Origin of the sequence: Azohydromonas sp. (assembly GCF_035325925.1) — a bacterium.
In the GTDB taxonomy this organism is placed as follows: domain Bacteria; phylum Pseudomonadota; class Gammaproteobacteria; order Burkholderiales; family Burkholderiaceae_C; genus Calidifontimicrobium.
This window is the reverse complement of the sequence record NZ_DAOKZA010000006.1, coordinates 1-54,924: the sequence shown is the minus strand read 5'-3', so window position 1 is coordinate 54,924 and position 54,924 is coordinate 1. Positions and strand designations below refer to the sequence as shown.

52 protein-coding genes and 1 pseudogene (1 of these 53 only partly in view) are annotated in these 54,924 nt (G+C 73.8%); 25 read left to right on the top strand and 28 right to left on the bottom strand.

The annotated features are described in order from the left end of the window. Together PKC53_RS03635 and PKC53_RS03630 are read right to left on the bottom strand one after the other, a co-directional pair. Positions 1 to 129, bottom strand: partial view of an enoyl-CoA hydratase gene (locus tag PKC53_RS03635; RefSeq protein WP_324426413.1) — the beginning only. The gene continues 660 nt to the left of window position 1, outside the view; only the first 129 of its 789 coding nucleotides appear in the window; it begins with the start codon at positions 127 to 129; its stop codon lies beyond the left edge, outside the window. Continuing rightward, positions 126 to 875: an SDR family NAD(P)-dependent oxidoreductase gene (locus PKC53_RS03630; RefSeq protein ID WP_324426411.1), complete on the bottom strand. Its 750-nt coding sequence runs from the start codon at positions 873 to 875 to the stop codon at positions 126 to 128. Before PKC53_RS03630 ends, PKC53_RS03635 begins: the two co-directional genes overlap by 4 nt. 38 nt (positions 876 to 913) lie before the next feature. Between PKC53_RS03630 and PKC53_RS03625 the strand changes: the two genes are divergently transcribed. Further along, complete coding sequence (locus PKC53_RS03625) at positions 914 to 1,612, top strand: hypothetical protein (protein ID WP_324426409.1); 699 nt, start codon at positions 914 to 916, stop codon at positions 1,610 to 1,612. A gap of 8 nt (positions 1,613 to 1,620) precedes the next feature. Here the strand turns inward: PKC53_RS03625 and PKC53_RS03620 are convergent, their stop codons facing one another. The 3 genes from PKC53_RS03620 to PKC53_RS03610 all read right to left on the bottom strand — a co-directional run bounded on the left by PKC53_RS03620 (position 1,621) and on the right by PKC53_RS03610 (position 3,465). Beyond that, positions 1,621 to 2,196 carry a protocatechuate 3,4-dioxygenase gene (locus PKC53_RS03620; protein WP_324426508.1) on the bottom strand — a complete coding sequence of 192 codons (576 nt, stop codon included), beginning with the start codon at positions 2,194 to 2,196 and terminating at the stop codon, positions 1,621 to 1,623. A 134-nt stretch (positions 2,197 to 2,330) separates the two neighbouring features. Beyond that, positions 2,331 to 2,963, bottom strand: coding sequence for an RluA family pseudouridine synthase (locus PKC53_RS03615; RefSeq protein WP_324426407.1), 633 nt, complete (start codon positions 2,961 to 2,963; stop codon positions 2,331 to 2,333). Continuing rightward, positions 2,953 to 3,465 carry a MarR family transcriptional regulator gene (locus PKC53_RS03610; RefSeq protein ID WP_324426405.1) on the bottom strand — a complete coding sequence of 171 codons (513 nt, stop codon included), beginning with the start codon at positions 3,463 to 3,465 and terminating at the stop codon, positions 2,953 to 2,955. Before PKC53_RS03610 ends, PKC53_RS03615 begins: the two co-directional genes overlap by 11 nt. Positions 3,466 to 3,609: 144 nt before the next feature. Here PKC53_RS03610 and PKC53_RS03605 point away from each other — a divergent pair, with 144 nt between their 5' ends. From PKC53_RS03605 to PKC53_RS03590, 4 genes are all read left to right on the top strand, one after another. After that, on the top strand, positions 3,610 to 4,158 hold the full coding sequence (locus PKC53_RS03605; protein ID WP_324426403.1) for a VOC family protein: 549 nt from the start codon (positions 3,610 to 3,612) through the stop codon (positions 4,156 to 4,158). 493 nt (positions 4,159 to 4,651) lie between these two features. After that, complete coding sequence (locus tag PKC53_RS03600; RefSeq protein WP_324426401.1) at positions 4,652 to 4,951, top strand: hypothetical protein; 300 nt, start codon at positions 4,652 to 4,654, stop codon at positions 4,949 to 4,951. After that, the gene (rsgA, locus tag PKC53_RS03595; RefSeq protein WP_324426399.1) at positions 4,948 to 6,027 is read left to right on the top strand and encodes a ribosome small subunit-dependent GTPase A; all 1,080 of its coding nucleotides are present in this window, start codon (positions 4,948 to 4,950) and stop codon (positions 6,025 to 6,027) included. Before PKC53_RS03600 ends, rsgA begins: the two co-directional genes overlap by 4 nt. Positions 6,028 to 6,262: 235 nt before the next feature. Continuing rightward, positions 6,263 to 6,475, top strand: a complete 213-nt coding sequence (locus tag PKC53_RS03590; protein WP_324426397.1) for a cold-shock protein — start codon at positions 6,263 to 6,265, stop codon at positions 6,473 to 6,475. Positions 6,476 to 6,562: 87 nt separating this feature from the next. Here PKC53_RS03590 and PKC53_RS03585 read toward each other — a convergent pair whose 3' ends face one another. Next, the gene (locus PKC53_RS03585; protein WP_324426395.1) at positions 6,563 to 7,039 is read right to left on the bottom strand and encodes a tyrosine-protein phosphatase; all 477 of its coding nucleotides are present in this window, start codon (positions 7,037 to 7,039) and stop codon (positions 6,563 to 6,565) included. Positions 7,040 to 7,061: 22 nt separating this feature from the next. Next, entirely contained in the window at positions 7,062 to 7,934 is an 873-nt protein-coding gene (locus PKC53_RS03580; RefSeq protein WP_324426393.1) for a Tim44-like domain-containing protein, read from the bottom strand. A 158-nt stretch (positions 7,935 to 8,092) separates the two neighbouring features. Here PKC53_RS03580 and PKC53_RS03575 point away from each other — a divergent pair, with 158 nt between their 5' ends. Next, positions 8,093 to 8,575 (top strand): DUF456 domain-containing protein, encoded by a 483-nt coding sequence (locus tag PKC53_RS03575; protein WP_324426391.1) that lies wholly within the window; start codon positions 8,093 to 8,095, stop codon positions 8,573 to 8,575. After that, complete coding sequence (locus PKC53_RS03570) at positions 8,575 to 10,773, top strand: TonB-dependent receptor (protein WP_324426389.1); 2,199 nt, start codon at positions 8,575 to 8,577, stop codon at positions 10,771 to 10,773. Before PKC53_RS03575 ends, PKC53_RS03570 begins: the two co-directional genes overlap by 1 nt. On the opposite strand, the gene PKC53_RS03565 is transcribed toward PKC53_RS03570, so the two are convergent. The 5 genes from PKC53_RS03565 to PKC53_RS03545 all read right to left on the bottom strand — a co-directional run bounded on the left by PKC53_RS03565 (position 10,739) and on the right by PKC53_RS03545 (position 16,052). Then, the gene (locus tag PKC53_RS03565) at positions 10,739 to 11,788 is read right to left on the bottom strand and encodes an LLM class flavin-dependent oxidoreductase (RefSeq protein ID WP_324426387.1); all 1,050 of its coding nucleotides are present in this window, start codon (positions 11,786 to 11,788) and stop codon (positions 10,739 to 10,741) included. The two genes, PKC53_RS03570 and PKC53_RS03565, sit on opposite strands and share 35 nt — an antisense overlap. A 176-nt stretch (positions 11,789 to 11,964) precedes the next feature. Further along, positions 11,965 to 12,432 carry a fasciclin domain-containing protein gene (locus PKC53_RS03560; RefSeq protein WP_324426385.1) on the bottom strand — a complete coding sequence of 156 codons (468 nt, stop codon included), beginning with the start codon at positions 12,430 to 12,432 and terminating at the stop codon, positions 11,965 to 11,967. Positions 12,433 to 12,494: 62 nt separating this feature from the next. Then, positions 12,495 to 13,436, bottom strand: a complete 942-nt coding sequence (locus tag PKC53_RS03555) for a fasciclin domain-containing protein (RefSeq protein WP_324426383.1) — start codon at positions 13,434 to 13,436, stop codon at positions 12,495 to 12,497. A 188-nt stretch (positions 13,437 to 13,624) separates the two neighbouring features. Beyond that, on the bottom strand, positions 13,625 to 14,617 hold the full coding sequence (locus PKC53_RS03550) for a magnesium transporter (RefSeq protein WP_324426381.1): 993 nt from the start codon (positions 14,615 to 14,617) through the stop codon (positions 13,625 to 13,627). Positions 14,618 to 14,723: 106 nt separating this feature from the next. Then, the gene (locus tag PKC53_RS03545; RefSeq protein ID WP_324426380.1) at positions 14,724 to 16,052 is read right to left on the bottom strand and encodes a glycosyltransferase family 1 protein; all 1,329 of its coding nucleotides are present in this window, start codon (positions 16,050 to 16,052) and stop codon (positions 14,724 to 14,726) included. 135 nt (positions 16,053 to 16,187) lie between these two features. Here PKC53_RS03545 and PKC53_RS03540 point away from each other — a divergent pair, with 135 nt between their 5' ends. Beyond that, positions 16,188 to 16,799, top strand: a complete 612-nt coding sequence (locus PKC53_RS03540; protein WP_324426379.1) for a hypothetical protein — start codon at positions 16,188 to 16,190, stop codon at positions 16,797 to 16,799. Between the two features lie 4 nt (positions 16,800 to 16,803). Here PKC53_RS03540 and PKC53_RS03535 read toward each other — a convergent pair whose 3' ends face one another. Further along, positions 16,804 to 18,453 (bottom strand): aminotransferase class III-fold pyridoxal phosphate-dependent enzyme, encoded by a 1,650-nt coding sequence (locus PKC53_RS03535; protein WP_324426377.1) that lies wholly within the window; start codon positions 18,451 to 18,453, stop codon positions 16,804 to 16,806. A gap of 53 nt (positions 18,454 to 18,506) precedes the next feature. On the opposite strand from PKC53_RS03535, the gene asd reads away from it, so the two are divergent. From asd to PKC53_RS03515, 4 genes are all read left to right on the top strand, one after another. Beyond that, a complete protein-coding gene (gene asd, locus PKC53_RS03530) occupies positions 18,507 to 19,397 on the top strand; it encodes an archaetidylserine decarboxylase (protein ID WP_324426376.1) in 891 nt (296 codons plus the stop codon). A gap of 32 nt (positions 19,398 to 19,429) precedes the next feature. After that, positions 19,430 to 20,602, top strand: a complete 1,173-nt coding sequence (locus PKC53_RS03525; protein WP_324426374.1) for a galactosyldiacylglycerol synthase — start codon at positions 19,430 to 19,432, stop codon at positions 20,600 to 20,602. A 22-nt stretch (positions 20,603 to 20,624) separates the two neighbouring features. Beyond that, complete coding sequence (locus tag PKC53_RS03520; protein WP_324426372.1) at positions 20,625 to 21,479, top strand: UDP-2,3-diacylglucosamine diphosphatase; 855 nt, start codon at positions 20,625 to 20,627, stop codon at positions 21,477 to 21,479. Between the two features lie 106 nt (positions 21,480 to 21,585). Continuing rightward, on the top strand, positions 21,586 to 21,945 hold the full coding sequence (locus PKC53_RS03515; protein ID WP_324426370.1) for a hypothetical protein: 360 nt from the start codon (positions 21,586 to 21,588) through the stop codon (positions 21,943 to 21,945). A 14-nt stretch (positions 21,946 to 21,959) separates the two neighbouring features. Here PKC53_RS03515 and PKC53_RS03510 read toward each other — a convergent pair whose 3' ends face one another. After that, positions 21,960 to 24,698, bottom strand: a complete 2,739-nt coding sequence (locus PKC53_RS03510) for a cation-transporting P-type ATPase (RefSeq protein WP_324426368.1) — start codon at positions 24,696 to 24,698, stop codon at positions 21,960 to 21,962. Between the two features lie 132 nt (positions 24,699 to 24,830). Here PKC53_RS03510 and PKC53_RS03505 point away from each other — a divergent pair, with 132 nt between their 5' ends. After that, the gene (locus PKC53_RS03505; protein WP_324426366.1) at positions 24,831 to 25,898 is read left to right on the top strand and encodes a sodium:calcium antiporter; all 1,068 of its coding nucleotides are present in this window, start codon (positions 24,831 to 24,833) and stop codon (positions 25,896 to 25,898) included. A gap of 74 nt (positions 25,899 to 25,972) precedes the next feature. Continuing rightward, on the top strand, positions 25,973 to 26,875 hold the full coding sequence (locus tag PKC53_RS03500) for a universal stress protein (protein ID WP_324426364.1): 903 nt from the start codon (positions 25,973 to 25,975) through the stop codon (positions 26,873 to 26,875). Between the two features lie 104 nt (positions 26,876 to 26,979). Here PKC53_RS03500 and PKC53_RS03495 read toward each other — a convergent pair whose 3' ends face one another. The 9 genes from PKC53_RS03495 to PKC53_RS03455 form a co-directional block, all read right to left on the bottom strand. Then, on the bottom strand, positions 26,980 to 27,216 hold the full coding sequence (locus PKC53_RS03495; RefSeq protein ID WP_324426362.1) for an acyl carrier protein: 237 nt from the start codon (positions 27,214 to 27,216) through the stop codon (positions 26,980 to 26,982). A 17-nt stretch (positions 27,217 to 27,233) separates the two neighbouring features. After that, on the bottom strand, positions 27,234 to 28,490 hold the full coding sequence (locus tag PKC53_RS03490) for a dihydrolipoamide acetyltransferase family protein (RefSeq protein WP_324426360.1): 1,257 nt from the start codon (positions 28,488 to 28,490) through the stop codon (positions 27,234 to 27,236). A gap of 9 nt (positions 28,491 to 28,499) precedes the next feature. Next, positions 28,500 to 29,492, bottom strand: coding sequence for an alpha-ketoacid dehydrogenase subunit beta (locus PKC53_RS03485; protein WP_324426358.1), 993 nt, complete (start codon positions 29,490 to 29,492; stop codon positions 28,500 to 28,502). 70 nt (positions 29,493 to 29,562) lie between these two features. Continuing rightward, a complete protein-coding gene (pdhA, locus tag PKC53_RS03480) occupies positions 29,563 to 30,561 on the bottom strand; it encodes a pyruvate dehydrogenase (acetyl-transferring) E1 component subunit alpha (protein WP_324426357.1) in 999 nt (332 codons plus the stop codon). A 43-nt stretch (positions 30,562 to 30,604) separates the two neighbouring features. Then, on the bottom strand, positions 30,605 to 30,937 hold the full coding sequence (locus tag PKC53_RS03475; protein WP_324426355.1) for a DUF1508 domain-containing protein: 333 nt from the start codon (positions 30,935 to 30,937) through the stop codon (positions 30,605 to 30,607). Between the two features lie 112 nt (positions 30,938 to 31,049). Continuing rightward, complete coding sequence (gene acsA / locus PKC53_RS03470; RefSeq protein WP_324426353.1) at positions 31,050 to 32,834, bottom strand: acetate--CoA ligase; 1,785 nt, start codon at positions 32,832 to 32,834, stop codon at positions 31,050 to 31,052. Positions 32,835 to 32,968: 134 nt separating this feature from the next. After that, positions 32,969 to 33,319: an HPF/RaiA family ribosome-associated protein gene (locus PKC53_RS03465; protein WP_324426351.1), complete on the bottom strand. Its 351-nt coding sequence runs from the start codon at positions 33,317 to 33,319 to the stop codon at positions 32,969 to 32,971. Between the two features lie 120 nt (positions 33,320 to 33,439). After that, positions 33,440 to 34,774, bottom strand: coding sequence for a DASS family sodium-coupled anion symporter (locus PKC53_RS03460; RefSeq protein WP_324426349.1), 1,335 nt, complete (start codon positions 34,772 to 34,774; stop codon positions 33,440 to 33,442). Next, positions 34,774 to 35,667, bottom strand: coding sequence for a universal stress protein (locus PKC53_RS03455; RefSeq protein ID WP_324426346.1), 894 nt, complete (start codon positions 35,665 to 35,667; stop codon positions 34,774 to 34,776). The genes PKC53_RS03460 and PKC53_RS03455 overlap by 1 nt, the downstream gene beginning before the upstream one ends. A 173-nt stretch (positions 35,668 to 35,840) precedes the next feature. Between PKC53_RS03455 and PKC53_RS03450 the strand changes: the two genes are divergently transcribed. From PKC53_RS03450 to mnhG, 8 genes are all read left to right on the top strand, one after another. Continuing rightward, positions 35,841 to 36,761 (top strand): universal stress protein, encoded by a 921-nt coding sequence (locus PKC53_RS03450; RefSeq protein ID WP_324426344.1) that lies wholly within the window; start codon positions 35,841 to 35,843, stop codon positions 36,759 to 36,761. A 94-nt stretch (positions 36,762 to 36,855) separates the two neighbouring features. Beyond that, positions 36,856 to 39,603 (top strand): cation-transporting P-type ATPase, encoded by a 2,748-nt coding sequence (locus PKC53_RS03445; protein WP_324426342.1) that lies wholly within the window; start codon positions 36,856 to 36,858, stop codon positions 39,601 to 39,603. A gap of 51 nt (positions 39,604 to 39,654) precedes the next feature. Then, entirely contained in the window at positions 39,655 to 42,552 is a 2,898-nt protein-coding gene (locus tag PKC53_RS03440; protein WP_324426340.1) for a monovalent cation/H+ antiporter subunit A, read from the top strand. Next, the gene (locus tag PKC53_RS03435) at positions 42,552 to 42,896 is read left to right on the top strand and encodes a Na+/H+ antiporter subunit C (RefSeq protein WP_324426338.1); all 345 of its coding nucleotides are present in this window, start codon (positions 42,552 to 42,554) and stop codon (positions 42,894 to 42,896) included. The genes PKC53_RS03440 and PKC53_RS03435 overlap by 1 nt, the downstream gene beginning before the upstream one ends. Continuing rightward, positions 42,893 to 44,539 (top strand): monovalent cation/H+ antiporter subunit D, encoded by a 1,647-nt coding sequence (locus PKC53_RS03430; RefSeq protein ID WP_324426336.1) that lies wholly within the window; start codon positions 42,893 to 42,895, stop codon positions 44,537 to 44,539. Before PKC53_RS03435 ends, PKC53_RS03430 begins: the two co-directional genes overlap by 4 nt. Then, positions 44,536 to 45,024 carry a Na+/H+ antiporter subunit E gene (locus PKC53_RS03425; protein WP_324426334.1) on the top strand — a complete coding sequence of 163 codons (489 nt, stop codon included), beginning with the start codon at positions 44,536 to 44,538 and terminating at the stop codon, positions 45,022 to 45,024. Before PKC53_RS03430 ends, PKC53_RS03425 begins: the two co-directional genes overlap by 4 nt. Continuing rightward, positions 45,021 to 45,299, top strand: a complete 279-nt coding sequence (locus tag PKC53_RS03420; RefSeq protein ID WP_324426332.1) for a K+/H+ antiporter subunit F — start codon at positions 45,021 to 45,023, stop codon at positions 45,297 to 45,299. Before PKC53_RS03425 ends, PKC53_RS03420 begins: the two co-directional genes overlap by 4 nt. Further along, positions 45,296 to 45,631, top strand: a complete 336-nt coding sequence (mnhG, locus tag PKC53_RS03415; protein WP_324426330.1) for a monovalent cation/H(+) antiporter subunit G — start codon at positions 45,296 to 45,298, stop codon at positions 45,629 to 45,631. Before PKC53_RS03420 ends, mnhG begins: the two co-directional genes overlap by 4 nt. A 276-nt stretch (positions 45,632 to 45,907) precedes the next feature. Here the strand turns inward: mnhG and PKC53_RS03410 are convergent. The 3 genes and pseudogenes from PKC53_RS03410 to PKC53_RS03400 form a co-directional block, all read right to left on the bottom strand. Continuing rightward, positions 45,908 to 46,087 (bottom strand): annotated as a pseudogene (locus PKC53_RS03410) (sodium:proton antiporter); the annotation flags it as partial. Between the two features lie 82 nt (positions 46,088 to 46,169). Next, a complete protein-coding gene (locus PKC53_RS03405; protein WP_324426328.1) occupies positions 46,170 to 48,134 on the bottom strand; it encodes a cation:proton antiporter in 1,965 nt (654 codons plus the stop codon). Positions 48,135 to 48,146: 12 nt separating this feature from the next. Then, positions 48,147 to 48,869, bottom strand: coding sequence for a VC0807 family protein (locus PKC53_RS03400; RefSeq protein ID WP_324426326.1), 723 nt, complete (start codon positions 48,867 to 48,869; stop codon positions 48,147 to 48,149). 109 nt (positions 48,870 to 48,978) lie between these two features. On the opposite strand from PKC53_RS03400, the gene PKC53_RS03395 reads away from it, so the two are divergent. From PKC53_RS03395 to PKC53_RS03385, 3 genes are all read left to right on the top strand, one after another. Next, the gene (locus PKC53_RS03395) at positions 48,979 to 50,691 is read left to right on the top strand and encodes an ATP-dependent DNA ligase (RefSeq protein WP_324426324.1); all 1,713 of its coding nucleotides are present in this window, start codon (positions 48,979 to 48,981) and stop codon (positions 50,689 to 50,691) included. Between the two features lie 142 nt (positions 50,692 to 50,833). After that, on the top strand, positions 50,834 to 51,262 hold the full coding sequence (locus PKC53_RS03390; RefSeq protein WP_324426322.1) for a c-type cytochrome: 429 nt from the start codon (positions 50,834 to 50,836) through the stop codon (positions 51,260 to 51,262). A gap of 114 nt (positions 51,263 to 51,376) precedes the next feature. Next, positions 51,377 to 52,222, top strand: a complete 846-nt coding sequence (locus PKC53_RS03385; RefSeq protein WP_324426320.1) for an MTAP family purine nucleoside phosphorylase — start codon at positions 51,377 to 51,379, stop codon at positions 52,220 to 52,222. A 427-nt stretch (positions 52,223 to 52,649) separates the two neighbouring features. Here the strand turns inward: PKC53_RS03385 and PKC53_RS03380 are convergent, their stop codons facing one another. Continuing rightward, positions 52,650 to 53,693, bottom strand: coding sequence for a saccharopine dehydrogenase NADP-binding domain-containing protein (locus PKC53_RS03380; protein ID WP_324426318.1), 1,044 nt, complete (start codon positions 53,691 to 53,693; stop codon positions 52,650 to 52,652). A 402-nt stretch (positions 53,694 to 54,095) separates the two neighbouring features. After that, positions 54,096 to 54,749, bottom strand: coding sequence for a Smr/MutS family protein (locus tag PKC53_RS03375; protein WP_324426316.1), 654 nt, complete (start codon positions 54,747 to 54,749; stop codon positions 54,096 to 54,098). Positions 54,750 to 54,924: the final 175 nt, after the last annotated feature.

Genomic DNA, 54,924 nt, shown 5'->3' with positions numbered 1-54,924 from the left:
GACGGCGTCGGCGAGCGCGGTCATCAGCGCACGCGACAGCGCGTTGAGGGCCTGCGGCCGGTTCAGCGTGAGCAGCGCGTGGCCCGCCGGGTCGACCTCGGTCAGCACGAGGCCGTCGCTTGGGCTCATGCGTCGCGCACGTCGGCCACGGGCTGCGCGCCGAAGTCGGCGCGGTCGAGCCAGGCCAGCACCCGCGCCGCCGCCGCCTCGGGGCTGGCGAGCTGTCCGCCCGCCTTGAGCTGCGCGAAGCGCTCGCGGTCGGGGAAGACGCCGGGGTCGGCGCCGCGCAACTGCACCTGCATGTCGGTGTCGATGACCCCCGGCGCGAGCGACACCACGCGCGCGCCGTTCGCCTTGAGCGCCTCGTCGAGCGCCAGCGCGCGGCTGAAGTGGTCGAGCCCGGCCTTGACCGCGCAGTACGGTGCGCTGCCGGCCATCGCGAATCGCCCCAGCCCCGACGAGACGTTCAGCACCTTGCGCTGCGCGGCCCAGCCGTCGGTGGCATGCACGAAGGCGCGCGTCAGCAGCACCGGGGCTTCGAGTCCCACGCGCAGCGCCGCCGACAGCGCGGCGGCGTCGGCGGCGCCGATCGGCCCGGGCGGTGTCAGCAGCGCGGCATTGTTGATGAGCGTCGCGCTGGCGAAGCGGTGCGCGTCGAGCGCGCCCAGCCAGTGTTCGAGCCGGCGCGCCGCATCGAGCGGGTCGCCAAGGTCGACGCTCCACTGCTCGAGCAGGCCACCGTCGGGCGCGGCGAGCGCGGCGTCGGGGCGGCGCGCCAGCGTCAGCACGTGGTGACCTTCGCGCAGGCGTTGCACGGCCATCGCACGGCCCAGTCCGCGCGAGGCGCCGGTGATCAGCGTCAGGTGGTTCGGCATGCGCGCAGCATAGCGCCGGGCGCGGTCAGAATGCGCCGATGCACGCGCTGTGGACCCGACCGTGGATGCTCGCGCTGGCCGCCGGCGTGGCGATCGTCGTCATCGCCTTCGTGCCGTCGCTGTGGCTGCTGTGGACGCGCGGCGGCGAGGCCCCGGCGGCGGCCGGCGGGGCACCGCCCTGGCAGATCGAGCGCGTCGACGACGACGCGACGCGCGTGTTCGGGCTGACGCTGGGCCGCAGCGCGCTGGCCGACGCGCTGCCGCGCGACGACGCGCTGCAGGTCGCGCTGGTCGGGCGCGGCGACGAGGTCGGCGCGCTCGAGGCGCTGGTCGACCCGTTCGCCGCGGGTTTCGTCAGCGGCCGGCTGATCGTCGCGGCCGACGCCGAGCTGGCGCTGCGCCGCGCCTGGCGCGAGCGCTCGCCGCAGCGCGACGCCGGCGGCGACGGTGCGTGGCGGCACCGGCTGGCGCCGGCCGATCGCGGCGAGGCGCTGCGCGCGCCGGTGGCCGGGCTGACCTTCATCCCGTCGGCGCAACTCGACGCGGCGACGCTGCGGCGGCGCTTCGGTGAGCCCGACGAGATCGTGCGCACCGGCGAGCGGCTCGAGCACTGGCTGTACCCGGCGCGCGGGCTGGCGATCACGCTCGACGCCGAGGGCCGCGAGGTGTTGCAGTACGTCGCGCCGACGCAGTTCGAGGCGCGGCTGCGCGCGCCGCTGCTGGATGCCGCGCGCTGAGCGCGCGATCAGGCGCGCACGACGATCGGGAAGGTTGCGCGCACGCCGCCGTCGGCCGCGGGGCGGAACGGCACCGTGACCAGCGCGCGCTCGTCGTCGGACAGGCGCCGCCATAGGAAGTCGCGCGCGTTGCCCGGGTCGCCCTCGACGTACAGCTGCGTCGTCAGCAGCTCGCGCTGACCGAGCCGGACCTTGACGTGGATGTGCGGCGTGCGCCCGCTGTAGGGCACCGGCCGCAGCGTGCGGAAGCGCCAGCGGCCGTCGGCGTCGACGGTGGTGCGGCCGAAACCCTGGAACGCCGGGTCGTGGCGGCCGCGGTCGCCGGGGTGGTTGTACACGCCGTGCGCGTCGCACTGCCAGATCTCGACCGCCGCGCCCCGCAGCGCGCGCCCGTCGAGGTCGACCACCGTGCCTTCGACCGTCGCCGGCTGGCCGTCGCGGGTGACGAGGTCGCCGTGGCGAAGCAGGTCGGCGTCGTGGTCGTCGGGCAGGTCGAGCGGGTAGAACGGACCCTCGGTCTGGGACGGCGTCGCGCGCAGCGTGCCGGCGGCGTGCACCAGGCGCGCCGGCCACAGCGCCGGCATCGCCACGACTGCCCCGCCGGCGGCCAGGCGCAGCAGGTGGCGGCGCAGCAGGGGGGTGCGTTCGGTCATCGGCGCGCTCCGCAAGGATTCGAGACGATTGTGACCGCACGCCACCGGCGTGGTTCCGCGCCGCGTCAGAACGGCGGCGCCACCGCCAGGACCAGCGCTTGGCCACCGTGCGGGTGTGGCACGATCAGCCGCGCCGCGTGCAGCAGCAGCCGCGGCGACGAGGCGGCGACCTGCGGCGGGGCGTACAGCGCATCGCCGACGATCGGGTGGCCGATCGCCTGCAGGTGCACGCGCAGCTGGTGCGATCGCCCGGTGACCGGTTCGAGCTCGAGCCGCGTCGTGCCGCGCTCGCGCGCGAGCACGCGGAATCGCGTCAGCGACGGCCTGCCGCGGTCCGTGTCGACGACCTGCCGCGGCCGGCGGGGCCAGTCGGCGGCCAGCGGCAGGTCGATGTCGCCGGTGTCCTCGGCGACCGACCCGGCGACCACCGCGACGTAGGTCTTGTGCACCCGGCGTTCGGCGAACGCGCGCGACAGTTCGCGCTGCGCTGCGGAGCCGCGGGCGAACAGCATCAGCCCGGAGGTCGCCATGTCGAGCCGGTGCACGACCAGCGCGTCGGCGCAGTCGCGCCGCACGCGCGCCCACAGGCAGTCGGCCTTGTCGGCGCCGCGACCGGGTACGGCGAGCATCCCGGCGGGCTTGTCGGCGGCGACCAGCGCCGCGTCGGCGTGCACGATCACGGCGGCTTCAGCGCGCAACGCGTCGCGCGGGCGGCGCGGCGCCGCGTGCCGACGTCGCCCTCGCGGCGCGTGCCGTCGGCACGCGTGGTGTCGCTTCGGGCAGCAGACGCGCTCGCTGCTGCAGCTTGTCGATCGCGCGTTCGAGCACGCGGCGCTCGTCGGCGTCGAGTGCGTCGAGCAGGAAGGCTTCGCGCGCCAGCGCCAGCGGTGCGATGCGCCGGTACAGCGCGCGCCCGGCCGAAGTCAGCCGCAGTACGCGCGCGCGCCGGTCGTCGTCGGGTTCGCGCGTGACCAGCGCCGCCGCCTCGAGCCGCGCCACGGCGCGGCTGACCTGCATCTTGTCGAGCGTCGTGTGCACGATGACGTCGCCGGTGCGCATCGGCCCTTCGGCCAGCGCGGCGATCACGCGCCACTCGTCGCGGCCGAGGTCGAACCTGCGGTCGTAGACGCCGGCCACCGCGCGGCTGACGGCGTCGGCGAGCACCGCCAGGCGGTACGGGAAGAAGCGCTGCAGGTCCATTGCGAAAGGGTAGCGAGTGCGACGAATCCACCGGCGACGTCCCGGGCCGACCCAAGCCAAGCCCACGTCGGCAGCGCGTGTGCGGGTTCCGCGAATTGATAACAGACGTTACGATAGCATCTTCGCCGACCGAAGGAGACCGCGATGCGCGTGCGCAAGATCCACCACGTGGCCTACCGTTGCCACGACGCCAAGCAGACCGTCGACTGGTACCGCGAGCACCTGGGCATGGACCTGGTGCTCGCGATCGCCGAGGACCGCGTGCCGTCGACGAAGGCGCCCGACCCGTACATGCACCTGTTCCTCGACGCCGGGGGCGGCAACGTGCTGGCGTTCTTCGAACTGCCGAACTCGCCGGCGATGGGGCGCGACCCGAACACGCCCGACTGGGTGCAGCACATCGCGTTCGAGGTCGACGGCGTCGACACGCTCGAGAAGACGAAGGCGAAGCTCGAGGCGGCGGGCATCGCGGTCGTCGGCATCACCGACCACGTGATCTTCAAGTCGATCTACTTCTTCGACCCCAACGGGCACCGGCTCGAACTCGCCGCGAACACCGGCACGCCGCAGATGTACCGCCGCCTCGACGAGGTCAAGCACGCGATGATCGACGAGTGGAGCCGCACCAAGCGCGCGCCGCGCCACGCGGCGTGGCTGCACGAAGGCGAGTTCGCACACGTCGCCGACGAGTAGCCGCGCGCGGCGTCGAACCGGCGCCACGCGGCGGGCGAGAGGGGATTGACGCGCGCGCGGGTTGCGCGCACATTTCGTCGCCTCGCGACGCGCCACCGGGCGCGCCATCGGTTCCACCCTCAACTTCCACAGGAGGAGATCATGTCGAAGCCCCAGTGCTCCATCCTCCTGTCGGCCGTCGCTTCCTGACGAACCCGCGCGGCCGGTGCGAGGTCTCTCGCGCCCCGGCCGCGTCGACGCAGCACTGCACGACACCGCGCCGCGGCTGAGCACCGCGCGCCGCCGCACGCCCGCCTGAAGCGCGGGTCGACAGGCCCCGCACCCCACGTGTCCCGCGCTTGCGCGCGGGCCGCACCCGTGCCTGCGCGTCGCGCAGCCGCCGGTGCGTGCCGTTCACCGATCCATCGCCACCGAGATGAACCCGACCCGATCCACCGATCCCGACCGTGCGGCCGTGCCGCCCGATTTACCCGACCTCGAGGAACCTTCCGCCATGACACTTCTTCTGTCCCTGCGTCGCCACCTAGCGCGTGCCGCGCTGGTGGCCGCTTCGTTCGTCACCACGTCGGCGCTGATGCTGGCACTCGGCGCGGCCTTCGACGCCGCGTCGCGCGAGCCCTGGCTGCGCGACACGCCGCAGGTGCGCGTCGCCGTCGCCGCGTGCGACGCCCGCGCCTCGCGCGACGCGCGTCGCAACTGCCTGCGCACCGTCGTCGCCGAGGCGCGCGCGCGCGACGCCGGCGCCGCACGCCTCGCGGCACTGGCCCCTGCGGTGCGGGAGGCGACGCGGTGAGCGGGTGCCTGTCGCCCACGCTGCAGTCGATCGGCCTGACCCCGGCAATGGCGTGCCGGATCGAGCCGCTGCGCGAGGTGCATCCGGCAGCGCGCGCGGCGCGCATCGTCGAGGTGCAGCGCGGCGGCGTGCGCGTACACGACGGGCAGGCCATGCACGCGGCGCGCGTCGCGCCCGGCCTGCAGCTGGCCCTGCGAGCCGACGACGACACGCTCGCCGTCGGCGACTGGGTGCTCGTCGCGGACGACACCCGGCGCGACGCCTGGGTCGTCGAGCGGGTGCCCCCGCTGAACCGGCTGGTGCGACGCGGCGCCGACGGCCACGGGAGGCAGGCGCTCGTCGCCAACGTCGACGCCGCGATGCTCGCCTGCGGGCTCGACCAAGACTTCAACCTGCGCCGGCTCGACCGCTACCTGGCCTTCGTGCGCATGGCCGGCGTCGGCGCGCTGGTCGTGCTGACCAAGGCCGACCTCGCCGCCGACGTCGACGCACGCGTCGCCGAGGTGCGCCGGCGTCTGCGCCCGAGCGAGGACGTCGTCGCGGTCAACGCGCTCGACGCCGGATCGGTCACCGCGCTGCAGCGCTGGCTCGGCGCCGGCCAGACCTGGGTGCTGCTCGGATCGAGCGGCGTCGGCAAGAGCACGCTGACCAACGCGCTGGCCGGGCTCGGCGGCGCCGCTGCGCAGGCCACCGGGCCGGTGCGCGCCGACGACAGCCGCGGCCGCCACACCACCAGCGCGCGCTCGCTGCATCGCACGCCTTCGGGCGCGTGCCTGATCGACACGCCGGGGCTGCGCACGCTGCGCCTCGACGGCGACGAGCAGGCGCTGCGCGACGCGTTCGACGACGTCGAGTCGCTGGCCGCGCGCTGCCGCTTCCGCGACTGCCGCCACGGCGACGAACCCGGCTGCGCGGTGCGCGGCGCGCTCGGACCCGAACGCACCTCCCAGTACCGCAAGCTGCTGCGCGAGGTGCGCCGCGACCACCTGAGTGCGCTCGAGCGCCGCGCGCAGGTACAGCGGTGGAAGGCGCGCAGCCGCGCGGCGCGCGCCCACCTGGCGGCCAAGGGGCGGTGATCGCGTCGGCGTGGTCGCGGTGCGTGACAAGCGAAAAGGACTACAATGTCCGTACAGACATGCACAAGACCGTTTCCACAAGGTCTTTTCAGCTTTACCGCCACGGGGCTCGCCCCGCCGGCCGGCCGGTTTGAATCCCCCGACTGACGTTTCTTGAGTGTCTCTGTCCCTGCGGGCGCGCTTGCGCTCGCGGGTGTTCCACCCTATTTACTTCAATTCACTCGAGGAACAACTCATGAGCACCACGCAAACCGGCATCGTCAAGTGGTTCGACGACGGCAAGGGCTATGGCTTCATCACGCCCGACGGCGGCGGCAAGGACCTGTTCGCCCACTTCAGCGAGATCCGCGCCGACGGCTTCAAGAGCCTGCAGGACAACCAGCGCGTCGAGTTCGAGGTCAAGCAGGGCCAGAAGGGCCTGCAGGCGGCGAACATCCGCCCGGTGTGAGGACGGTCGGCGCCGACGGCGTCGAATGCACGGGAACCGCGGCCTCGGCCGCGGTTTTTTTTGCCTTCCGCACCTGCCGGCGCCGCGTCAGAAGGTGTCGATCAACCCGCTCTGCACCGCGGTTTCGGGGTTGCTGCCGGCGTCGCGCACCGCCTGCAGCGCCGCCGCGGCGTCGAGCCCCAGCACCTTGAGCACGCAGGCCCCGGCGCTGCCGGTGCGCCCGACGCCGGCGGCGCAGTGCAGCAGCGCCGACTCGCCGGCGCGCAGCGCCTGCGCCACGCCGCCGACCTCGTCGCGGAACGACTGCAGCGACGCCGGCAGCCCGAAGTTGCGCATCGGTGCGTGGCGCCAGCGAAACGGCAGCGTGTCGCGGTCGATCGCCAGCCGGTACGCCGGCGACAGCGAGTCGAGTTCGTCGAGCGGCGTCAGGCACAGCACCAGCGACAACCTCGCGCGCTGCGCCTCGTCGACGAACGCGCCCCAGCTCTCGAAGCGCCCGGGCATCGCCGAGAACCACAGGCGCCCGGACACGCCGTCGGGCAGCGCGACCGGGCGCAGGATCATCGTCGCTGCGCCGGCGCGCGCCTCAGTGGCGCTGCTGGATGCCGGCAATGGCCCAGCCGCGGCTGTCGTCGTGCGGCTTGACCAGGTGCCAGACCTCGTCGAAGTCGTGCGCCGCGGCACCTTGCTCCTCGCGGATCAGGCCGTGATAGCGCACGCTGACGATCTGCCGCGAGCCGTCCTGCGTCACGTCGAGCACCTCGGCGTCGACCTGCACCACGTCGGTGTGGTTCGGCGCCGCGCCGCGCTCCTGCAGGTCGAGACGCACCTCGGCGAACAGCTCGGGCGTGGTGAACTGGCGCAGATCGTCGAGGTCGGCCGCGTCGTGCGCCGCCTGCATGCGGATGAAGATCGCCTTGGCCACGCGCTCGAAGCCGGTGCGGTCGAAGTCGGCAGGCAGGGCTGGGGCCGGCGCCGCGGCCGACGCCGCTGCGCCAGCGCGACCCGCCGCGGCGCCCGCCGGAGGCCAGGCCGGCGTCGCCGTGCCGGCGCCCGCACCTGCGGTTGCCATGCGCTGCATGCCCGGGCCCGAGGCGCGGCGCGCGAGCAGCCGCACGACGACGATCGCCGCGACCACCAGCAGCGCGATCAGCATGAAGCTCGCCAGTTCCTCGCCGAAGCCCAGGTGGCTGGCGAGCGCAGCCAGCCCGAGGCCGGCGGCCAGCCCGGCCACCGGCGCCAGCCACGACGGACGAGACGACGCGGCGGCCGCACCGGCGTTCGGTGCCGCCGCGGCCGGCGTGGCCTGGCGCTGCACCGGCGCCTCGGCCGGACGCGTGGGGGTGTCTCGCTGGAACCCGGTCGACTTGCCGCCGCCGAAGCGCCTCGCCTCGGCGTCGAAGGGCAGGAACGCGGCGCCCAGCGCCGCCACGACCACCGCCACCAACCAGTTCTTCATCGTCTCGTCCTCGACTGTGGATGCACGCACACCGCGGCATTGTCGCCGCTGCGCTGGGACGCCGCGCGGGCGACGGAAGTTCCCCCGCACGCCGCCGGGCGCGCGTCTTTGGGCATCATGCGCGCCGTGACGGGACACGCGACGGCGCGGAGGGCATGTTGGGCGACGCGATCTGGTGGACGCTGGCGGTGGTGCTGATGCTCGCCGGCGTCGCCGGCACCGTGCTGCCGGCGTTGCCTGGCACGGCGCTCGTGCTCGCCGGCGTCGTGCTCGGCGCGTGGATCGACGGTTTCGAGCGCGTCGGCGCGGGCACGCTGGCGGTGCTCACCGTGCTGGCGGTGCTGGCGTGGGTGCTCGACTACGTCGCCGGGCTGCTCGGCGCACAGCGCGCCGGGGCCAGCCGCCTCGCGGTGCTCGGCGCCGCGGTGGGCACCGTGGTCGGGCTGTTCATGGGCGTCGTCGGCGTGCTGTTCATGCCGCTGGCCGGCGCCGCGCTGGGCGAGTACCTCGAGCGGCGCGACCACCAGCAGGCCGCGCGCGTGGGCGTGGCCACCTGGCTCGGCGTGATGGTCGGGCTGGTCGCCAAGGTGGTGCTCGCGTTCATGATGATCGGCATCTTCGTGCTGGCGCTGGTGTTCTGATGCGCTGGGCGGCGTGGCTGGGCGGCGCCGCGTGCGCCGCGGCGGCGCAGGCGCAGCCGTCGTCGGAGCTGCCGCCCGAGGCCGGCGAGCGGGGGGCGCCGCCGCGCGTCGAGATCCGCGGCGCGCGGCCCGGCGACGTCGAGCAGCGGCGCCAGTCGACCGCGGCGAAGATCGTCGTCGGCCGCGACGAGATCGAACGCTACGGAGACACCAGCCTCGGCGACGTGCTCAAGCGCCTGCCCGGCGTCACCGCGCCCGGGCGCGACGCCGCACCGCGCATGCGTGGGCTCGGCAGCGGCTACACGCAGATCCTGCTCGACGGTCAGCGGCTGCCGCGCGGCTTCTCGCTCGACGCGCTCAGCCCCGAGCAGGTCGAGCGCATCGAGATCCTGCGCGCGCCGACCGCCGAGACCGGTGCGCGCGCCATCGCCGGCACGATCAACATCGTCACGCGCGAGGGCGCGCGGCGCCGCCTCAACGAGGTGCGCGTCGCGCTCGGCGTGGAGGACGGGCGCGCGCAGCCGAACCTGAACTGGAGCCACAACGACAGCGCCGGGACCCTGACCTACAACGTGTTCGGCGCGCTGTTCGCCAGCGACCGCGACTCGAGCAGCCGCAGCGTCACGCTCGCCGAGTCGCTCGACGACGGCGAGCGCCTGCGCGAGTGGCACGAGCACGCCGACGGGCGCAGCCGGCGGCAGGGCCTGCGCCTGGGCGCGCGGCTGCAGTGGCGGCTCGGCGACGGCGAGTCGCTGGCGCTGTCGCCGTTCGTGATCCGCTCGCGCAGCGACGGCAAGCGCACGGCGTCGGTCGAGCGTGTGGCCGGCGAAGAGGCGCCGACTTACGCGCTGGCGCGCAGCGCCAGCAACGGGCGCTTCGAGCTGACGCGGCTGAACACGCAGTGGCGGCATCTGGTGGCAGGCACACGCGTCGAGTGGAATGCCAACGGCTGGCACTGGCGTTCGGACGGCAGTTCGCACCGCGACGAGTTCGACGCGGCGCTCGCGCCGTCGCGCACCCTCGACGAGCGCTCGACAACGCGCCAGCGCACGCTGGCGCTGTCGTCCAAAGCCACGCGGCTGCTCGACAACGACCACCAGCTGGTCGGCGGCGCCGAGGTGGAGGCGGTGCGGCGCGACGAGTCGCGGCTGACGCTGCAGGACGGCGTGCCGCTGCTGCCCGAGTTCGGCACCGACCTCGCGGCGCGCTCGACGCGCTGGGCGGTGTACCTGCAGGACGAGTGGCAGTGGTCGCCGCGCTGGGCGCTGCACGCCGGCGCGCGCTGGGAGTCCATCGCCACGCGCGGCGACGGCGGCACCGACGAAGCGGCGCGCAACGACAGCCGCGTGTTCACGCCGCTGCTGCACGCCGTGTTCAAGCCCGACCCGAAGGGCCGCGACCAGCTGCGCATCAGCCTGACGCGCAGCTACCGCACGCCGGCGCTGGGCCAGCTGATCGCGCGGCCGTCGATCAGCACGCTGTACCCGCTGCCCGGCGGCAACGAGCCGACCAGCCCCGACCGCGCCGGCAACCCGGCGCTGCGCCCCGAGCTGGCCAGCGGCATCGACATCGCGCTCGAACGCTATCTCGAAGGCGGCGGCGTGCTCAGCGCCAACCTGTTCCACCGGTGCATCGCCGACCTGATCCGCCACCGCACGGCGCTGGAGACGGTGAGCTGGTCGGCGCTGCCGCGCTGGGTCAGCCGCCCGGTCAACGTCGGCGACGCGACGACCAGCGGCATCGAGCTGGAGGCCAAGCTGCGCCTGGCCGACTGGCTGCCCGACGCGTCGCGCGTGGACCTGCGCGCCAACCTGGGCGCCTACCGTTCGCGCGTCGACGGCGTCGCCGGCCCCGACGACCGGCTCGACGAGCAGCCCGACCTGACGGCCAACCTCGGCGCCGACTGGCGCGTCGACGGCCTGCCGCTGACGCTGGGCGGCAACCTGAACCTGACCCCCGGCTACCGCACCCGGCTCGCCGACACCGAGGTGGTCGAGGCTTCGCGCCGGCGCGTGTTCGACGCCTACGCGCTGTGGGTCGTGAACCCCTCGCTGCAGTGGCGGCTGAGCGCGAGCAACCTCGCCCCGCTCGACGCGCGATCGCTGCGCGCGCTCGACGCCGGCACGCTGCGCGAGACCGTGACCACGGTGTCGGCGGCCTCGGTCAGCTGGCAGCTGCGGCTGGAGATGCGGCTGTAGCGGGTTCGGTCGCCGGCAATGCGAACTCGCGCGCCAGCAGCGCGTACGAGCGCCGGCGCACCGCCGGGTCGTGGGCCCAGGTGTTGATCACCAGTTCGTCGAGCTGCAGCTCGGTGGCCAGCGCGCGCAGGGCGTCGGCGACACGATCGGCGCGGCCGACAAAGGCCTTGCGCCGCATCGGCGCGAGCTGGGCGAGCTCGTCGGCGCCGAAGCCGCGCCGCGCGATGTCGTCGGGCGGCTGCAGCGGCAGCAGCCTGCCGCGCGCGCGGTCGAGCCGCCAGCGGTCGCGGCTGAGCGCGTGGTGGTGCGCCTCGTCGTCGCTGTCGGCCGCCAGCGCCCACACGCAGATCGTCGCCTGTGGCCGCGGGTGGCGTTCGCCGGGCCGGTACAGCGTGCGGTACAGGTGCAGCGCCTGCTCGACGCCCTGGCCGTCCATGAAGAAGTAGGCGAAGGCGTACGGCAGCCCGAGGTGCGCGGCCAGCTGCGCGCCGTAGTCGGAGCTGCCGAGCACCCACAGTTCGGGCGCACGTTCGATGCCGGCGTCGGCGGGTGGGCGCGGGTGCGCGACGATGCCCTGGTGCGGCAGGCCGCGGGTCCAATGCCGCAGGTCGACGACCTGCTGCGCGAACGCGTCGGCGCTGGCGTGCGCGTTCGGGTTCAGCGCCAGCGCGGTGCGCATGTCGCCGCCGGGCGCGCGGCCGACGCCGAGGTCGATGCGCCCCGGCGCCAGCGCGTCGAGCACGCGGAACTGCTCGGCGACCTTGAGCGCGCTGTAGTGCGGCAGCATCACCCCGGCGCTGCCGACGCGGATGCGCCGCGTGCGCGCGGCCACCGCGGCCATCACGATCTCGGGCGCGCTGCCGACGATGGTGGCCAGGTTGTGGTGCTCGCTGACCCAGAAGCGCCGGTAGCCCAGCGCCTCGGCATGCACGGCGAGGTCCAGCGTGTCGCGCAACGCGTGGTCTTCGCCGCGCCCCGCGCAGGCCACCGACTGGTCGAGGATCGAGAGCTGCATGCCCGCATCGTGCCACGCCGGCGCCGGCCGCGGAACGATAAGGGGCGGCCCGAGCCGCCCCGCAGGCGAAGAGGGGCGGCCCGAGCCGCCTCGCAGGCGAAGAGGGGCGGCCCGAGCCGCCCCGCAGGCGAAGAGGGGCGGCCCGAGCCGCCCCGTTGGTGCACGCCGCGCAGCGATCACATCGGCGGCAGGATCACGCGGTCGATGACGTGGATCACGCCGTTGTCGGCCGCGATGTCGGTCTTGACGACGTTGGCGTCGTTGACCTTCACGCCGCCCGTGGTCGAGACGTTGATCGGCGCGCCCTGCACCGTGGTGACCGCGCCGGCCCTGACGTCGGCGGCCATCACCTTGCCCGGCACGACGTGGTAGGTCAGCACCGCGGTGAGCCTGGCCTTGTCGGCGAGCAGCGCGTCGAGCTGCGCCTTCGGGATCTTCGCGAACGCCTCGTCGGTGGGGGCGAACACGGTGAACGGGCCCTTGCCCTTGAGCGTGTCGACGAGCCCGGCGGCCTGCAGCGCGGTGGCCAGCGTCTTGAACTGGCCCGCCGCGACGGCGGTGTCGACGATGTCCTTGGCCTGCGCCGTCAGCGCGGCCAGGGAGACGGCGCCGGCGACGGCGAAACGGGCGATGAACTTGTGCATGGAAGGCTCCTGTGGAGGTGGACGCAGGGGTGGGAGTGAAGGATCCGCTTGCCGCGCACCCATCACGGCGAGGGAAGGATCACCTTGTCGATGACGTGGATCACGCCGTTGGTCGCGAGCACGTCGGTGGCGACGATCGCGGCGCGGCGGTCGCGCCCGTCGGTGATCTGCAGCGACGTGTCGACCGAGAAGCTGCCGCCCTGCACGGTGGCGATCGCGGTGCCGACCGGCACCTGCGCCTTGAGCACGCGGCCCGGCACGACGTGGTACGCGAGCACCGCGGTGAGCAGGTCCTTGTCGGCCAGCAGCTGGTCCTTGGTCACGCCGAGCTCGCCGAGCAGCGCCGCGAAGGCCGCGTCGGTGGGCGCGAAGACGGTGAACGGGCCACTGCCCGACAGCACGCCGGCGAGGTCGGCGGCGACCACCGCCTCGACGAGGATCGTGAACTCGGCCGGGCTGGCCGAGGCCAGCGCGACGGCGGTCTCGACGACGTTGCGGTTGGCCGGCAGAATCACGCGGTCGACCACGTGGATCACGCCGTTCTCCGCGTCGACGTCGGTGGCGGTGATCTTCGCGCTGCGGTTGCGTCCGTCGGTGATCACCAGCTCGGCGCCGACCGTGTCGACCTTGAAGATCGCGCCCTGCACGGTGGTGATCGGCTGGCCGAGCGGCACGGCAGCCTTCGGCACCTCGCCGGCGACGACGTGGTAGGTCAGCACCTGGGTCAGCAGCGCCTTGTCGGCCAGCAGTTGGTCCTTCGTCACGCCCAGTTCGCCGAGCAGCGCGGTGAAGGCGTCGTTCGTCGGCGCGAACACGGTGAACGGGCCCGGGCCACGCAGCGTGGCTTCGAGCCCGGCGGCGGTGATGGCTTCGGACAGCACGCTGAACCGCGGCGTGTCCTGCACCGTCGCGGTGATGTGCTTCGGGTCGTCGTCGCCACCGCCGCAGGCGGCCAGCAGCGCGACCGAGGTCACGGCGATCAGGGATTTCAGCCAGCGTGGCATCGAGGGCTCCTCGTGTGGGGGGATAGAACTGAACGAGCCGAGAAGTTACCAGACAGTTCACAAAAAGACGCAGTGGAGTCTTTCGAGACCACATGGTCTAGAAGGGAATTGACGGCGATGCCGCGTGACGGCACGTCCCGACGGCGCCCCGTAGGCGCCGGCGGCACCGGGGGCGATGCCGGCGACAGTCAGCGCACGACGGCGCCGACGCAGGCGAAGTAGATGAGCAGGGTCAGCAGGTCCTGGACGATGGTCGCCAGCGGGCCGCTGCCGAACGCCGGGTCGGTGCCCAGGCGCTGCAGCCCCCAAGGCAACAGCAGCCCCAGCGCGGTCGCCAGCGCGCTCGCGCCGGCCAGCGCCACGGCGACCGCGGCGGCGAGCCGCGCGTCGCCGAACGCGAGCCAGGCCAGCGGTGCGGCGCACAGCGCGAGCACCAGGCCGATCAGCAGCCCGGTGCGCATCTCGCCGCCGAGCAGTCGTGCGAAACCCACGCGGCTCAGCGACAGCCCGCGCACCGCGACGGCCTCGCTCTGCGTGCCGATCGCGTCGGCCAGGTAGACCAGCCCGGGCACGAAGAACGCCGCCGCGGGCAGCGCCGCCAGCAGCGACTCGAAGCGCGCGACGACCAGCGTGGCCAGCGCGCTGCCGATGAAGCCGACCAGCAGCCAGGGCAGCCGGTGGCGGGCGCGGCGCAGCGGCGGCGACTCGAGCGCCTCGACGGCGCGCTCGGTCTCGCGCGAGATGCCGGCCAGGCGGTGCAGGTCCTCGACGTGCTCGCGGCGCAGGATGTCCATCAGCGTCGTCGCGCCGGCGACGCCGAGCAGCCGGCCGTCGTGGTCGACCACCGGCACCGCCGCCAGACGGTGCTCGAGCGCGAGCGACACCATGTGCTCGCGGTCGGTGTCGGCGCGCACCGCGGGCAGGTCGGTGCGTGCGAGGTCGCCGATGCGGCGGTCGTCGGCGCTGGCGAACAGCCGCGCCGTCTCGACGATGCCCACGAGGCGGGCGTCGACGTCGACCACGCACACGATCTCGCCGGTGCTCGCCGTCGTCTCGCGCGCTCGCAGGCGCGCGGCGTGAACCGGCTCGTCGGCAGCGGCGACCAGCCACGCCGGTTCGATGTGGGCAGCGGCGACGTCGGGGGGCGTCGGTGCGGGCGTCAGCAGGTCGGCGAGGGGCATGTGGGGTCGGCGGTCGGCAGGGGATCCGGCGCATTGTCCCGGTGCGACACCGGTCCCTCGCGGGTGCGGGCAGCGGTGGAGCCGCCGCCGATCGTCGTTCGCCGGCTCAGCGCGACGACGGCGTGCGCGCACCGAACCAGCTGGCGGTGCGTGCCGCGGCGGCTTCGGCCGGGCGCGTGTGCGCGGGCAGATCGACCGCCGGTGAAGACGGCCGCGCCGTGCCGGGCGCCGCCACGCCGCCCGACCGCAGCGCCGCGGCGAGCAGGCGGTACTCGATCTCGTCGACGACGCGTTCCCAGCCGAGCCGCAGCGCGTCGCGCCGCGCTGCGCGGCCGAGGGCCCGCGCGTGGGGCAGGCGGCGCACGAGCGCGACCGCGTGGGCGACGAAGGCGTCGACGTCGACCATCGGCGCGAGGTAGCCGTTGTGGCCGCTCGTGATCAGCTGCGACGCCGCCGCGTGGTCGAAGGCGACCACCGCGAGGCCGCTGGCCATCGCTTCCGGGGTCACGTTGCCGAACGTCTCGGTGACGCTCGGGAACAGGAACACGTCGCCCGACGCGTAGCATTCGGCGAGCGCTGCGTCGCGCTGCTCGCCGGCGAACAACGCCTGCGGACAGCGCGCGCGCAAGGCCTCGCGCATCGGCCCGTCGCCGACGAGCACCAGCCGCGCGCGCGGCTGTGCGACGAGCATGGCCTCGTGGGCGCGCAGCAGCGCGTCGAGGTTCTTCTCCGGCGCCAGCCGGCCGACGTAGATCGCCACCGGATCGTCGGGGGCGGCACCCCATTGCCGCCGCCTCTCGTCGCTGCGGCGCGCCGGGTCGAACTGCGCGGTGTCGACGCCGCGCCCGACGACGACGAGCCGGTCGAAGCCCTGCACCTCCAGTTGATCGCGCAGCTTCGCGGTGGGCACCATCGTGCAGTGCGTCGCGTTGTGGAAGTGCCGCAGGTAGCCGGCGATCGGGCGTTGCAGCCAGCCAACGCCGTAGTGACGGCTGTAGCTGTGGAAGTTGGTGCGGAAGTCCGAGGTCACCGGCAGCGCGAGCGCGCGTGCAGTGCGCAGCGCACCGTAGCCCAGCGGGCCCTCGGTGGCGATGTGCACGACGTCGGGCCGCTGCCGTGACCACGCGCGGCGCAGCACCTGCTGCGCCGGCAGGCCCATGCGCAGGCCGGGGTAGCCGGGGATCGGCAGGCTGCGCGCGAGCAGCGTGTCGCCGTCGACGGTCTCGTCGTCCGTGCGCTGGCGCGGGCGCACCAGTTGCACCGCGTGCCCGCGCTCGCGCAGGCCCTGCACGGCGCGCGCGAGCGTCACCGCGGCGCCGTTGACCTCGGGAGGATACGTTTCGGTGACGACCGCCACGCGCAGCCGCGGGCGCGGCGCCTCGGCGGGGGCGACGACGGCGGGCAGTTCGAGGCGCAGGGTCGCACGCATGTCCATGCCCCGATCGTCGCGACAACCTGCGTCAGGCGCATGACGGCCGCGCGACGCGTCGTCACGCGGTGTTCACGCACACCCGGCACGATCGTGTCCGCGTGCCGCCGGCCGCACCCGACAACCGACCCGGAGCACCCGATGACCACCTTCAGGCAGGAGCTGCGCACGCAGCGCTGGGACGACCACCGCTACTACCACCACAGCCGCATCAACCAGACGCTGCACCTCGTCAGCGCGATCAGCTTCGTCGTCGCGTACGGCCTGTTGTTCGTCGACCCGGCGCTGGCGGCGATCGTCGCCTGGTGCGTGTCGATGACGACACGCCAGGCCGGCCACTTCTTCTTCGAGCCGCGCGGCTACGACCACGTCAACCAGGCCACTGACGAGCACAAGGAGGCGATCAAGGTCGGCTACAACATCCGGCGCAAGGTGGTGCTGATGACGGTGTGGCTGCTGGTGCCCGCCGTGCTGTGGCTGCGCCCGGACCTGCTCGGCCTGATCGAGCCGGCGGCGACCTGGCGCGAGTTCGTCAACGACGTCGGCCTCGGCTGGCTGGCACTCGGCGCGGCCGGGCTGCTGTTGCGCGTCGTCCAGTTGACGTTACAGCACAGCCTGCGCACCGGCCTCGTGTGGATGACGAAGATCCTCACCGACCCGTTCCACGACGTCTGGCTGTACCACCGCGCGCCGCTCGCGCTGCTGCGCGGCGAACTGATCGACCCGATGCCGCACGCCCGGCAGCGGCGCTGAACCGTCAGCGCCTGGCCTTGAGCACCTCGCGCAGCACGCTGCGGCGGATCGACCCGTGCGTCACGCGCTCGTCGCGCCACCACCAGCCGTCGGCGTGCATCTCGCGCGCCGCGGCGACGAAGCGCTCGGCCACCGCGTCGAACTCGTCGGCGCCGTAGTTCAGGCTGAAGATGAGGCGCCCGCTGCCGACCCAGCTCAGCGCCAGCCCGTGCTTGCGCAGGTAGTACTGCAGCATCCAGTGGTAGCGCCCCGGCTGCGTGTAGAGCACGGTCCAGATCGTCGACAGGTTCGCGACCTGCACCGGCACGCCGGCGTCGCGCAGCATGGCGTTCAGGCGCTCGGCGCGCGCGTTCCAGCGCGCGTCGAGGCCGTCGTAGATCGCTCGCACCGCGGGCGTCTCGAGGCGGTCGAGGAAGGCGTCCATCGCGCCCATCACGTAAGGGTGCGCGTTGAACGTGCCGCGCGCGAAGCACACGTCGGCCGGGCGGTCGTCGCGGAAACGCTTCATCAGGTCGCGGCGGCCGCACACCACGCCCACCGGCAGCCCGCCGCCGAGCGTCTTGCCGTAGGTGACGAGGTCGGCCTGGACGCCGAAGTACTGCTGCGCGCCGCCCGGCGCGAGGCGAAAGCCGACGAACACCTCGTCGAAGATCAGCACGATGCCGCGTTCGCTGCACACCCGGCGCAGCGCGAGCAGCCAGTCGGTGTACGCGGCGCGGTCGAAGTGCGCGCGCCGCGAGCCGTCGACGAGGCTCGAGTCGCCCGGTGCCGGCGCGTTCGGGTGCAGCGCCTGCAGCGGGTTGACGAGCACGCAGGCGATGTCGCGCCGCGTGCGCAGCACCTGCAGCGTGCGGGGGTCCAGGTCGGCGAGCGTGTAGGTCTGGCGCGGCATGACCGGGTTGCCGGGCCCGGGCTGCACGTCCTCCCACCAGCCGTGGTAGGCGCCGCAGAAGCGCACCACGTGGCTGCGCCGCGTGTGGTAGCGCGCCAGCCGCACCGCCTGCGTCACCGCCTCGGTGCCCGACATGTGAAAGCTCACCTCGTCGAGCCCCGAGATGCGCTTGAGCCGCGCGACGTTGCGTGCCACGACCGGGTGCAGGCTGCCGAGCACCGGCCCGAGCGCCTCGACGCGCGCGCTGCCCTCGGCGATGCACGCCTTGTAGACGTCGACGCCGAGCACGTTGACGCCGTACGAGCCCGTGAGGTCGTAGAACACGTTGCCGTCGAGGTCGGTCATCGTGACGCCCGAGGCCGACCGCACGAAGGCGCCGGCGCGCAGGTGCTGGCGCAGCACCGGCGCGTACTGGAACGGCACGCGGTAGCGGCCGGTGAACTGCAGGTCGGCCAGGCCTTCGGCCGTCTCGGCGGTCAGCTCGAGCGTGCGCGGGTAGCGCTCGCGGTACACGGCGGCCAGGCGCTCGAGCGCCGCGCGACGCTGCGCCTGCACCGCGGGCGGTGCGCCGTCGCTGGCGAAGAACTGCGCCTCGTCGTAGGCGTAGCCGGGCAGCCAGCGCGCGACGCGCCTGGCCAGGCGCGCGTGGCCGGCGAGCGAGCGGTGCTTGGCGAGCGACAGCTGCAGGCGCCGGCGCGCGCGCGGCAGCAGGGCGGCCAACAGGCCGAGCATCGTGGTGCCGAGGACCAGGGGTTCGTTCATCGAGGTGGCTCGTGAGTGAAGCGCGATCTGTAACCGACGCCGGTGACGCCGGCGTGAAAGCCCCGCGCCCGGCGGGCTGGCGGCGCTGGCGCGACCGCGTGCTGCAGCAGGAGGACCTGAACTTCCTGCTCACGAACCGCGTCCCGCGCATCGCGCTGACGCGCCTCGTCGGCTGGTTCAGCCAGATCCGCCAGCCGTGGCTCGCGCGCACGTCGATCGCGGTGTGGCGCGCGTTCACCGACCTCGACCTCAGCGACGCCAAGCCGCAGCGCTACGCAAGCCTGCACGAGTGCTTCGTGCGCGAGCTGCGCCCCGGCGCGCGCCCCGTCGATCCCGACCCCGCGCTGCTGACGAGCCCGTGCGACGCCATCGTCGGCGCCTGCGGCGCGCTCGACGGGCTGCAGGCGCTGCAGGCCAAGGGCATGGCGTACCCGCTCAAGGCCCTGCTCGGCAGCACGCCCGCGGCCGAGCCGTACCGCGACGGCATCTACGTGACGCTGCGGCTGACGTCGACGATGTACCACCGCTTCCACGCGCCGCACCAAGGCACGCTCGAGCACGTGACCTACTTCAGCGGCGACACGTGGAACGTCAACCCGGTCGCGCTCGCGCGCGTCGGGCGCCTGTTCTGCCGCAATGAGCGCGCCGCGCTGCGCTACCGGCTCGACGCCGGGCCGGTGGTCACGCTGGTGCCGGTGGCCGCGGTGCTGGTGGCGAGCATCCGCCTGCACGCGCTCGACGTGCTGCTGCACCTGCGCTGGCGCGGGCCGCACGAGATGCCGTGCGACGCGCGCTACGCGAAGGGCGACGAGATGGGCTGGTTCCAGCATGGCTCGACGATCGTCGTCTTCGCCCCGCGCGGCTTCGCGCTCGCCGAGGGCGTCGCGCCCGCACGGCGCGTGCGCATGGGCGAGCCGCTGCTGCGGTTGCCGCCCGCGGCCTGACCGCCCCCCCGAACCATCGACAAGGAGGTCCGATGCACACCGTCGAACTCGTCTACTTCAACGCCGGCGGCGGTCACCGCGCGGCGGCGCATGCGCTGGCCGCCGTCGCCGCGCAGCAGCAGCGGCCGTGGCGCGTGCGGCTGACCAACCTGTTCGAGGTGCTCGACCCGCAGCAGTACTTTCGCCGCTTCACCGGCTTGGCGCCCGAGGCGTACTACAACGCGCGCCTGGCGCGCGGCTGGACGCTCGGCCTCTCGCAGGAGCTGAAGGTGCTGCAGGCGAGCCTGCGCCTGCTGCACCCGACGCTGGTGCCGCGCCTGCAGCGCCACTGGGCGGCTGGCGAGCCCGACCTCGTCGTCTCGCTGGTGCCGAACTTCAACCGCGCGCTCGGCGAGAGCCTCGCCTCGACGCTGCCCGGGGTGCCGTTCGTCACGGTGCTGACCGACCTCGCCGACCACCCGCCGTCGTTCTGGATCGAGCCGGGCGTCGCGCAGCAGGTGGTCTGCGGCACCGACCGCGCGGTCGCGCAGGCGCTGGCGCTGGGCTGTGCGCCGCAGCGCGTGCACCGCGTCTCGGGGATGATCCTGCGCCCCGAGTTCCACGCGCCGATGGCGGTGGACCGCGCGCGCGAGCGCGAGCGCCGCGGCCTGCAGCCGCATGCGCTGACCGGCGTCGTGATGTTCGGCGGCCACGGCTCGGCCGAGATGCTCGACATCGCCGCTCGCCTCGCCGACCTGCCGTTGATCCTGTTGTGCGGCCACAACGCCCGACTCGCGGCGCGCCTGCGGGCACTGCCGGCGCGCGCGCCGCACGTCGTCGTCGGCTTCACGCCCGAGGTGGCCGGCTGGCTGCGGCTGGCGGACTTCTTCGTCGGCAAACCCGGCCCGGGCAGCCTCAGCGAAGCCTTGCATTGCGGGCTGCCGGTGGTGACGACGCGCAACCGGTCGACGATGCCACAGGAGCGCTACAACACCGACTGGGTGCGCGAGCAGGGCGTGGGCCTCGTGCTGCGCAGCTTCCGCGAGCTGCCGGAGGCCATCGGCACGCTGCGCGAGCGGCTGCCGGCGCTGCGCGGGTGCGTCGCGAAGCTCGACAACCGCGCCGTCTACGAGATCACGGCGCTGCTCGCACGCATGCTCGAGGCGCCGCCGCGGCCCGACGCGACATCACGGAACTGTCTCGAAGCGTTCACGCACGCGTCGTGATCGCCGGCCACGATCGTTGCTCATGCAACGTGACGCCCTGTTCGATGCGCTCCGGTGCGAGCGGCACGACCCGTCGCCGCACCTGCGCGTGCGCACGGTGTGGATCTCCGACCTGCACCTGGGCACGCCCGGGTGCCAGACGGGCCAGTTGCTCGACTTCCTGCGCGCCGTCGAGTGCGAGACGCTGTTTCTCGTCGGCGACATCGTCGACGGCTGGCAGCTCAGGCGGCAGTGGTACTGGCCGCAGGCGCACAACGACGTCGTGCAGAAGCTGCTGCGCAAGGCGCGCAAGGGCACACGCGTGATCTTCGTGCCCGGCAACCACGACGAGTTCGCGCGCCGCTACGTCGAGCACAGCTTCGGCGGCATCGAGGTCGTCGACGACTGGATGCACGAGACGGCCGACGGCCGGCGGCTGTGGATCACGCACGGCGACCTGTTCGACGGCGTGATCCAGTGCGCACGCTGGCTCGCGCACGTCGGCGACTGGGCCTACGAGACGGTGCTCAAGCTCAACCGGCACGTCAACTCGCTGCGCGCTCGCATGGGGCTGCCGTACTGGAGCCTGTCGCGCTACCTCAAGTTCAAGGTCAAGCGCGCGGTGAGCTACGTCAGCGACTTCGAGTCGGCGGTGGCGGCCGAGGCTCGCCGGCGCGGCGCGCACGGCGTCGTCTGCGGCCACATCCACCACGCCGAGCTGCGCGACATCGACGGCATCCTCTACGCCAACGACGGCGACTGGGTCGAGAGCCTGACCGCGCTCGTCGAGCACGACGACGGCCGGCTCGAGATCGTCGACTGGACGCGCTTCGAGGCACAGGTGCGCGCCGAGGCGGCCGAAGCCGCCGAGGCGCTGGCGGCGCCGGTGCCAGCCTGACACCGGCAGACGCCAGCGGTCGGGGCGCTCGTCGACAGCGGCGGCGGTCACGGCACCGTCACACGGGACCTGAACACTGCATGGCTTCCACCGCGACGACACGACCATGAACAAGACCCTCACCACGATCGTCCCGAACTCGCTGCGCCGCCTGCTGCTGGGCGGCGCGATCGCCGTACTGCTCGCCGCCTGCGGCGGTGGCAGCGTGGAAGGCCCCGACGCCGAGGCGCTGCGCGTCAAGGTGCTGCCGACGCAGGCCGACGCGTTCACGCTGCAGTTGCTGCACGTCGCCGAACTGCCGTCGGCCGGCACGTGGCTGGAGAACCCCTTCGTCTACGACGCGGCCGCGCGCGAGATCCAGGCGCTGGCCGCGCACGGCGGCACCGAGATCGAAAGCCAGCGCCATGCACTGGCGCACGACGGGGAACCGGTCGTCGTGCACCTGGTGTTCAGGCGCCTGACCTGAACCGCGTGCCGCGCTCAGGCGCGCAGCGCGCCGAGGCGGCGCAGCAGCGCCTTCTCGACCTCGAGCACCACGAGCAGCACCACGCCCGCGACGACGATCACCGCGCCGGTGGCCAGCGGCAGCGCCTCGGTGCGGAACAGCGTCTGCATGAACGGCGCGTAGGTGAACGCCAGCTGCAACACGAACACGCCGGCCACCGCGGCGAGCACGCGTGGCGTGCCCTTGACGCCCTGCCACGTGAACGACGGCGCCTTCAGGTAGCGCACGCTGAACAGGTAGAACACCTCCATGCACACCAGCGTGTTGACGGCCACCGTGCGCGCCGCGTCGACGCTGGCGCCGTGCCACAGCGCCCACTCGAACATGCCGAAGATGCCGGCCAGGAACAGCGCCGAGACGAACACGATGCGCCACACCAGGAAGCGCGACAGCATCGGCTCGCGGACCGGGCGTGGCGGGCGCCGCATCACGTCGGGTTCGGTCGGCTCGAAGGCCAGCACCATCGCCAGCGCCACCGACGACACCATGTTCACCCACAGGATCTGCGCCGGCGCGATCGGCAGCGCGACGCCCGCGAGCACCGCCACCAGCAGCGCCATCGACTCGCCGCCGTTGATCGGCAGCAGGAAGGTCACGGTCTTCTTCAGGTTGTCGTAGACGGTGCGGCCTTCCTCGACGGCGTGCGCGATCGACGCGAAGTTGTCGTCGGCGAGCACGATGGCGCCGGCCTGCTTGGCCGCCTCGGTGCCCTTCATGCCCATCGCGACGCCGACGTCGGCCTGCTTGAGCGCCGGCGCGTCATTGACGCCGTCGCCGGTCATCGCGACGATCTCGCCGTTGGCCTTGAGCGCGCGCACCAGGCGCAGCTTGTGCTCGGGGCTGGCGCGCGCGAACACGCGCACGTCGCGCACCGCCTCGCGCATCGCGGCGTCGTCCATCGCCTCGAGCTCGGGGCCGGTGACGGCCTTCAGCGCGTCGCCCATGCCCAGCTGTGCGGCGATCGCGCTGGCGGTCACGCCGTGGTCGCCGGTGATCATCGTCACGCGGATGCCCGCGTCGCGGCACCGCGCGACCGCGCGGATCGCCTCGTCGCGCGGCGGGTCGATGATGCCCACCAGGCCGAGCAGCGTCAGGCCCTGCGCGACGTCGGCGTGGTCGAGGTCTTCCTTCCCGGCGGCAAAGCCGCGCCGCGCCAGCGCGAGCACGCGGCGGCCCGCCTTGGCCTGCGCCTCGACCTCGGCGTGCCAGCGCCCCGCGTCGAGCGGCTGCGCCGCGCCGTCGTCGGCGAGCTGCGTCGTGCACATGTCCAGCACGCGCTCCGGCGCGCCCTTGACCAGCGCGACCGTCGCGTCGCCGTCGGTGGCGTGCAGCGTGGCCATGAAGCGGTGCTGCGACTCGAACGGGATCACGTCGAGCCGCGCCCGCTCGACCTTCAGCTCGGCCGGGTTCTGCCCGGCCTTCATCGCCAGCGTCAGCAGCGCGCCCTCGGTGGGGTCGCCGGCCAGCGTCCAGCGGCCGTCGGCCTCGTGCACGCTGGCGTCGTTGCACAGCGCCGCCACCTCGACGAGCGCCGCCAGCGCCGGGGCACGCTGCGTGAGGGCGGCCGGGTCGAGCACCTCGTCGCCCCGCCTGAGCGCGCCGTCGGGCGCGTAGCCGGCACCGTCGACGTCGACGCGGCCGCCGGCCAGCACGACCTGCTGCACCGTCATCTCGTTGCGCGTGAGCGTGCCGGTCTTGTCCGAGCAGATCACCGTCACCGAACCCAGCGTCTCGACGGCGGGCAGCCGGCGGATGACGGCGTGGCGCTGCGCCATGCGCTGCACGCCGATCGCCAGCGTGATCGTCATGATCGCCGGCAGCCCCTCGGGGATCGCCGCCACCGCCAGGCCCACCGCGGCCATGAACACCTCGCCGGCCGGCATGCCGCGCACCGCGGTGCCGAACGCGAACAGCGCCGCCGCGACGCCGAGGATCACGAACGTGAGCAGGCGGCCCACGCCTTCCATCTTCTGCAGCAGCGGCGTCTTGCCCTGTTCGACCGACTCGAGCATCTTGCCGATGCGCCCGATCTCCGTGGCCGCGCCGGTGGCCACGACGACGGCGCGCGCCTGCCCCTGCGTGACCAGCGTGCCGGCGTAACCCATGCACAGGCGGTCGCCGATCGCGGCGTCGGCCGCCACCGGCTCGACGCGCTTGTCCACCGGCACCGACTCGCCGGTCAGCGCCGACTCGTCGACGCGCAGGTTGCGCGCCTGCAGCAGCCGCACGTCGGCCGGCAGGCTGTCGCCCGACGCGAGCAGCACGACGTCGCCGGGCACCAGGTCGGCGGCGTCGATGTCGTGCTGCCTGCCGTCGCGCAGCACCACCGCGTGCGGCGACAGCAGGTGGCGGATCGCCTGCAGCGCCTTCTCGGCCTTGCCCTCCTGCACGAAGCCGATCACCGCGTTGAGCACCACCACCGCGGCGATCACCCCGGTGTCGACCCAGTGGCCCATCAGCGCGGTGACCGCGGCCGCGGCCATCAGCACGTACAGCAGCAGGTTGTCGAACTGCCGCGCCAGCCGCACCCAGGCACCGGGCGGCTTGACCTCGGCCAGCCGGTTCGGGCCGTGACGCGCCAGCCGCTCGCGCGCCTGGGCCTGCGTCAGTCCGTGCAGCCGGGCGTCGAGCGCGCGCAGTGCCTCGTCGGCACCGAGCGCGTGCCAGGCGGGCGTCGCCGCCTCGGCGCGGGGCGATTCGGATCGTGGATTCATGCGTCGGCGCAGGGTATCAGCCCCGGGTAGACGCCGGCGCCGCTGCCCGGTTCCCGCACGGCGGGCGCGGCCGAGCGGTTACGCTGCGCGCGTGCCCATCGGAAGTCCGACCGCCCGCGCGTGGAGCCGCCCGTGATCGGGCCGCTCGCGTGGGCCTGGCTGCAGTTCGCGCTGCTGGCGCTGCTGATCGGCGTGGGCGGCTATCGCCTCACGCGCGAGGCCGACGCGATCGCCGAGGCGCTCGGCCTGTCGCGCACCTGGGTCGGCGTCGCGCTGGTGGCCACCGTCACGTCGCTGCCCGAGCTGGCCACCGGCATCACGGCGGTGACGGTGGCGCAGGCGCCGAACGTGGCGGTGGGCAATGCGCTGGGCGCGTGCGTGCTGAACCTGGCGTTCCTCGCCGTCGTCGACCTGCTGGTGCGCGGCAACCCGCTGTACCGCCAGGCCAGCCAGAGCCACATCCTCGCCGGCGCGTTCGGCGCGATGATGTTCGGCCTCGTCGGCGTCGCGATCCTGCTCGGTCACGCGGCGCAGCGCGCCGGCGGGCCGCCCGCGTGGCTGCAGGCCGTGATGCCGGGCATCGGCGCGTCGACGCCGCTGCTGCTGGCGCTGTACGTCGTCGCCGTGCGCGCCGTGTTCCTGCACGAGCGCGACACGCAGTCCGGTGGCGCCGCGCGCGTCGCCGACCGCGCCCGTGCCCGCGTCGACGACCGTGCCCGTGCCCGCGTCGCCGGGCACGTGCTGCGCTTCGCGATCGCCGCGCTCGTCGTGCTGCTGGCGGGCATGCGCCTGCCCTTCGTCGCCACCGAGATCGCGCAGACGATGGGCTGGAGCCGCAGCTTCGTGGGCACCGTGTTCGTGTCGGCGGTGACGACGCTGCCCGAGATGGCGGTCACCGTGTCGGCGGTGCGCATCGGCGCGCTCGACATGGCCATCGGCAACCTGCTGGGCAGCAACCTGTTCAACGTCGCCATCCTCGCCGTCGACGACCTGTTCCACCCCGGTGCCTCGCTGCTGGCCGAGGTGTCCGTCGCGCACGCGACGACGGCCGGCTTCGCCGTGGCGATGACCGGGCTGGCCGTCGTCGGCCTGTACTACCGGCCGCAGGGCCGCCTGCTGCGCGCCGTGGGCTGGGTCAGCATCGGGCTGGTCGCGCTGTACGCGCTCAACGTCGCGGCGGTCGCGCTGTACGCCGGGTGAACCGGGCGCGGCGCGCCTGGCGCGGGCAACGAGGGACTAACATGTCCGCCAGCGGTCCGACGAAGGAAACGACGATGAGCGAGCTTCGACGCATCCTGGTGCACGTCAACGACAGCCCGCGCTCGAGCGAGGTGCTGCGGCTCGGCGCCGCGCTCGCGGCGACCCACGACGCCGAACTCGACGCCATCTACGCGGTCGAGCCGGCGCCCACCGGCGCGTACCTGACCCCCGAGGCGTCGACGATCGCCGCGCAGCTCACGCTCGAGGCCGAGCAGGCGCGGCGCGACGCGGCCACCGCGCTGGTGCAGGCGACGGCACGCGAGCTCGGCATCGACGTGCCGCTGCAGGTGGTGCGCGGCGACCCGCTGGCCGGCCTGCTGCACGCGGCGCACGCCGCCGACCTGCTGGTGCTCGGCCAGCACGACCCGAAGCAGCCCGACGGCGTGCACGGCGGGCTGGCCGGGCGGCTGCTGATGGGCGCCGGCTGCCCGCTGCTGTTCGTTCCCTACGTCGACTGGGGGCAGGCGCTGCCGGGGCAGCGCGCGAGCTGCGGCGAGCGCGTGCTGGTGGCGTGGGCCGACAAGCGCGAGAGCGCGCGCGCGCTGCGCGATGCGTTACCGCTGCTGGCGCGCGCGCAGCGCGTCGAACTGGTGCGCTTCGGCCACGCGCCGCACCCCGACGAGGAGCCGCAGCCCGAGCCGCTCGACGCGGTGGTCGCGCACCTGAAGCGCCACGGCGTCACCGCCTCCGCGACGGTGCGGCTGACGCGCGAGCCGTCGATCGGCGAGCGCATGCGCCGGCCGTGGACACCCGACGCGCCGGTGGCCGAGGCGCTGCTGTCGCACGCGGCCGACTCCGGCGCCGACCTGATCGTGATGGGCGGCTACGGCCACAGCCGCGCGTGGGAACTGATGCTCGGCGGCGTCACGCGCACGCTGCTGCACTCGATGACGGTGCCGGTGCTGATGTCGCACTGAAGGCGAGGGCCTCGTTCGAGGCGCCCTCGGCGTCGCCGGGGCGTGTCACGTCAGGCGGCGTCTTGCGGCGTCGGTCGTCGAACCGGCGCGCGGGCCCGCGGCGCTCAGCCGCCGAGGTAGTCCACCAGCCCCTTCATCGTGTACAGCCTCGGCGTGTCGGCCTCGGGGATCTTGCGGCCGGTCTTCTGCGACAGCGCGATGACGAAGTTCAGGAAGTCCATCGAGTCGAGGTCGAGCGCCTCGCGCAGGTCCTCGTCGTCGCCGACCGTCGACAGGTCGGCCTCGGGGGCGATGCCGGCCAGCGCGTCGGCGGCCAGGGCGCGGATCTCGGAGTCGGTCATCGTCGTCGCCTTCGGGGTCACAGGGTGTCGGGGGACTGCAGCGCGCGGTCGATCGCGGCGAGCAGCGCGCCGCCGAGATGGCCGTCGCTGGCGCGGTGGTCGCCGGCCAGCGTCGCGGCCACCAGCGGCCGGGGCACGACGCGGCCGTCGACCACCCACGGTCGCTCGACGACGCGGCCGAAGCCGACGATCGCCACCTGCGGCGGGTAGATCACGCCGAGCACGCTCTCGGCGCCGCGGTCGCCCAGGCTGGTCACCGTGATGGTCGGGTCGGTCAGCTCGCTGCTGCGCAAGCCGCCGGCGCGCGCGCGCTGCACCAGGTCGCGCAGCGCCGCCATCAGCTCGGGCAGCGTCTTGCGGTCGGCGTGGTGGATCGCCGGCGCCACCAGCCCGCCGCCGCGCAGCGCGATCGCCCAGCCGAGGTGGATGCCGGCGCCGGGGCGGAACGCGTCGCCCTCCCAGAATCCGTTGAGCTGCGGCACCTTGACCAGCGCCTTCGCGCTGGCCTTGAGCAGCAGCGTCGCCGGCAGCAGCCGCTCGGCGGGGTCGCGCTCGGCGTTGTAGGCGTCGAGCCAGGCCTGCGCGGCGGCGAAGTCGATCGTCGTCGCCAGGTAGTAGTGCGGGATCTCGCGCTTGGACTTGCCCATCGCCGCGGCGATGGCCTGGCGCATCAGCGCCGCGTCGAAGCCGCCCTTGGGCACGCGTGGCGCGGACGGTGGCGCCGGCGAGGCGGCCTTCGGACGCGGCTGCGCGGCGGCGAGCTCGACGTCGGCCAGCGTCACCGCGCCGTCGACGCCGGTGCCGTGCAGCGAGTCGGCGTCGATGCCCAGGTCGGCCGCACGGCGGCGTGCCGCCGGGCTGACCCGGGCTCGCGTCGCGCCAGCGGCCGGCGGCGCCGCAGGTGGCGGGGGCGGCATCGCCGCTGGCGGGGCCGGCGCCTGCGCGGGCATCACGGCGGGCGCCGGCGCGCGCGCAGGGGTCGCGGGCGGCACCGCTGCGGCTGCCTGCGGCAACGGTGGGGCGGGCGTCGCCACGGTCTGTCCCGGCGCGCGCACCTGTGCCAGCACCGCGCCCACCGGCAGCGCCTCGCCGACCGGCGCCAGCGCGTCGATCGTGCCGTCGAGGAAGCACTCGACGTCGATCGCCCCCTTGTGCGTCTCGACCACCGCGACGACGTCGCCCGGCTTGACGCGGTCGCCCGGTTTGACCAGCCACTCGACGACCTTGCCGGTTTCCATGTCGGCGCCGAGCGCCGGCATCGTGAAGTCGGCCATCGCGCCTCCTCAGGGTCGCGTCGGCACGACGGCGCGCACCGCGGCGACGACGCGCTCGACGCTGGGCAGCGCGGCGTCTTCGAGGTGCGCCGCGTACGGCACCGGCACCTCGAGGCTGCACACGCGCCGCACCGGCGCGTCGAGCTCGTACAGCGCGTCCTCGGCCAGCCGCGCGGCGATCTCGGCCGAGATCGATCCGCTCTTCCAACCCTCGTCGACGATCACCACGCGCCGCGTGCGCGTCACCGACGCGGTGACGGTGGCCATGTCGAGCGGGCGCAGCACGCGCAGGTCGATCACCTCGGCGTCGATGCCGTCCCTGGCGAGCGCGTCGGCGGCGGTCAGGCACTTCGGCAGGCTGTTGCCGTAGGTCACCAGCGTGACGTCCCTGCCGGCGCGGCGCACCTTGGCACGCTCGAGGTCGACCGCGGTCACCGCCGGGTCGAGCTCGCCTTCGACGTTGTAGAGCACGATGTGCTCGAAGATCAGCACCGGGTTCGGGTCGGCCAGCGCCGCGGCCAGCATGTGGCGCGCGTCCTCGACGGTGCCCGGCACCGCGACCTTCAGCCCCGGGATGTGTGCGAACCAGCCCTCGAGGCTGTGCGAGTGCTGCGCCGCGAGCTGCCGCCCGCCGCCGGTGGCCATGCGGATCACGACGGGCACCGCGAACTGGCCGCCGGTCATGTGCGGCAGCGTCGCCGCGTTGTTCATGATCTGGTCCAGCGCGAGCAGGCTGAAGTTGCAGGTCATGATCTCGACGATCGGCCGCAGCCCGGCGATCGCCGCGCCGATGCCCAGGCCGGTGAAGCCGTTCTCGGCCAGCGGCGTGTCGACGACGCGCTCGGGGCCGAACTCCTCGAGCAGGCCCTTGGTGACCGCGTAGCAGCCGCCGTACTTGCCCACGTCCTCGCCCATCACGAAGCAGCGCGGGTCGGCGGCCAGCGCGTCGCGGATCGCCTGCCGGCAGGCTTCGCGGTAGGTCATGCGCAGCGGCGCGTTCATGATGCCCCCTCGGCGCTGCGCGCCGTCCGCCCGCGAGGCAGCGAGCGTCTGCCGGGCGGCCTTGCGGCGCTCATGCCACCTCCTGCACGACCGCGTCCATCAGCACGAAGCGCTCGAGCTCGCCGATCGGCTCGAGCGTTCCGGCCTCGGCGAACGCGACCGCGGCGTCGATCTCGGCGGCGACCTCCGCCTCGATTGCCGCCGCCTCGGCGTCGGTCAGCTGGTGGTTGGCCACCATCCACGCGCGCAGCCGCTCGATCGGGTCGAGGTGCTTCCAGCCCTCGATCTCGCCGCGCGTGCGGTAGGCCTGCGTGTCGAACATCGAGTGCGCGCGGAAGCGGTAGGTGCGCGCCTCGAGGAAGTACGGGCCCTGGCCGGCGCGGATCGACGCCACGGCGCGGCGCGCCGCCGCCTCGACCTGCACCGGGTCCATGCCGTCGACCTGCTCGGCACCCATGCGGTAGGCCCTGGCCTTGCGCCAGATGTCGGTCTCGACCTCGCTGTCCTCCAGCGGCACGCCCATCGCGTAGAGGTTGTTCTCGCAGACGAACAGCACCGGCAGCCGCCACAGCTCGGCCAGGTTCAGCGTCTCGTGGAACACCCCTTCGCCGACCGCGCCCTCGCCGAAGAAGCAGGCGGTGATCGCGCCGGCGCGCAGCTGCTTGTCGGCCATCGCGATGCCGGCGGCCAGCGGCAGCCCGCCGCCGACGATCGCGTTGCCGCCGTAGAAACGTCGCGAGCGGTCGAACAGGTGCATCGAGCCGCCGCGGCCGCGGCAGCAGCCCTCGGCCTTGCCGAGCATCTCGGCCATCAGCGGCGCCATCGGCACGCCGTGCGCCAGCGCCTGGCCGTGCTCGCGGTAGGTCGCGACGACCGCGTCGCGGGCCGGGTCCATCGCGCTGGCGACGCCCACCGCCACCGCCTCCTCGCCGTCGTACAGGTGCAGGAAGCCGCGGATCTTCTGCGCCTGGTACAGCTCGACGCACTTGGCCTCGAAGCGGCGGATGCGCAGCATCTGCCGCCACAGGTGGTGCAGATGCGCGCGGTCGAGGTGGATCTTCTCGCTCACGCGACGACCCTTCCGGCGTGCGCGGGCCGCACGGTCGCGGGGATCACGCGTTGTCCCTGACCGTGGTCGACGCGCCGCAGGCCTTGGCCGACGCGATCGCCGCGTCGCGCGCCGCGTCGGTGGCGAACATCGGGCTGGTGCCCACCACCTGGTGGTTGGCCGCCTTGAGGTTGAAGAAGGCCTTGCCGCCGGCGGCGGTCTTCTTCTCGTAGCGTGCGTCGTCGCCGCAGTTGGCGCGCACCGAGGCGATGCCGCTCTCGGCCGAGGCCTTGGCCTTGTAGCCCTCGCTGACCAGCAGCGTGTCGCCGCCGTCGTTCTTCAGCGAAAAGCGGAACTGCCCGTCGCTGCTCTTGTTCAGTTCGTACCAGCCTGCCATCGTCGCGCTCCTTGGGGTGTTGACATCGAAGGGGTGGGAAGTGCGCCGGCCGGGGGGCGGCGGCGCGGGGTCGAGGTTAGCGGCAACGCGCCGCCGCCGGCGGCGATGCGCCTCACTTGCGTTCGTCGGACTCGAGCGTCGACAGGTCGCCCTCGGGCAGCCCGAGTTCGCGTGCCTTCAGCAGCCGGCGCATGATTTTGCCGCTGCGCGTCTTCGGCAGGTTGGCGCGGAAGGCGATCGACTTCGGTGCCACCGCGGCGCCCAGGCGCTTGCGTGCGTGGCCGAGCAGTTCGCGTTCGAGCGCCTCGCCGGGTTCGAAGCCGGGCTTGAGCGCGACGAAGGCCTTGACCACCTCGCCGGCCATCGGGTCGGGGATGCCGATGACGCCGGCCTCGGCCACCGCCGGGTGCTCCATCAGCGCGCTCTCGACCTCGAACGGCCCGATCAGGTGGCCCGACGACTTGATCACGTCGTCGGCGCGGCCGACGAACCAGAAGTAGCCGTCGGCGTCGCGCCTGGCGAGGTCGCCGGTGAAGTACCAGCCGTCGGCGAAGCACTTGCGGTAGCGCTCGTCCTCGTGCAGGTAGCCGCGCATCATCGACGGCCACGGCGTGCGCAGCACCAGCTCGCCCTCGGTGCCGGGCGTGGTGACCCGTTCGACGCCGCCTTGCGCGTTGCGCGTCGCGATCGCGGCCTCGATGCCCGGCAGCGGCTTGCCCATCGAGCCGGGCTTGATGTCCATCGCCGCGTAGTTCGACACCATGATGCCGCCGGTCTCGGTCTGCCACCAGTTGTCGTGGAACGGCAGCGCGAAGGCCTCGAGCCCCCAGACCACGGCCTCGGGGTTCAGCGGCTCGCCGACGCTGGCCATGAAGCGCAACGCCGACAGGTCGCGCCCGGCGAGCGCCTCGGTGCCGAGCTTCATCATCATGCGGATCGCGGTGGGCGCCGTGTACCACACGCTGATGCGCTCGCGCTCGAGCACCGAGTACCAGGTCGGCGCGTCGAACTCGGCCTCGACGACGACGTTGGTCACGCCGTTGACCAGCGGCGCGATCACGCCGTAGCTGGTACCGGTGACCCAGCCCGGGTCGGCGGTGCACCAGAACACGTCGTCGTCGTGCAGGTCGAGCGCGTAGCGCCCGGTCACCGCGTGCATCAGCACCGCGCCGTGCACGTGCACCGCGCCCTTGGGCCGGCCGGTGGTGCCGCTGGTGAAGTGCAGCAGGCTCATCGTCTCGGCGTCGGTGGGCACGGTGGCGAAGGCGTCGGACGCGGTGTCGACGACGTCGGCCCAGCGCCGCACGCCCGGCGCGTCGCCGTCGCCGACGACGAGCACGTGCTTCAGCCCGGGCAGGCGCGCGCGCAGCGCCTCGACCTTGCGCCTGTACAGCTCGGGCGTGGTCACCAGCACGCGCGCGTCGCCCATCTCGCAGCGCGTGGCGATCGGCTCCGGGCCGAACGCCGAGAACAGCGGCGTGACCACGCAGCCGGCCTTCAGCGCGCCGAGCAGCGCGACGTACAGCTCGGGCAGCCGCCCCATCAGCACGAACACGCGCTCGCCCGGCTGCACGCCCAGCGTGCGCAGCGCGTTGGCGAAGCGGTTCGTCGCCCGTGCGAGGTCGCGGTAGGTCAGCTCGCGCCGCGCGCCGGCCTTGCCGATCCAGCGGATCGCGACGCGGCCTTCGCGCGGCGTGCCGAGGTGGCGGTCGACCGCCTCGTGCGCGATGTTCAGCCCGCCGCCGGGCAGGCCGTCGAGCAGCGCGCGCGCCTGCGCCCAGTCGAAACCGGCGCACACCGCGTCGTAGTCGTCGAGGTGCGGGCGCACGCGCATCGCCTGCACCTGCTTGACGATGCGCGCCGGGATGCGTGTGTCGGTGTGCGTCTGCCCGTTCATTCGACCGCCCTTGTCGTCGCCTGGGACCGCGTCGCCGCGCCTGCTGCAGGTGCCGCGACGGATATCCATGATCGCGACTCGGGCGTCGACCGGGTTGATGCGGGTCAAGCTCCGCGCCGGTGACCGGAATGCGCTCAGCCGGTCGGCTCGCCGCGGATCGAGTCGCGGCCGCGCGCGTCGCGCGCGCGGCCCAGGTCGTTCTCGAGCGCCCGGACGAGCCGGGCCGCGGCGCCGTGCAACGCGTCGGCGACCTTGTCGGCGTCGTGGCTCACCGTCACCGGCTGGCGGCCGGCCAGCCGCGCCTCGAGCTTGCAGCGCTTGTCGTCGCCGCCGACGCGCGACGCGTTGACGTCGCTCAGGTGCACCTCGACGCGGGTGATGTGGTCGCGAAAGCGCGCCAGCTTGTCCTTCAGTTCGCGTTCGGCCCAGGCGGCGAGCGAGTCGGCGCCTTGCACGTGGTCGTCGGTGTTGAGCTGGATCTGCATGCGGGTCCTCGTGGTTGAAGCGCGTGCGACCCGGCGGCGGCGCGGCGGTTCCGCCGCCGCCGCCGGGTCGCGTCGGCGCGCATTGTCGTCGCAGCGCCGCTGCCTTCGGCGCGGCGCGGTTCAGGCCAGCAGCGAGACCACCGCGGTGATCACCACGATGCACACGAAGTTCAGCGCCAGACCGCAGCGCATCATCGTCGCCGCCGGCACCGCGCCGGTGCCGAAGACGATCGCGTTCGGCGGCGTGGCCACCGGCAGCATGAAGGCGCACGACGCGCCGACCGCGATCGCCGCGGCCATCAGCGTCGGCGGCAGCCCCAGAGCGCCGGCGACGCCAATGAAGATCGGCACCAGCAGCGCGGCGCTGGCGGTGTTGCTGACGAGCTCGGTGAGGAACACGACGAAGGTCACGACGCCGAGCAGCAGCACCAGCGTCGGCGCCGCGTGCAGCGCCGCGACGAGCTGGTCGGCGAGGTAGCGGCTCGCGCCGCTCGAGCCCATCACCTGGCTCAGCGCGAGTCCGCCGCCGAACAGCAGCAGCACGCCCCACTCGGTGCGCTGCTCGATGTCGGGCCAGCGCAGCACGCCGGTGGCCACCAGCGCGACGATCGCCGCGATCGCGACCAGGCTGTCGATGTCGCCGCCCACGCCCAGCCAGCGTCCCAGCGGCGCGCCGCCGACCCAGGCCAGCGCGGTGAACGCGAAGATCGCCACCGCCAGTCGGCGTTCGCGGGTCCACTCGATCGCCGCCGACGTCGGGGCCGGCGCCATCGCCCCGGCCAGCCGCGGGCGCAGCACCAGCCACAGCACGCCGACCATCAGCGGGCCGAGCAGCACGACCATCGGCAGCCCGATGCGCAGCCAGCCGGCGAAGTCGATGCCCGCCTGCGCCGCGGCGATCGCGTTCGGCGGGCTGCCCACCAGCGTGCCGATGCCGCCGATGCTCGCGCTGTACGCCAGCCCGAGCAGCACGAAGGCGCGCTCGCGCGGCCCGACGCCTTCGTCGCCGTGCAGCAGGCCGAGGGCCAGCGGCAGCATCATCGCCGCGGTGGCGGTGTTGCTGATCCACATCGACAGCGCCGCGGTCAGCGCGAACAGCAGCAGCACCGCGCGCGTGCGCCGCCCGCCCGCGGCGCGCAGCACCGCGGCGGCCAGCGCGCGATCCAGGTCGTGGCGCTGCAGCGCCGCGGCCAGCGCGAAGCCGCCGAGGAACAGGAAGATGATCGGGTTGGCGAACGACGCCAGCGCGTCGCGCACGTTCATCAGCCCGGCGAGCACCGCCAGCAGCGGCACCAGCAGCGCGGTCACGCTCAGGTGCAGCGCCTGCGTCATCCACAGCCCGCCGATCAGCACGAACAGCGCCAGCCCGGCGCGCAGCGCATCGGGCGGCGGCACTGCGGCATGCACCACGGCGGCCAGCGCGACGCACGCGAGCGCGCGCAGCGCGGGGTGCATCACGCGGTTCGGCCTGTCGACACCAGCACGTCGTTGGCGCCCTCGGCGAGCACGTGCTTGGTCACGCTGCCCAGCAGCAGGTCCTCGGCGGCGGACTGGCCGTGCTTGCCGAGCACGACGAGGTCGCAGTCGAGCTCCTGCTCCTGCTCGACGATGCGCTGCGACGCGTCGCCCTCGACGATGCACGCGTCGTACTGCATCGGCTTGAGGCCCGCGGCCTGTGCCAGCGCGTGCAGCCGCTGCGTCGCCCCGGTGCGGGCCTGGCTGCGGTACAGCTCGATCGTCGCGGCGTCCACGCCGGCGAACTGCAGCTTCTCCCCGAACGGCACCTGGAACGCGCTGAGCAGCACCAGCTGCGCGTGCGGGGCGACGCGCCGCGCCAGGCCCACCGCCTGCGCCGACCACGGCGAGAAGTCCAGCGCGACGAGCACCCGGCGGTACGGTTCGTGCGGCGACTGGCGCACCACCAGCAAGGGACGCGTCGTGCGCCCGAGCAGCCGCTCCGACGTGGTGCCCAGCAGCAGCCGACGCAGGAAACCGGTGCCGCGCGCGCCGAGCACCAGCAGGTCCGCGTCCTGCGCGTCGGCCTGGCGCACGATCTCGTCGATCGGGCTGCCGCTGGCCAGCAGCGGCTGCACGCTCGCGCGGCGGCCGGTCGCCAGCTCGCCGGCGAGCTGGTGCAGCTGCTCGCGCGCGCGCTCGACCAGCTGCTGCTCGGCCGCGGGCTGCGCGCCCAGCCACTGGCGCAGCTCGCTCAGCGCCGTGCCCGGCAGCGTGTGCATCAGCGTCAGCGTCGCGCCGGTCTCGTGCGCCAGCCGCGCGGCGCGGTCGGCGGCGTGGCGCGAGGGCGCCGAGAAGTCGGTGCCCGCGAGGATCGAGGCGAGGGCGCTCACGGCGCCGGTCTCCGGTCGCGAGGGCCGCCGTGTGGCGGCCGCGCCAGGCGCCTCGGCGCGGGAGCGTGCACGTCGGTGGAGGTCATCAGCGGCGAAGGATAACGGCTGTGGCGCGAAGGCGGCGGCGCGCGCGCTGCGCCCGGCGTGGGGGCGTCATGCGGTATGGTCGCGCCATGACCGGGCCCGTGACCGACGCTGCGACGACGGCGCCGCCGACGCGCGACGGTGTTCCCGCGCGCGTGCTGCTGGCCAGCGACCTCAGCGCGCGCTGCGACCGCGCGCTCGACCGCGCGGCGCAGCTCGCCGGAGCCTGGGGCAGCGAGTTGCACGTGATCAGCGTCGTCGAGGGTCCGCGCTCGCCCGACCAGGCGCTGGCCTGGGCCTGGCGCGGCGACGACGAGGCCGCGCTGCGACACGCGCGCCGCGAGCTGCATGCCGATGTCGCGCCGCTGGGCGTGCGTGGCGTGCTGGTCGTCGTGCACGGCGACGCGGCGCAGCGCATCGTCGAGCACGCCGAGCAGGCGCGCTGCGGGCTGGTCGTCGTCGGCATGGCGCGCAGCGAGACGTTTGGGCGGTTCCTGCTCGGTGGCACCGTGGCGCGGCTGGCGCGCACGCTGGCGTCGCCGCTGCTGGTCGTGCGCCGCCGGGTGCGCGGGCCGTACCGGCGCGTCGTCGTGGCCACCGACTTCTCCGAGTCGTCGCGCCACGCGCTCGACGCCGCCGCGCGCTGCTTCGCGCATGTCGAGCTGGGCCTGTACCACGCGCTGCCGGCGCGCGGCCTCGGTGCGGTCGAGGCGCCGGTCGACGACGAGACGCGGCGCCGCATCGAAGACGGCGAGGCGCGCGCCTTCGTCGGCGCGAGCTCGCTCGACGCCGCCCGGCGCGACGGCCTTCGGCTGAGCGTCGGTCGCGGTGCACTCGATTCGCTGCTCGCGCAGCACGTGCGCGATCACGACGTCGACCTGGTCGTGATCGGCACCCAGGGTCGCAGCGGCCTGCTCGGCGCGCTGCTGGGCAGTTCCGCCGAGCGCGTGCTCGACCGGCTGCCGTGCGACACGATGGTGGTGCGCGCGCCCGGCGGCGCCTCGGGTTGATGCGGCCTCGCGGCGGCGCGCGGGGCGCGACCCGATGCCGGGAAGGGCGTGACCGGCGGCTGCGCGCCGGGCCACGCGTTGCGAAGCGGCCGACATGATCCGGCGGGACGGCCGGGACCACGCCGACCGCGAGGTCCGTGACGACGCGCCGGCCTGGCACGCCGAGTCGCCCGACGCGGTGTGCGCGCGACTGCAGGTCGGCGGGGCCGGCCTCGCGCCCGACGAGGTGCGCCAGCGGCAGGCGCGTCACGGGCCGAATCGCCTCGCCGCCGCGAAGCCGCGCGGTCCGCTGCTGCGCTTCGTGCTGCAGTTCCACAACGTGCTGCTGTACGTGATGATCGCGGCAGCGGCGATCACCGCGTGGCTCGGGCACTGGATCGACACCGGCGTGCTGCTGGCGGCGGTGGTCGTCAACGCGGTGATCGGCTTCATCCAGGAGGGGCGGGCCGAGTCGGCGCTCGACGCGATCCGCTCGATGCTGTCGCCGCGCGCGATCGTGGTGCGCGACGGCCGGCGCGCCGAGCTCGACGCCGCCGAACTGGTGCCCGGCGACGTCGTGCTGCTCGCCTCGGGCGATCGCGTGCCGGCCGACCTGCGGCTCGTCGACGTCAAGGACCTGCGCGTCGACGAGTCGGCGTTGACCGGCGAGTCGATGCCGGCGGACAAGTCGATCGACGCGGTGGCGCCCGACGCGCCGCTGGGCGATCGCACCGGTATGGCCTACTCGGGCACGCTGGTCACCTACGGGCAGGCGCGCGGCGTCGTCGTGGCCACCGGCGCCCACACCGAGATCGGCCGCATCGACCGCATGCTGTCGGACATCCGGTCGATCAGCACGCCGCTGCTGCGCCAGATCGACCGCTTCGCCCGCGTGCTCGCGGTGGTCATCCTCGGCGCGGCCGCGCTGACCTTCGCACTCGGGGTGCTGGTGCGTGGACACGCCCCGGCCGAGATGTTCATGATGGTCGTCGCGCTCGCCGCCTCGGCGATCCCCGAGGGCTTGCCGGCGATCATGACCGTCACGCTCGCGCTCGGCGTGCAGCGCATGGCGCGGCGCCACGCGATCGTGCGCCGGCTGCCGGCGGTCGAGGCGCTGGGCTCGGTCACCGTGATCTGCTCGGACAAGACCGGCACGCTGACGCGCAACGAGATGACGGTGCAGCGCGTGGTCTGCGCCGGCCTCGACGTCACGGTCTCGGGCGCCGGCTACGAGCCGGTGGGCGACTTCAGCGTCGACGAGCGCGTGATCGACGTCGACCGCCACCCGGCGATGGCGCTGGCGCTGCGCGCGGCGGTGCTGTGCAACGACGCGCGGCTCGCCGAGCGCGACGGGCAGTGGCAGGTGGTCGGCGACCCGACCGAGGGTGCGCTGCTGGTGCTCGGCCACAAGGGCGGCTTCACGCAGCATGTCGCCGAGGCCGAGTGGCCGCGCCTGGACTCGATCCCGTTCGAGTCGCAGCACCGCTTCATGGCCACCGCGCACCGCGACGGTGACGCGCAGGCGTGGATCTTCGTCAAGGGCGCGCCCGAGAAGCTGCTCGACGTGTGCGCCTGGGAGCTCGGCCCCGACGGCGAACGCGCGCTCGACGTCGACACCTGGCGGCGCATGGCCACCGACATCGCGGCGCGCGGGCTGCGCCTGCTCGCGCTGGCGTACCGGCGGGTCGCGCCGGCCGGCGCGCGGCTGGCCTTCTCCGACGTCGAGCAGGGCTACACGATGCTCGCGCTGGTGGGCATCGCCGATCCGCCGCGCGACGAGGCGGTGCGCGCCGTCGCCGAGTGCCACCGCGCCGGCATCCGCGTGAAGATGATCACCGGCGACCACGCCGAGACGGCGCGCGCGATCGGCGCGCAGCTGGCCATCGGCACCGGCAAGCCGGCGATCACCGGCGCCGAGCTCGAGCTGATGGACGACGCCGCGCTGCGGCGCGTGGCGATGGAGGTCGACGTGTTCGCGCGCGCCAGCCCCGAGCACAAGCTGCGGCTCGTGCACGCGCTGCAGGACGGCGGCCAGGTCGTCGCGATGACCGGCGACGGCGTCAACGACGCGCCGGCGCTCAAGCGCGCCGACGTCGGCGTGGCGATGGGGCGCAAGGGCACCGAGGCGGCCAAGGAGGCGGCCGACGTGGTGCTCGCCGACGACAACTTCGCCACCATCGCCGCCGCGGTGCGCGAGGGCCGTGCGGTGTACGACAACATCCGCAAGTTCACCCTGTTCATGCTGCCGACCAACGGCGGCGAGGCGCTGGTCGTCATCGCGGCGATCCTGTTCGAGCTGACGCTGCCGCTGACGCCGGCGCAGGTGCTGTGGATCAACATGGTGACCTCGAGCACGCTCGGTCTGGCGCTGGCCTTCGAGCCCGCCGAGCGCGGCATCATGGCGCGCGCGCCGCGCCCGCCCGGGCAGGCGCTGCTGTCGGGCTTCTTCGTGTGGCGCGTGCTGATGGTGTCGATGCTGATGATGGCCGGCGCGCTCGGCCTGTTCCTGTGGGAGCTGGCCGCCGGCACGCCGCTGGAGACCGCGCGCACGATGGCCGTCAGCGCGATCGTCGTCGCCGAGATGTTCTACCTGCTCAACAGCCGCTTCATCCTCGAGCCGGTGTTCGACCGCGACGCGCTGACCGGCAACCGCGCGGTGCTGCTGGCGCTGGCCGCGTGCCTGCCGCTGCAGCTGGCGTTCGTGTACCTGCCGCCGCTGCAGGGCGTGTTCGGTTCGACGCCGCTGGACGCGGCGCAGTGGGCCAAGGTCGGCGCCGCCGGCCTGCTGGTGTTCGTCGTCGCCGAGGCCGAGAAGGCGGTGATCCGGCGCCTGCGGCTGGCCCGACACGTGACGCAGGCGTGACGGCGCGCCCGCGCCGCGGCCGGCGCCGCGGCGTCTCCTAGACTCGCGTCCATGTCGCTGTTCCTGCTGCTGCTCGTGCCCTTCCTCGGCTGCGCCGTCGCGGCGCTGGTGCCCACCGGGGCGCGCAACCTCGCGGCCGGGTTCGCCGCGCTGGTCGCGCTGGCCGTCGCGCTGCCGCTGGCGCTGCTGTACCCGCAGGTCGCCGCCGGCGAGGTGCCGGTCGAGCGCGTGGCCTGGCTGCCCAGCCTGGGCTTCGACCTGGTGGTGCGCATCGACGGCTTCGCGTGGATGTTCGCGATGCTGGTCAGCGCGATGGGGCTGCTGGTGATCGTCTACGCGCGCTACTACCTCTCGCCCGACGACCCGGTGGCGCGCTTCTACTCGCTGCTGCTGGGCTTCATGGGCGCGATGCTGGGCGTGGTGCTGTCGGGCCACCTGGTGCAGATGGTCGTGTTCTGGGAGCTGACCAGCGTGTTCTCGTTCCTGCTGATCGGCTACTGGACGCACCGAAAGGACGCGCGCCGCGGCGCGCGCATGGCGTTCACGGTGACCGCCGGCGGCGGGCTGGCGCTGCTGGCCGGCGTGCTGATCCTCGGCCACGTCGTCGGCAGCCTCGAGCTCGACGCCGTGCTCGCCGCCGGCGACGCGGTGCGCGCGCACGCGCTGTATCCGCTGGCGCTGGCGCTGATCCTGCTGGGCGCGCTGACCAAGAGCGCGCAGTTCCCGTTCCACTTCTGGCTGCCGCACGCGATGGCGGCGCCGACGCCGGTGTCGGCGTACCTGCACTCGGCGACGATGGTCAAGGCCGGCGTGTTCCTGCTGGCGCGGCTGTGGCCGGTGCTCGCCGGCACCGACACCTGGTTCTGGATCGTCGGCGGCGCCGGGCTGGCGACGCTGCTGCTCGGCGCCTATGTCGCGATGTTCCAGAACGACCTCAAGGGCCTGCTCGCGTACTCGACGATCAGCCACCTCGGGCTGATCACGCTGCTGCTCGGGCTGAACAGCGCGCTCGCCGCGGTCGCCGCGGTGTTCCACATGATGAACCATGCGACCTTCAAGGCGTCGCTGTTCATGTCGGTGGGCATCATCGACCACGAGACCGGCACGCGCGACATGCGCCGCCTCGACGGGCTGTTCCGTGCGATGCCGATCACCGGCACGCTGGCCATCGTGGCCTGCGCCGCGATGGCCGGCGTGCCGCTGCTCAACGGCTTCCTGAGCAAGGAGATGTTCTTCGCCGAGACGGTGTTCGTCAGCGCGCATCCGGCGGTCGAGGTCGGCCTGCCGGCGCTGGCGACGCTGGCCGGCGTGTTCGCGGTGGTGTACTCGCTGCGCTTCGGGCACGACGTGTTCTTCGGCCCGACGCGCGGCGACACGCCGCGCCAGCCGCACGAGCCGGTGCACTGGATGCGCGTGCCGGTCGAGCTGCTGGTGCTGGCGTGCATCGTCGTCGGCACGCTGCCGGCCTGGTCGATCGGCCCGCTGCTGGCCACCCCGGCGCGCCCGGTGGTCGGTGGCGAGCTGCCCGCATACAGCCTGGCGGTCTGGCACGGCCTGAACACGCCGCTGCTGATGAGCCTGGCGGCCGCCGCTGGCGGGTTGCTGATCTACCTGCGCTACGCCGGGCGGCTGCGGCAGCGCCGCGCGCGCAGCGCGCCGCTGCTCGGACCGCTGGACGGCCAGCGCATGTTTCACGCCTCGCTCGCCGGCGCCACCGCGTCGGCGCGCACGCTGGCGCGCCGGCTCGGCACGCGACGGCTGCAGGCGCAGCTGCTGCTGATGCTGCTGATCGCCGGCCTCGCCGGGCTGGGCTCGGCGCTGGTCGTGCCGCTGGCCTGGGGCGACCGCGCGCGCGTGCCCGTCACGCCGGAGTTCGTGCTGATGTGGGGGGTCGCCGGCGTCTGTGCGGTCGGCGCCGCGTGGCAGGCCAAGTTCCACCGCCTCGCCGCGCTGACGATGCTGTCAGTGGTCGGGCTGGTGCTGTGCATCACCTTCGCCTGGTTCTCGGCACCCGACCTGGCGCTGACGCAGCTGGCGGTCGAGGTGGTGACGACCGTGCTGTTCCTGCTCGGCCTGCGCTGGATGCCCCGGCGCGTCGAGCAGGACGACCCGCGCACCGCGTCGCGCGCCTGGTGGCGCCGGCGGCGCGACCTGGTGATCGCGGTGGCGGCCGGCGTCGGGCTGGCGGCGCTGTCGTACGCGCTGCTGACGCGGCACGCGCCGCTGTCGATCTCGCCGTTCTTCCTCGACAAGGCGCTGCCCGAGGGCGGAGGCACCAACGTCGTCAACGTGATGCTGGTCGACTTCCGCGCCTTCGACACGCTCGGCGAGATCACCGTGCTGGGCGTGGTCGGCATCGCCGTGTACGCGCTGCTGCGGCGCTTCCGCCCGCCGCAGGAGGTCATCGACCGACCGGCGCAGCAGCAGGCCGTGCCCGACGACTCGGGCAGCGACCTGCTCGCCGAGGGCGACGCGCCGCCGCGCTACCTCGAGGTGCCCGCGGTGCTCGTGCGCCTGCTGCTGCCGGTGGCCGGGGTGTTCGCGTTCCACCTGTTCATGCGCGGCCACAACGAGCCCGGCGGCGGCTTCGTCGCCGGGCTCGTCGTGGCCATCGCGTTCATCGCGCAGTACGTGGTCGGCGGCACGCGCTGGGTCGAGGCGCGCATGCGGCTGCTGCCGCCTCGCTGGATCGCCGCCGGGCTGGCGCTGGCGCTGGCCACCGGGCTGGGCTCGCTGGCGCTGGGTCACCCGTTCCTCACCACGCACACGGCGCACCTGCAGTGGCCGCTGGTCGGCGAGGTGCACGTGCCGTCGGCGGTGCTGTTCGACCTCGGCGTGTTCGCCGTCGTCGTCGGCTCGACGCTGCTGCTGCTCACCGCCATCGCCCACCAGTCGCTGCGCGCGCGCCGCCGCCAGGTCACGGCGCCCGACGACGGAGAGCCGCACTGATGGAGGCCGTGATCTCGATCGCCATCGGCGTGATGACCGCCGCCGGCGTGTGGCTGGTGCTGCGCCCGCGCACCTTCCAGGTGCTGATCGGGTTGTCGATGCTGTCGTACGCCGTCAACCTGTTTATTTTTAGCGTCGGCAGCCTGGCCATCGACAAGGAGCCGATCGTCAAGCCGGGGCTCGCGCCCGACCTGGCGCACTACACCGATCCGCTGCCGCAGTCGCTGGTGCTGACCGCGATCGTCATCGGCTTCGCGACCACCGCGCTGTTCCTGGTCGTGCTGCTGGCGCTGCGCGGGCTCAGCGGCGGTGACCACGTCGACGGTCGCGAGGAGCGGCCATGACGCCACTGCCGTGGTCGGACCACCTGGTCGTCGCCCCGGTGCTGCTGCCGCTGGGCACCGCGGCGCTGATGCTGATGCTCGGCGAGGGCCGGCGGTCGCTGAAGGCGGTGCTCAACGTCGCCTCGGCGGTGCTCGGGCTGGCGATCGCCGTCGCGCTGCTGCTGCGCGTCGACGCGCAGGGCGCGGCCGCGTTCGGCGTGTACCTGCCGGGCAACTGGCCGGTGCCGTTCGGCATCGTGCTGGTCGCCGACCGCCTCTCGGCGCTGATGGCCGTGCTCGCCGGCAGCGTCGGGCTGGCGGCGCTGCTGTACGCGCTGGCGCGCTGGCAGCACGCCGGCGTGTACTTCCACGTGCTGGTCCAGCTGCAGCTGATGGGGCTGTACGGGGCGTTCCTGACCGCCGACCTGTTCAACCTGTTCGTGTTCTTCGAGGTGCTCCTGGCGGCCAGCTACGCGCTGTTGCTGCACGGCGGCGGCATCGAACGCGTGCGCGCCGGGCTGCACTACATCGCGGTCAACCTCGTCGCGTCGCTGCTGTTCCTGATCGGCGTGGCGGTGCTGTACGGCGTGACCGGCACGCTGAACATGGCCGACATCGCGCTGAAGCTGCCGCAGGTGCCCGACAGCGACCGCGGCCTGCTGCACGCCGGGGCGGCGATCCTGGCGGTGGCGTTCCTCGCGAAGGCCGCGGTGTGGCCGCTGAACTTCTGGCTGCCGCCGGCCTACGCCGCGGCCAGCGCGCCGGCCGCGGCGGTGTTCGCGGTGCTGACCAAGGTCGGTGTCTACGCGGTGCTGCGCCTGTGGACGCTGTGCTTCCCGCCGGGCGCCGGCGCGTCGGCCGGCTTCGGCGGCGACGTGCTGGTGTGGGCCGGCGTGGCCACGCTGGGCTTCGGCGCGATCGGCATGCTCGCGTCGCAGCAGCTCGCGCGGCTGCTGGGCTTCAGCGTGATCGCCTCGTCGGGCACGCTGGTCGCGGCCATCGGCTTCGGCGCGCCGGCGCTCGCCGGCGGCGCGCTGTACTACCTGGCCACCTCGACGCTGGCGGCCTGCGCGCTGTTCCTGCTCGTCGAGCTGCTCGAGCGCAGCCGCGAGGTCGAACTCGGACCGCGCGACATCGACGACGGCAACGACGCGCTTCCGGTGTTCTTCGACGCGGAGCCGCCGCCCAGCACCAACCTCGACGACAACGAGGAGGCGCTGATCGGCCGCGCGATCCCCGCCGCGCTGGCGTTCCTCGGCGTGTCGTTCACCGCGTTCGCCATGGTCGTCGCCGGGCTGCCGCCGCTGGCCGGGTTCGTCGGCAAGCTGGCGATGCTGTCGGCGCTGCTCGACATCGGGGGCGCCGCGGCGTCGACGCTGTTCGCGCTGCTCGTCGCGTCGGGGCTGCTCGCCGCGCTGGCGCTGATGCGCGTGGGCATGCGCCACTTCTGGACCACGCAGGACCGGCCGCCGCCGCGCGTGCGCGTCGTCGAGACGCTGCCGATCGCCGCGCTGCTGGCCGCCAGCGTGCTGCTGGTCGTGCACGGCGAGGCGGTGCTGCGCTACACGCGCGATGGCGCCGACGCGCTGCACGCCCCGGCGCGGTACGTCGACGCGGTGATGTCGGCGCGGCCGGTCGCACGGCCGGCGGAGGGCGCGCGGTGAAGCGCTGGCTGCCGTCGCCGTGGCTGTCGCTGGGCATCTTCGGCGGCTGGCTGCTGCTCAACCGCAGCCTGTCGCCCGGGCAGGTGCTGCTCGGCGTGCTGGTGGCCGTCGCGATGCCGCTGCTGATGGCGCCGCTGCGCCCGCGCCCCGGGCCGCTGCGCCGCTGGGGCGTGCTCGCGCTGCTGATCCTGCGCGTCGGGCGCGACGTCGTGCGCTCGGCGATCGACGTCGCGCGTGGCGTCGCGCTGGCGCGCGTCAGGCCGCCGCGCGGTGCCTTCGTCGTCGTGCCGCTGGAGCTGCGCGACGTGCACGCGCTGGCGTCGCTGGCGATGATCACCGCGGTGATTCCCGGCACCGTGTGGTCCGAGCTGGCGCCCGACCGCAGTGCGCTGCTGATCCACGTCTTCGACCTCGACGACGAGGCCGCCTTCGTCGCGCACTTCAAGCGCGACTACGAACACCCGCTGAAGGAGATCTTCGAATGAGCCTGGTGCTGTCGACCGCGATCGGCGCGACGCTGGTGCTGTACGCGCTGGCGATGGCGGTGGGGCTGCTGCGTGTCGTGCGCGGGCCGAGCGCGCAGGACCGCGTGCTGGCGCTGGACTTCCTCTACGTCGTGGGCATGCTGGTGATGCTGGTGCTGGCGATCCGCTACGACAGCGAGATGTACTTCGAGGGCGCACTGCTGATGGTGCTGTTCGGCTTCGTCAGCTCGGTGGCGCTGGCGAAGTTCCTGCTGCGCGGCGAGGTGATCGAGTGACGCCGCTGGCCGAACTGGTGGTCGCCGCGCTGCTGCTGGCCAGCGGCTTCGTCGTGCTCGTCGCCGCGCTGGGGCTGCGGCGGCTGCCCGACTTCTTCTCGCGGATGCACGCGCCGGCGCTGGCGTCGACGCTGGCGGCGTGGATCGTCACGCTGGCGTCGATCGTGCACTTCAGCACCCGCGGCGGCGGGCTGGCGCTGCACGTGTGGCTGATCATCATCGTGCTGTCGATCACCGCGCCGGTGACGACCGTCGTGCTCGCCCGCGCCGCGCTGTTCCGCCGGCGTCTGGCCGGCGACGCGCTGCCGCCGCCGCTGTCGGCGCGCCGCTGACGACCCGCGCCGGGGCGGCCTGCGGGCGCGGACGCCGACGCAGGGCCGCCGGTGCGTCGGCGCCGTCGCTCGCCATCGGGCCGCGAGGCCCGGGCGGCGCGCGGTCGAGGCGCTGCAGCTGCGACCCGTCTTCGCTGCGGGTGCGCAGCGCGATCTCGATGCCGCGGTTCTGCGCGCGCCGTTTCGACCATGCGGCGCACGCCCGGCGGGTCCGGCGTGGCCACGACGCGCATCGCGGCGTCGCGAGCCGGTGTGCGCCACCTGCCACGGCAGCCGCGGCGGCAACAGCACCCGCGCCATCACGGCGGCCGGGTACTCGACGACGAGCCAGCCGACGGCGATGCACCCGTTCACCGTGTCCAGCGCGCGTCGCACCTCGATCGCCTCGAGCAGCACCACCGTGCTCGCGCACGACAGCGACAGACCGCACACCAGCGCGGTGCGGGCGCTCCAGCCGTCGCGGCGCGTGTCGCCGCGGGCCGGCGACGATACGGCTGGCGGCGCGGGCGCGGCTTTCGCTCGCGCGACGCGGGGGGCATCAGCGCTGCAGCGCGGCCTCGGCGCGCGCCAGCGCGTCGGCGGCGCCGAACAGCACCAGCGTGTCGCCCGGCTCGACGCGCGTGTCGGGTGCCGGCTGCAGCCGGCGATGGCCGCGACGCACCAGCGCGCTGACGATCGCGCCGTCCAGCGGCAGCGCCGACAGCGGCTGCCCGAGCCAGCGGCTGTCGGCCGGCAGCTGCAGCGCGTGCAGGCGTTCGGTGTCGCCCGCGGCGTCGTCGGCGTGCGTGGCGTCGCCGCCGAAGGCGCCGCGCAGCCGCGGGTACAGGTTCGCGCGCTCGGCCTGCACGCGGCGCAGCACGCGCGCCAGCGGCACGTCGAGCATCCGCAGCGCCTGCGACGCCAGCGTCAGCGTCGCCTCCAGCGTCTCCGGCACGACCTCGTTGGCGCCGGCGGCGCGCAGCTCCTCGGCGACATCGAGACCGCGCGCGCGCACCATCACCGGCAGCTGCGGGTGGCGCGCGCGCAACTGCGCCAGCAGGCGCAGTGCCGCGGCGACGTCGTCGTGGGTGATCACCACCAGCCGCGCGTTCGCCAGCCCGAGCGCCTCCATCACGTCGAGCTGCGAGCTGTCGCCGAAGTGCACGTGCTCGCCGGCGCGCCGCGCCTCGCGCACGCGCTCGGCGTCGAGGTCGAGCGCGGCGTACGCGATGCCCTCGGCCTCGAGGAAGTGACCCAGGCTCTGGCCGACGCGGCCGTAGCCCGCCAGCAGCACCTGCGCGCCGGCGGGCGGCGGCGCGTCGGCCGCGGCGGGGGCGTCGTCGAGCGGCGGCGCGCGGCGCGGCGCCAGCCACCGCGCCAGCGCGTGGTGGTGGCGGATCAGCAGCGGGCCGGCGATCATCGAGAACAGCACCGACACCAGCACCGCCTGCCCCAGCGGCTCGTCGACGACGCCGCTTTGCAGCCCGATGGCCAGCACCGCGAAGCCGAACTCGCCGCCCACGGCGAGCAGGATGCCGGTGCGCCACGCGGTGAGCGTCTCGATGCCCGCGGCACGCACGATCGCCGCGACGAGCACGCACTTGACCACCAGCAGCACCGCCGCGCCGAGCAGCCCCCAGTGCCACACCTTCGCCAGCACCTGGGGGTCGACGAGCATGCCGACGCCGACGAAGAACAGTCCCAGCAGCACGTCGCGGAACGGACGCACCGTGGCCTCGACCTGGTGGCGGAACTCGGTCTCGCCGAGCACCATGCCGGCGAGGAACGCGCCGAACGCCATCGACAACCCGAGCGACTGCGTGACCGCGCCGGCGGCCAGCGAGACGAACAGCACCGTCAGCGTGAACAGCTCGGCCGAGCGGCGCGCCGCGACGCGGTGGAACAGCGGGCGCAGCAGCCAGCGCCCGACGACGAACACCAGCACGAAGGCCAGCGCCGCCTTGGCCAGCGCCCAGGCCAGCGTGCCGCCGAACGCGGTGGCGCCGGCAGCGCCGAGCACCGGGATCACGATCACCAGCGGCACGGCGGTGACGTCCTGGAACACCGACATGCCCAGGCCGAGCCGCGCGTGGCGCGCCTGGTCCTCGCCCTGTTCGGCGAGCTGCTTGCCGATGATCGTCGTCGACGACTGCGCGAACGCCGCGCCGACGACGAACGCCGCCGCGGGCGCGAGTCCGGCGGCCCAGGCGATGGCGCCGACCGCGGCGGTGGTCAGCGCGACCTGCGCCGTGCCCAGCCCGAGCACCAGGTGGCGCAGCGCGTGGATCTGCGGCAGCGAGAAGTTCAGCCCGATCGTGAACAGCAGGAACACGATGCCGAACTCGGCCAGCGCCTGCAGCGGCTGCGCGTCGACCACCGGCCCGGCGGTGTGCGGGCCCAGCAGCACGCCCACCAGCAGGTAGCCCAGCGCCGACGGGATGCGCAGGCGCTGGAACGCCAGCACCACCGCCACCGCGCAGCCCAGCAGCAGCAGGACCTGGACGAAGGTGGGGGCCAGGTTCACGCCGGCCGCGGGTCAGGTCGCGCCGTCGTCGTGGTGGTGCAGCATCTGCCCGAGCGTCAGCCCGGTGAGCTGCTTCGCGCCGTGCACCAGGTAGACCATCACCGCGATCATCATCGCCATCGACGGCAGCGCGATCATCGGATAGCTCATCAGCGTCAGCCGCCCGAGCTCCTGGTTGAACGCCTCGCTGCCGGCGGGGCTGGTGACGATCCATCGTGCCAGCACGTAGTTCATGAACGACGAGAAGAAGAAGGTGCCCGCCAGCAGCAGCGTGCCGTTGCGCAGCCGCGACTCGAACGCGGCGGTGTTGCCGCGCGCGGCGAGCTGCGCGTCGACCTTGGCGACGTCGAGCACCTTGTCGTTGTAGACCAGCATGCGGATCAGCGGCCAGCGGGTGCGCGCCGAGATCAGCACCGCCAGCCCGATCAGGCCGGGCACCGCGGCCTCCTTCACCGCGAGCCACTGCGGGTCGAGCCGCAGCACGCCGATGCCGCCGGTCAGCAGCGTGCTGACCACGCCGAGCACGGCGATGAAGTTCAGCTTGCGCTTGCGCACCAGGTCGAACACGCCCCAGCCGAACGGGAACGCCAGCGCGATCAGCAGCGCCGGCAGCGTGCCCAGGTGCTGCTCGCCGCTGAACTTCATCAGGATCACCGCGGGGATCACGATGCTCACGACGACCTCGAGCAACGGGTTGCCGTTGTCGGGTTTGCGGGGCGCGGCGGCGGGGGGCATCGGCGGCGGTCGGCGTGCAGTTCGGCGAGGCCGCGAGCTTATCGCGCGCCGTGCGCGACCCGCGGCGGCTGGCCACAATCGCCGTGCCACGGCCCCACCGCCCGCCCCGATGCGCGACTTCGCCCGCCTGTACGCGGCCCTCGACGCCAGCACCGCCGTCGCCGACAAGCTGGCGGCGCTGCAGCGCTACCTCGCGCAGGCCCCCGCGGCCGACGCGGCGTGGGCGGTGTACTTCCTGGCCGGCGGCCGGCCGCGCCGCGTGGTGCCCACCGCGCTGCTGCGCGCCACCGCGGCGCGCGAGGCCGGGCTGCCCGACTGGCTGTTCGACGAGTGCCACCAGGCCGCCGGCGACCTGGCCGAGACGATCGCGCTGGTGCTGCCGCCGCCGGCGTCGACGCCCGGCGGGCCGGGGCTGGCGCAGTGGGTCGAGCAGCGGCTGCTGCCGCTTCGCGGCGAGCCGGCGGCCGCGCAGGCGGCGGCGCTGGCGGCGTGGTGGCACGAACTCGACGCGCGCGAGCGCTTCGTGCTGGTCAAGCTGATCGCCGGTGGCTGGCGCGTCGGCGTCAGCCGTGCGCTGGTGCAGCGCGCGCTGGCGGCGCACGCGGGCATCGACGCCAGGCTCGTCGCGCAGCGCATGATCGGCTACACCGACGCGCGCACGCCGCCCACCGCGCAGCGTTACGCCGCGCTGCTGTCGCGCGACGCGCCGGCGCGCGCCGACGACAGCCGGCCCTACCCGTTTTTCCTCGCCCACCCGCTCGACGCCGGCGACGTCGCCGACCTGGACGAGCGGCTGGGGGCGCGCGGCGACTGGCTCGCCGAGTGGAAGTACGACGGCATGCGCGCGCAGCTGGTGCGCCGTGGCGGGCGCACGTGGGTCTGGTCGCGCGGCGAGGAGCTGGTCACCGAGCGTTTCCCCGAGGTGTGCGCGCTGGCACGGGCGCTGCCCGACGGCTGCGTGCTCGACGGCGAGATCCTCGCCTGGGCCGACGGCGCGCCGGCGCCGTTCGCGCGGCTGCAGCCGCGCATCGGTCGCACGGCGCCCGCGCGCAAGGTGCTCGCCGCCGCGCCGGTGGCGTTCGTCGCCTACGACCTGATCGAGCTTGGCGGCGACGACCTGCGCGAGCGGCCGCAGGCGCAGCGGCGCGAGCGGCTCGAGGCCTTGTGCGCGGCGGCGGGCATCGCGGTGTCGCCGCTGCTCGACGACGCCGACTGGCCGGCGCTCGCGGCGCGCCGCGCGCAGGCGCGCGAACGCGGCATGGAGGGGCTGATGCTCAAGCACCGCCACGGCGCCTACGGCAGCGGCCGCACCCGCACCGGCGGGCTGTGGTGGAAGTGGAAGGTCGACCCGCTGAGCGTCGACGCGGTGCTGGTCTACGCGCAGCCCGGCCACGGCCGGCGCGCCGGCGTGCACACCGACTACACCTTCGCGGTGTGGAGCCGCGCACCGGCCGACGCGGCCGAGGCACGCGCCGCGGTCGACGCCGTCGCCGCGCGCCGGCCGCCGGCCGACGGCGCGCCGCGCCTCGTGCCCTTCGCGAAGGCGTACTCGGGGCTCGCCGACGCCGAGTTCGCCGAGGTCGACCGCGTGATCCGCGCGACCACGATCGAGCGCTTCGGGCCGGTGCGCAGCGTTGTGCCCAGCCTGGTGTTCGAGATCGGCTTCGACGGCCTGCAGCGCAGCACGCGGCACAAGAGCGGCATCGCGCCGCGTTTCCCGCGCATGCTGCGCTGGCGCCGCGACAAGCCGCTGCACGAGGCCGACACGCTGGCCACGCTCGAGGCGCTGCTCGGCGGCGGCACGGCGATCGCCGCAGCTTGAGATCCGTCAACGTCGCCGCATCGGCGCGGCGCATCATGTCCCTTCACGGTGCAGGGGCGTGCAGTCGCGCCCCGGGCCGTGGGAGCGCGCGGGGGTTCGCCTGCGCGCAGATCGTGGTGTTCTCAGCAGTCGGGAGAGATCGATGAAGTACCGGATCTTCGGATGGGCGCTGTGCGCCGGCGTGTCGGCGCTGGCGTCGGCGGGCGCAGTGGCGCAGCAGGCGTTCGACCTGGGCAAGCTCGAATACGAGTCGAGTTGCGCGAGCTGCCACGGGCTGTCGGGCAAGGGCGACGGCTCGCTGCGTGCCTACCTGACCAAGGCGCCGACCGACCTGACGACGCTGGCGCGGCGCAGCGGCGGCGCGTTCCCGACCCAGCTGGTGTGGGAGATGATCGACGGGCGCAGCAGCACCGAGATCGGCGCCCACGGCTCGCGCGAAATGCCGGTGTGGGGCTCGCAGTACCGCATGCAGGCGTTGCAGTCGCCGGCCACCGCGGCGCAGCCGGAGTGGTACGTGCGCGGTCGCATCGTGGCGCTGCTCGACTACCTGGCGCGCATCCAGCAGAAGTAGCCCAGCGCGCGCCGCGCCGGCGCGGCGCGGCGTTTGGCTCACCGCGAGCCGCGCTGGCGCGGCGCGGCGTTTGGCTTACGATGCCGCGGTCACCACTGCCCAGGAGCACCGCGCATGCTGGCGATCATCGGCGGCACCGGCCTGTACGACCTGCGGGGCATGAGCGTCGAGGCCAGCCTCGACGCGACCACGCCGTTCGGCGACGCGTCGGGCGAGGTGCTGCGCGGGCGCCTGCACGGCGTGCCGCTGCTGTTCCTCGCGCGCCACGGCCGTGGCCACCGCCTGCTGCCGCACGAGGTCAACTACCGCGCCAACGTGTTCGCGCTCAAGCGCGCCGGCGCGACGATGGTCCTGGGCTTCTCGGCGGTCGGCAGCCTGGCGCAGGCCATCGAGCCGGGGCACCTGGCGATGCCCGAGCAGTACTTCGACTGGACACGCGGCGTGCGCGAGCGCAGCTTCTTCGGCCGCGGCGTCGCGGCGCACGTGTCGACCGCGCACCCGGTGAGCGCGCGGCTGGTCGACGCGGTGGCCGCGGCGGCGCGCGCTCTGGGCCTGACGCTGCACCGCGGCGTGACCTACGCCTGCGTCGAGGGCCCGCGCCTGGGCACGAAGGCCGAGAGCCTGTTCCTGCGCCAGGCCGGCTGCCACCTGGTGGGCATGACCAACGTGCCCGAGGCCTTCCTCGCGCGCGAGGCGCAGCTGGGCTACGCGACGGTGGGCATCGTCACCGACTACGACTGCTGGCTCGACGACCCGGCGCAGCACGCGTCGGTGGCGGCGATCATGGCGCTGTACGGGCGCAGCCTCGCGTCGGCGCGGCGGCTGCTCGACGCGGTGGTCACCGCCGGGCTGCCCGAACCCGAACCCGAGATCCGCGGCGCGCTGGCGCAGGCGCTGCTGACGCCCGACGACGCCCTCGACGACACGCAGCGCGCCTGGCTCGACGTGCTGCGGCGCTGAGGCGGGTCCGTGCGCCCGTGACCTGGCGCTTGGCGGCGCATCGAGCGGTTACGGCCATGAGCGGACCGACGGGCCGAAGTCGCGAAGCGGGCGTTCAAGCGCCCGGCCTCAATCGTGGTCCCGCCCACTCAAGCGTAAGCCGCGGGTGGCAGGCTTGCCGCTGACCGTGACGACGGCGACCACCTTCGCGACGGGCCCGACCCTGGAACTGCCAGCCGCTTCGAGCTGGTCACCTGCGCGCTCGAGGTCGATCTCCTGCTTCTCGGTGTCGGCCGGCAGCCCAAGCCTGGCGCTGGCGTTCGAGACCGATGCCGGCTTGCCGTGGTCGGCGCACGGTGTGCCCCGTGCTCCTGATCGACGAGTTGGGCCGCGCCGACGAGCCCATCGAGGCCTTCCTGCTGGAAGTGCTGAGCGACTTCCAGAGCGGTCAGAGGAGCACGATCTTCCCGGCGTCGTTGATACGCTCCAAGCAGTCCGGCCCCATCAACTCTGCGGGCGTGCAATACCCGGCCGGCACTTCGTGCTGAAGCACATGTTCGAGCGCCAACACGGCGGTCAGGATCGTCAGACTGTAGCCGTTCAAGGTCTGCAGGGACGCACGCTTGACTGCACCTTCGGCATTGCGGACTTCGCCCCACACTCGGGCCCGCTCGCGGGCCCGCCGAGCCGGGGACGGGCCGCTCGCCAGCCGACGGAGCAGCGGATGGGCCACCCGCCGCGCCATCGGTCCGGCCATCAGCCGGCGTAGAGGCAACAGCGCACGGATCGCGCGGGCGCTGGCCGATGCCCGCGGAATGTGGACCTCTATGTTCGTGATGCCGGTGGAGTAACCGGCGGTGGCCACGTCGCCCCAGGGGATGACGAAGCTGCGCTCTGGCCCGTTCCCGAAATCGATCATCCGACTCCTTTCGCCGAAGGGGATGTCGACAATCCGCCCGTCCTGCCGCACCCGGGCGGCTCCCCGGAAGATGGCCTCCATTGAAGTGACGGTCGTGCCTGCACTCAGGTGGTCCAAACCCGCAAACATCAGGGTCAGGTGGGTTGCGTCCGGCATCGCCGACTTGAGGCTCACCGACACGCAGTCTGTCGGCACAACATCAAAGCCGACGCCGGGGCAAAGCAATACGCCTGCCGTGCGCGCTCGCTCGGTGTCATCGTGCGCCGCCACGAACACGTCGACTTCGCCGGTGATATCAAGGTAGTGCGTGCCGGTGGCCATGCAAGCCCCGCGCATGGGAGCGGATGTGCGCGAGAACGGTCCCGCGCAGTGCAGCACGACGGTCATCCCCTGCAGTGCCTGCTTCAGGCCCGCGGGGTCGTCCAGGGCTACCACGGTGTGCGGTAGTCGTAGACGATCCGCCAGCAGCCGCAGGCGGGCCGCGTCGCGCCCGGCAAGCACAGGTTGCAGTCCGCGGCGCGCGCATTCCTGCGCGATGAGTGCGCCTGTGTAGCCCGTGGCTCCATAGAGCATGCATCGTCTTGCCACGCCGCGTCTCGTTCGTTCCCTGGTTACCAATCATGAGGCGCGGGCTGAATCTAGTCCAGTAGAGACGCCAACAGCAATCGGCGGTGCTGCAGCGTGAGTGCCTTGGCATCGGCGCGGTTGCCGTCGTGGAACGGGCCGCACAGCCGGCGCGTGGCCGCGCACGTTGTCGGCGCCTGCCTGTGCGACGCCTCCGACAAGTCCGTCTCGACCTGACCCCGGCTCGGGTGGCGCTTCGGTTGGAGCGAACCGGATTGAAGTTCGCACGACTGCACACCGGTGCTCAGCGATGCGCGATGAACAGCCGCTGTGCAACGGTCGGAGTCGCTGGCGCTACGGCGGCTACGCGTCGATCGCCGCCGCCCGCATGCGTTCGGATGCGGCGCCCGCTCAGGCGCCGCCGGCGTTCGTCGTGCCGGCCAGCAGCACCACCAGCGCGCCGTGCCCGCCGTCGGCGGCGCGCGCCTGCACGAAGGCCAGCACCGCGTCCTTCTGCACCAGCCACGCGCGCACCTTGCCCTTGAGCACCGGCGCCTTGCCCGGCGAGCCGTGGCCCTTGCCGTGCACCACGCGCACGCAGCGCAGCCCGCGCAGCGCGGCGTCGCGCAGGAACGCGGCCAGCGCTTCGCGCGCCTCGTCGCGGCGCAGCCCGTGCAGGTCGACCTGCGCCTGGATCGCCCAGCGCCCGCGGCGCAGCTGCGCCGGCACGTCGGGCGCGATGTGCGCGCGGCGAAAGCTCAGCTCGCTGTCGGTGTCGAGCAGCCGCTCGACGTCGACCTCGTCGGACCAGGCCTCGCGCAGCGCGGCCTGCTCGTCGCGCTCGCGCTGGCGCGGCAGCGGCTCGGGGCGCGCGCGGTCGACGTCGGCCAGGCCGCGGTCGCGCAGCGGGTGCACCGCGCCGACGCTGCGCGCGAACAGCGTGCGCTCGCGCTCGGCCTTCGCGGCCGCCTCGCGCTCGCGCGCGGCACGCTGCTGCGCCTCGCGCCGCCGCTCGGCGAGCGCGGCCTTCAGCGGGGCCAGGTCGTGCAGGCTGCGCAGCGTCATGGCGGCGATTGTCCCCGGCGCACGGACCGCGCGTCGGGCGGGGGGCAAGCGACGCGCGCAGCGCGCCGGCGCCGGTTCAGATCAACCCACGCTCGGCCATGTATGGGGAGCACAACATAGTTCGCGGAATGTGGACGCCTGTGAAATGTTGAGCGCGGGGGCCAAGGAGGCTCCC

Bases quoted from the DNA above. Each gene is read 5' to 3' on its own strand.
- PKC53_RS03630 (WP_324426411.1), bottom strand. From the start codon at position 875: ATGCCGAACCACCTGACGCTGATCACCGGCGCCTCGCGCGGACTGGGC.
- PKC53_RS03625 (WP_324426409.1), top strand. From the start codon at position 914: ATGCACGCGCTGTGGACCCGACCGTGGATGCTCGCGCTGGCCGCCGGC.
- PKC53_RS03620 (WP_324426508.1), bottom strand. From the start codon at position 2,196: ATGCCGGCGCTGTGGCCGGCGCGCCTGGTGCACGCCGCCGGCACGCTG.
- PKC53_RS03610 (WP_324426405.1), bottom strand. From the start codon at position 3,465: ATGGACCTGCAGCGCTTCTTCCCGTACCGCCTGGCGGTGCTCGCCGAC.
- PKC53_RS03605 (WP_324426403.1), top strand. From the start codon at position 3,610: ATGCGCGTGCGCAAGATCCACCACGTGGCCTACCGTTGCCACGACGCC.
- PKC53_RS03600 (WP_324426401.1), top strand. From the start codon at position 4,652: ATGACACTTCTTCTGTCCCTGCGTCGCCACCTAGCGCGTGCCGCGCTG.
- PKC53_RS03590 (WP_324426397.1), top strand. From the start codon at position 6,263: ATGAGCACCACGCAAACCGGCATCGTCAAGTGGTTCGACGACGGCAAG.
- PKC53_RS03585 (WP_324426395.1), bottom strand. From the start codon at position 7,039: ATGATCCTGCGCCCGGTCGCGCTGCCCGACGGCGTGTCCGGGCGCCTG.
- PKC53_RS03580 (WP_324426393.1), bottom strand. From the start codon at position 7,934: ATGAAGAACTGGTTGGTGGCGGTGGTCGTGGCGGCGCTGGGCGCCGCG.
- PKC53_RS03570 (WP_324426389.1), top strand. From the start codon at position 8,575: ATGCGCTGGGCGGCGTGGCTGGGCGGCGCCGCGTGCGCCGCGGCGGCG.
- PKC53_RS03565 (WP_324426387.1), bottom strand. From the start codon at position 11,788: ATGCAGCTCTCGATCCTCGACCAGTCGGTGGCCTGCGCGGGGCGCGGC.
- PKC53_RS03560 (WP_324426385.1), bottom strand. From the start codon at position 12,432: ATGCACAAGTTCATCGCCCGTTTCGCCGTCGCCGGCGCCGTCTCCCTG.
- PKC53_RS03555 (WP_324426383.1), bottom strand. From the start codon at position 13,436: ATGCCACGCTGGCTGAAATCCCTGATCGCCGTGACCTCGGTCGCGCTG.
- PKC53_RS03550 (WP_324426381.1), bottom strand. From the start codon at position 14,617: ATGCCCCTCGCCGACCTGCTGACGCCCGCACCGACGCCCCCCGACGTC.
- PKC53_RS03545 (WP_324426380.1), bottom strand. From the start codon at position 16,052: ATGGACATGCGTGCGACCCTGCGCCTCGAACTGCCCGCCGTCGTCGCC.
- PKC53_RS03540 (WP_324426379.1), top strand. From the start codon at position 16,188: ATGACCACCTTCAGGCAGGAGCTGCGCACGCAGCGCTGGGACGACCAC.
- PKC53_RS03535 (WP_324426377.1), bottom strand. From the start codon at position 18,453: ATGAACGAACCCCTGGTCCTCGGCACCACGATGCTCGGCCTGTTGGCC.
- PKC53_RS03525 (WP_324426374.1), top strand. From the start codon at position 19,430: ATGCACACCGTCGAACTCGTCTACTTCAACGCCGGCGGCGGTCACCGC.
- PKC53_RS03520 (WP_324426372.1), top strand. From the start codon at position 20,625: ATGCAACGTGACGCCCTGTTCGATGCGCTCCGGTGCGAGCGGCACGAC.
- PKC53_RS03515 (WP_324426370.1), top strand. From the start codon at position 21,586: ATGAACAAGACCCTCACCACGATCGTCCCGAACTCGCTGCGCCGCCTG.
- PKC53_RS03510 (WP_324426368.1), bottom strand. From the start codon at position 24,698: ATGAATCCACGATCCGAATCGCCCCGCGCCGAGGCGGCGACGCCCGCC.
- PKC53_RS03500 (WP_324426364.1), top strand. From the start codon at position 25,973: ATGAGCGAGCTTCGACGCATCCTGGTGCACGTCAACGACAGCCCGCGC.
- PKC53_RS03495 (WP_324426362.1), bottom strand. From the start codon at position 27,216: ATGACCGACTCCGAGATCCGCGCCCTGGCCGCCGACGCGCTGGCCGGC.
- PKC53_RS03490 (WP_324426360.1), bottom strand. From the start codon at position 28,490: ATGGCCGACTTCACGATGCCGGCGCTCGGCGCCGACATGGAAACCGGC.
- PKC53_RS03485 (WP_324426358.1), bottom strand. From the start codon at position 29,492: ATGAACGCGCCGCTGCGCATGACCTACCGCGAAGCCTGCCGGCAGGCG.
- PKC53_RS03475 (WP_324426355.1), bottom strand. From the start codon at position 30,937: ATGGCAGGCTGGTACGAACTGAACAAGAGCAGCGACGGGCAGTTCCGC.
- acsA (WP_324426353.1), bottom strand. From the start codon at position 32,834: ATGAACGGGCAGACGCACACCGACACACGCATCCCGGCGCGCATCGTC.
- PKC53_RS03465 (WP_324426351.1), bottom strand. From the start codon at position 33,319: ATGCAGATCCAGCTCAACACCGACGACCACGTGCAAGGCGCCGACTCG.
- PKC53_RS03460 (WP_324426349.1), bottom strand. From the start codon at position 34,774: ATGCACCCCGCGCTGCGCGCGCTCGCGTGCGTCGCGCTGGCCGCCGTG.
- PKC53_RS03450 (WP_324426344.1), top strand. From the start codon at position 35,841: ATGACCGGGCCCGTGACCGACGCTGCGACGACGGCGCCGCCGACGCGC.
- PKC53_RS03445 (WP_324426342.1), top strand. From the start codon at position 36,856: ATGATCCGGCGGGACGGCCGGGACCACGCCGACCGCGAGGTCCGTGAC.
- PKC53_RS03440 (WP_324426340.1), top strand. From the start codon at position 39,655: ATGTCGCTGTTCCTGCTGCTGCTCGTGCCCTTCCTCGGCTGCGCCGTC.
- PKC53_RS03435 (WP_324426338.1), top strand. From the start codon at position 42,552: ATGGAGGCCGTGATCTCGATCGCCATCGGCGTGATGACCGCCGCCGGC.
- PKC53_RS03430 (WP_324426336.1), top strand. From the start codon at position 42,893: ATGACGCCACTGCCGTGGTCGGACCACCTGGTCGTCGCCCCGGTGCTG.
- PKC53_RS03420 (WP_324426332.1), top strand. From the start codon at position 45,021: ATGAGCCTGGTGCTGTCGACCGCGATCGGCGCGACGCTGGTGCTGTAC.
- PKC53_RS03400 (WP_324426326.1), bottom strand. From the start codon at position 48,869: ATGCCCCCCGCCGCCGCGCCCCGCAAACCCGACAACGGCAACCCGTTG.
- PKC53_RS03395 (WP_324426324.1), top strand. From the start codon at position 48,979: ATGCGCGACTTCGCCCGCCTGTACGCGGCCCTCGACGCCAGCACCGCC.
- PKC53_RS03390 (WP_324426322.1), top strand. From the start codon at position 50,834: ATGAAGTACCGGATCTTCGGATGGGCGCTGTGCGCCGGCGTGTCGGCG.
- PKC53_RS03385 (WP_324426320.1), top strand. From the start codon at position 51,377: ATGCTGGCGATCATCGGCGGCACCGGCCTGTACGACCTGCGGGGCATG.
- PKC53_RS03380 (WP_324426318.1), bottom strand. From the start codon at position 53,693: ATGCTCTATGGAGCCACGGGCTACACAGGCGCACTCATCGCGCAGGAA.
- PKC53_RS03375 (WP_324426316.1), bottom strand. From the start codon at position 54,749: ATGACGCTGCGCAGCCTGCACGACCTGGCCCCGCTGAAGGCCGCGCTC.